Consider the following 54751-nt stretch of genomic DNA (forward strand, 5'->3'; position numbering starts at 1 on the left):
GTGGAGTCGGCCGAGCGCGACCGCGAAGGGCGGCCGCTGTGGTTCGCCAACAGCCTGTCGGGCGTGATCGAGGGCGGCCGGCTGGTGCGGGCGTGGGGCACGCAGCGCGACATCACCGACCGCAAGCGGGTCGAGGCCGCGCTGATGGAGGCCGACCGCCGCAAGGACGAGTTCCTGGCCACGCTGGCGCACGAGCTGCGCAACCCGCTGGCGCCCATCCGCAGCTCGGCCGAGCTGATGCGGCTGACGGCGCCGCACGACGACCTGCTGCAGCGGCACACCGACATCATCGGCCGCCAGGTCGAGCACCTGGCCCGCATGATCGACGACCTGATGGACGTCAGCCGTATCAGCCGCGGCCGGCTGGAGCTGCGCCTGGCACCGGTGGACCTGCGAGACGTGGTGCATGCCGCGGTGGAGAACGCACAGACCGAGCTGCAGGCCGGCGGCCATCCGCTGGCGCTGGACCTGCCCGAAGAGCCGCTGCACCTGCAGGGCGACGACGTCCGGCTGGTTCAGGTGGTGCTCAACCTGCTGACCAACGCGGTGCGCTACTCCGCGCCCGGGCGGCCGATCGGGCTGTCCGTGCGGCGCGAGGACGGCCAGGCCGTGCTGAGCGTGCGCGACCAGGGCCTGGGCATCGCGGCCGACCAGCTGCCGCGCGTGTTCGAGCTGTTCTACCAGGGCGGGGCGTCGCCCGAGCGCGCCGGCGGCGGGCTGGGCATCGGCCTGTCGCTGGTGCAGCGGCTGGCGCAGCTGCACGGCGGCTCGGTGGAGGCGCGCAGCGCGGGGCTGGGGGAAGGCAGCGAGTTCGTCGTGCGCCTGCCGCTGTCGACCGGGACCGCGCCGACGGTGGTCAATGCCGCACCGCGCCCCGCGCCACCGCAGCGCCGCCGCGTGCTCATCGTCGACGACAACCGCGATGCCGCCGACACGCTGGCCGAGGTGATGGAGATGCTGGGCTACCAGGTCGACACGGCTTACGACGGCGTCGAAGGGCTGTCGCGTGCCGAAGCGCTGCGGCCCCAGGTGGCCGTGCTGGACCTGGGCATGCCGCGCCTGGACGGCTTCGGCACCTGCCGGGCGCTGCGCGAAACCGAATGGGGCCAGGCCATGGCCGTGGTGGCCCTGTCCGGCTGGGGACAGGCCGCCGACGTCGAGCGCGCGACCCAGGCCGGCTTCGATGCGCACATGGTCAAGCCGGTGTCGCCGGATGCGCTGGCGGAGACGATCGAGCGGCTGCTGTCGGGCAGCGCGCGCTGAGTCCATCGTCAGCGCAGCTTCGTCGCCTCGCGCGCCAGCTGCGTGATCCGTCCCCAGTCGCCCGACTTCACCGCGTCCGCCGGCGTCAGCCACGAGCCGCCGACGCACACGACGTTCGACAGGCCCAGGAACTCCTTGGCATTCGCCGCCGTGATGCCCCCCGTCGGGCAGAACCGCACGTCGGGGAAAGGTCCCGCGAAGGCCTTTAGCATGGCCGTGCCGCCGGCCGGCACGGCCGGGAAGAACTTGACCTCGTTCAAGCCGTCCTGCTGCGCGAGCAGGATCTCGCTGCCGGTGGACACGCCCGGCAGCAGCGGCAGGCCGGCGTCGCGGCAGGCCGCGCCGATGGCCGAGGTGTAGCCCGGACTCACCGCGAAGCGCGCGCCCGCCTGGGCGGCGGCCCGCGCATCCTCGGCCGAACGCACTGTCCCGGCGCCGGCCACCGCGCCCGGCACTTCCCTGGCGATCGCCTCGATGCAGCGCAGCGCGGCCGGCGTGCGCAGCGTCACCTCCAGCATGCGGATGCCGCCTTCCACCAGCGCGCGCGCCAGCGGCACCGCCTGCGCCACGTCGTCCAGCACGATCACCGGGATCACCGGTGCGTCCTGCATCACGTCCAGCGGCTTGAGCGCCGCGCCCTTCGTCGTCACAGCCATGTGCAGGCCCCCTCTTCCGCTTCGGTCGAATTGCGGCGCATGGCCGCGAACAGCTCGCGCCCCAGCTTCACGCCGTTGCCGTCGCGCTGAGCCTGCTCCAGCCGGGCCGGCTCGCGGCGCATCCATTCCTCGTGCGGCACCAGGGCCTGCAGCCTGCCCTCGACCGCGTCCAGCCGCACCCGGTCGCCGTCGCGCAGCAGCGCCAGCGGCCCGCCGGCGGCCGCCTCGGGCGAGACATGGATGGCGGCCGGCACCTTGCCCGAGGCGCCGCTCATGCGCCCGTCGGTGACCAGCGCGACGCACAGGCCCTTGCCCTGCAGCACGGCCAGCGGCGGCGTGAGCTTGTGCAGCTCCGGCATGCCGTTGGCCTGCGGGCCCTGCCAGCGCACCACGCAGATGAGGCCGCCGCCGTTGTCGCGGCAGGCCTGCTCCAGCTCGCCGGACTGGAAGGCCTTCTGCAGCGCCTCCTGCGTGTCGAAGATGCGCGCGGGCGCCTCGATCACGTGCCGGTCCTGCGGCACGGCCGACACCTTGATCACGCTGCGGCCCAGGTTGCCGGTGAGCAGCTTGAGCCCGCCGGTGGCGCTGAAAGGCTCCTGCGCCGGGCGCACGACCGAGGTGTCGCCCGAGGCGCCGATGTCTCGCCACGCCAGCCGGCCGTCGGAAGAGCCGGGCAGCCGCGTGAACTCGCGCAGCCCGCCCTCGCGCACCGTGAGCACGTCCTCGTGCATCAAACCGGCGTCCAGCAGCTCGCGGATCACGTAGCCGGGCCCGCCGGCAGCCTGGAAGGCGTTCACGTCGGCCTGGCCGTTGGGATAGACGCGAGCCAGCAGCGGCACCACCGAGGACAGCTCGGAGAAATCGTCCCAGTCGATGCGGATGCCGGCCGAGCGCGCCACGGCCACCCAGTGGATCAGGTGGTTGGTGGAGCCCCCGGTGGCCAGCAGCGCGGCCATGGCGTTGACGATGCAGCGCTCGTCGACCTGGCGGCCGATGGGCGTGAAGCGCCGGCCCTTGACGATCTGCACCACGGTGCGCATCGCCTCGCGGGTGAGCTCCTCGCGCAGCGCCAGGCCCGGGTTGACGAACGCGGCGCCGGGCACGTGCAGGCCCATCGCCTCCATCAGCATCTGGTTGCTGTTGGCCGTGCCGTAGAAGGTGCAGGTGCCGGGCGAGTGGTAGGCCTTCTGCTCGGCCGCCAGCAGCTCCTCGCGGCCGACCTGGCCCTGCGCGGCCAGTTCGCGCACCTTGGCCTTCTCGGAGTTGGAGAGCCCGCTGGCCATCGGACCGCCGGGCACGAACACCGCCGGCAGGTGGCCGAAGTGCAGCGCGCCGATCAGGAGGCCGGGGACGATCTTGTCGCAGATGCCCAGCATCAGCGCGGCGTCGAACACATCGTGGCTCAGCGCCACGGCCGTGCCCATCGCGATCACGTCGCGCGAGAACAGCGACAGGTCCATCGCCGGCGTGCCCTGGGTGACGCCGTCGCACATCGCCGGCACGCCGCCGGCCACCTGGGCCGTGACGCCCAGCCGGCGCGCCTCGTCCTTGAGGATGTCGGGGAAGCCCGCGTACGGCGAATGCGCCGACAGCATGTCGTTGTACGAGGTGACGATGCCCACGTTGGGCGTGCGCTCGACCACCACCTTGAGCTTGTCATTCGCCGGCAGTGCGGCGAAGGCGTGGGCCACGTTGGCGCAGCCCAGCCGGTCACTGCCGCGGTCGCGCGCCGCCATCTCGTCGACGCGGCGCAGGTAGTCGCTTCGCGTGGCCGCGCTGCGCTCGCGGATGCGGTCGGTGACCCGGGCCACCACGGAGTTCATTTGCATGGGGATTCGGGAAGGAGCGGGGGAACCGGCCATCCTACCTGCATGGTGTGGCTCGGCGCGGGCCAGGGTGACGAACAGGTTACGAAACCGCCGTTGCAGCGGCGCCGCGCTTGGCCGCCGAGAGCGACGCAGTGCTGGACCCGCGCGCGGGCACGCCGCTACAGTTTCGGTCCATGAGCCTTCCGGCCGCTCCGGCAGCAAATCCCGCCCAGGCCCTGATGGGCGTCCACCCCCTGGCCCCGGTGCGCGACCCGGCACCCATGCTGCACAAGGTGCTGGGCGAATGGGGCGGCCACGAGGACTTCTGGATCTTCGGCTACGGCTCGCTGATCTGGAAACCCGAGTTCGACTACGCCGAGCGGCGCCCCGCCCGCGTGCAGGGCTGGCACCGCGCGCTGAAGATGTGGAGCCGCATCAACCGCGGCACGCCCGAGTGCCCCGGCCTGGTCTTCGGCCTGCTCACCGGCGGCAGTTGCCAGGGCGTGGTGTTCCGCATCCCCAGGACCGTGGGCCGCGAGGTGCTGACCCAGCTGTGGGCCCGCGAGATGCCCACCGGCGTCTACGACCCGCGCTGGCTCACCTGCCACACGCCCACCGGCGCGGTGAAGGCGCTGGCCTTCACGCTTTCGCGCAAGAGTCCCAACCACACCGGCGTGCTCACCGAGGAGCAGTACCGGCAGATCTTCAGCGACGCCTGCGGGCGCTACGGCACGACGCTGGACTATGCGGAGCGCACGCTGGAGGAACTGCGGCGGCAGAACATCCGCGACCGGCACCTGGAGCGGTTGCTGAGGATGGTGGCGGAGCAGCAGCGCTGACCCCACCCCGTCGTTGCACGCCGGGCTCAGGGATTGAGCACGTGGACGTAGCCCATGAACCCGACCGACAGCACGCGCTCACCCACCTTGGTGTACGAGGCAACGCCCAGCGTGTGGTAGTTGGAAGCGAACGCGGCCAGCGAACCCAGGGGCAGCACGCGCGCGATGGCGCTGCGCTCGGCGATCTGCTCCTTGATCTTGAGCCGGTGGCGATCGGGCGAAGGATTGAGCACGAAGGCCAGCGCCACGACCGCGGCGGTGACGCCGAGGGGGACCAGAGGGGATCTCGACTTGGCCATGCGCTAGGCCTCCTTCCTGTCTTGCTTCACCGGTGCGAACCGCGGTTGCCGCTTTCCATCGACCTGCACGTCCTCGAAGAACATGGCGTGCGGGCGCACCCACAGGCCCGAATCGTTGTACTGCGGGCGGTACACCACCAGCGGTTCATGCGTTTCGCTGTGGCGCGCCGCACCGAGGACTTCGTACTCGCCGCCCTTGTAATGGCGGTAGCGGCCGGTGGGCGTGGGGGGAAGCGGGGGAAGGTCGGACATGTTCGAAGAGGAAGGAAACCAGCGCTGCTATGCCACTCGTCCCACGTTGACTTCCTGGTACGAGCCCGGCGCGGCCGAGTCCACGGCGCCGACCACCATGGGGAGGGCTGCCCGTATGCGCGGCCAGCTGGCCGAGAGGATCACCACGAGGGCCAGGTTCCTGCTCGTGAGGTTCTGCTGATACCGGAGATTGCCGTCGGTGGTGACCAAGACATCGAAGCCCGCCAGTTCGGCAGCGGCGATGAGTTGTCCGTTCTGGAGGGTGGACCATCCTCGCTCGTAGGCGGTCTCCACCTGATGGCTGCTCAGGGCTTCGCGCAGTGGCGCGGGCGTGCCCTGGTCGAAGAGAACCTTCACCTACGCGGTCGCAAGGGCGCTCTTGGCCGCGTGCTCCAGTACTGCGCGGACCTGCTCGGCCGAGACACCGGGAAACCAATCCACGAAGTCGTCGACGGAAGCGCTGTCCTCGAGGTTCTCGAACAGGGCGGCGACCGGTACACGCGTGCCGCGGAACACCCAAGCGCCGCTGACGCGGGCGGGATCACGTTCGACGGCTGCGCAGGAGGACCAGTCAATCATGTCGAAGATGGTAGCACCGGGGCGCTGGAAGCTGACAGCGCGGAAGATGCGGATCCGTGCATCGGATGAAGGCGCTCGCGCGTCACCTTCGCGTCTCCCGGAACCGCCGCTCCGCGTGAGCCAGCGCCTCCATCGTGTCGATATCGACCACCACACCCTCGTCATCGACCTGCAGGTCCATCGCGTGGCTGGCCTTGACGACCGGCGCGGCGCCCTGGACCCCCGACAGACCCGCCAGCGCCTCGCCGCAGGAACGAGCGAATCCGACGGGATGCCCGCGCTGCCCCTGGTAGACCGGCACCACGACCTCCGCCCCCTCCCCCCGCAACGCCCGCGCCACCGCCCGCAGCGTCTCTGCCCGCACCAGCGGAAGATCCCCCGGCAGCACCAGCCAGCCGTTCGCATCCCGCGTCGCCCGCACCGCCGCCGCGATCGAATCGCCCATCCCGGGATGCCCCGCGTCTTCCACATGGAACGGCAGCCCGCTGGCCCGCACGGCGGCGAGCGTCCACTGGATCACCGGCCGCCCGGCCAGCAGCGCCTGCAGCTTCGAGCCCGCCCCGCCCGACGCGACGAAGCGTTCGCCGCGGCCCGAGGCCAGCACGAGCACGGTGGGGGGTGCGCCCTCTTGCATGGCGCGACTTTAGCGGCCGGCGGCCACTTTAGCGGCCCGCGGCCGCGTCACAATCGCGCCATGTCCAGCACGTCCGACCGCATCGCCGACCTGCGCAAGAGCTACGAGCGCGCCGAGCTGAGCGAAGAGGCCAGCCACGCCGACCCGCTGCGCCAGTTCGACCAGTGGCTCACCGAGGCGATCGCCGCCGAGATCCCCGAGCCCAACGCGATGACGCTGGCCACCGTGGGCAGCGACCTGCGGCCCAGCACGCGCGTGGTGCTGGTCAAGGGCTACGACGAGCACGGCGTCGTCTGGTACACCAACTACGCCAGCCGAAAGGGCCGCGAGCTGGCCGGCAACCCGTTCGCCGCGCTGCAGTTCCACTGGGTCGAGCTCGAGCGCGTGGTGCGCATCGAGGGCCGCGTCGAGAAGACCAGCGATGCCGAGAGCGACGCCTACTTCGCATCGCGCCCGCTGGATTCGCGCATCGGCGCCTGGGCCAGCCCGCAGAGCGAGGTCATCCCCAGCCGCTCGGTGCTGGTCACCAACGCCGCGAAGTACGGCGCGCAGTTCCTGCTGAAGCCGCCGCGGCCGCCGCACTGGGGTGGCTACCGCCTGGTGCCCGAGCAGTGGCAGTTCTGGCAGGGGCGCAAGAGCCGGCTGCACGACCGCCTGCGCTACACGCGCGAAGGTGGCGCGTGGATCCGCGAACGGCTGGCGCCCTGACGGCGCGGATCCTAGAATTTCGGGGTGATGGCCCGCCTCCGTTTCCTGCTTGCCTGCCTGCTGCTGGCGGCCCTGCCCGTGCAGGGCTGGGCGGCGACGGTGCTGTCGTGCGGGCCGGCCCAGCACTCTTTGGTGGCGCGGGCGCAAGCGCAGCAGCACGGGCAGCACAGCCACGACGCTGGCGCCGCCTGCGCCGCGGCCTGCAGCACCGTCGCGCTGGCGGGCGAAGCGCCCCTGCTGTTCCTGGACTCGGCGCCGGACGTCCTGCTGGGCGAGCCCTTCCTGCGGTTCGCCTCGCGGCCTGCGCCGGTGTCCGACAAGCTTCCCCGCGCCTGAGTCTGCGCGATCACCTCCACCCTCGCGCTGGTCGGGCGAGATGATGTGGAACTTCAACCGTGCCGGCGAATTCGATTACCCATGCCTCGTCGCCGGGGCACCCGCCGGCAGGGTCGGCAAGATCGGGGTCGTGCCGGCCCCCAAGGAGAAACGGACATGAACAAACCCTTCACGATGCAGCGCCGCAGCGCGCTGGCCGCCGGCCTGGCGCTGGCGGCGACGTCCTTCGCCGCCCGGGCCCGGGCGTCGCGCACGCCGGTCGAGGTCTGGAAGGACCCCAGCTGCGGCTGCTGCCAGGACTGGGTGGCCCACCTGGAGGCCAACGGCTTCCAGGTGAAGGTGAACGACAGCGGCAACAACGCCGCGCGCAGCCGGCTGGGCATAGCTCGCAAGTACGGGTCCTGCCACACGGCGCTGGTGGGCGGCTACGCGCTGGAAGGCCACGTGCCGGCCCGCGAGATCCGCCGCCTGCTCAAGGAGAAGCCGCAGGCCGTGGGCCTGGCCGTGCCCGGCATGCCGGTGGGCTCGCCCGGCATGGACGGGGAGGTCTACGGCGGTCGCAAGGACGCGTACGACGTGCTGCTGCTGGCGCGGGACGGCAGCGGCAAGGTGTACCAGCACTACGAGGGCGTCAGGAAGGCCGCGTCGGCCGCTCCCGACGCGCAGCTCACCGAGGCCGAGGTGCGCAAGGTGGACTGGCAGAACCGCAAGGTGACGCTGCGCCACGGCGCAATCCGCAACCTGGAGATGCCGGCGATGACCATGGCGTTCGAGGTCGCCGATGCGGGCATGCTCGACCGGCTCAAGGCGGGCGACAAGGTGCTCTTCGCGGCCTCGGCCGAAGGCGGCCGGTACACGGTGACGCAGATCCAGCCGGTGCGGTGACGCCGCGATGGGCGATCCGAAACCGGCTTCCCCACCGCACGGTCCGTGGCTGACGCGGCGCCAGTGCCTGGCGCTGCCGCTCGCCACGATGGCGGCCGGGTGCGCGGGGCCGCAGGCGTCGTCACAGCGCCTGGTCGAAGTGGACCTGGTCGCGTCGCCAAGCACCGCATTGCTGCGCGGAGCCGGCCAGCCGCCCGTCGACGTCTGGTCTTACGGCGGCGCCGTGCCGGGACCGCAGATCCGCGCCGTGCAGGGCAGCCGGTTGCGCGTCAACTTCGAGAACCGGCTGCCGGTGGAGACCACGGTGCACTGGCACGGCCTGCGCGTGCCGCACGCGATGGACGGCGTGCCGCACCTGACGCAGGCGCCGGTGCCGCCGGGCGGGCGCTTCCGCTACGAGTTCGACCTGGCCGATGCGGGCACCTACTGGTACCACTCGCACCTGCGCAGCAGCGAGCAGGTCGAGCGCGGGCTGCATGGCTCCCTGGTGGTCGAGGAGGCGCGGCCGCCCGCGGTCGACCGCGACCTCACCTGGGTGCTGGACGACTGGCGGCTTTCACGCGACGGCCGCATCAGCGCCGACTTCGCGCAGCCGCACGACGTGGCGCATGCGGGGCGCATCGGCAACGTCGTCACCGTCAACGGCCAGCCGCCGGCCGACCTGCGGGTGCGCCGCGGCGAGCGGCTGCGCCTGCGGCTGGTCAACGCGGCCAATGCGCGCATCTTCGGCCTGCAGTTCGACGGCCACCGTCCGCTGGTGATCGCCGTCGACGGCCAGCCGGTCGCGCCGCACGAGGCGCAGCGCAACACCGTGGTGCTGGCGCCCGGCATGCGGGTGGACCTGGTGCTCGATGCGACCGGCCGGCCCGGCGAGCGGCACGCGGTGGGCGACGTGTTCTACCCGCGCGCCGCCTACGACCTGCTGCGGATCGCCTACGACGAGGGCGAGCTGCGCAGCACGCCGCTGCCCCCGCCCGGCGCGCTGGCGGCCAATCCGCTGCCCGAGCCCGACCTGGCCGTCGCGAAGGTCCACGAGCTGCGGTTCGCGGGCGGCATGCACGGCGGGCTGCACCAGGCGATGCTGGACGGCCGGTCCGTGCCCTTCATGTCGCTGCTGCGCACCGGCAAGGCCTGGGCGGTCAACGGCGTGGTGGCCGATTCGCACGTGCACGAGCCGGTGCTCACGCTGCGGCGCGGGGGCTCGTACCGCCTGCAGTTCATCAACGACACGCGCTGGCACCACCCGATGCATCTGCACGGCCACGCCTTTCGCGTGCTGTCGCGCAACGGCCAGCCCACCCGGCATCGCGAGTGGCAGGACACGGTGCTGCTGGCGCCCGACGAGAAGGTGGAAGTCGCCTTCGTCGCCGACAACCCGGGCGACTGGATGCTCCATTGCCATGTGCTGGAGCACCAGGACGGGGGGATGATGGCGGTGGTGCGGGTGGCTTGAGTGCCGCTACTGCGTCGTCCCCGCGAAGGGGGGGACCCAGGCCTTTCAGGCAGACGAAGAGGGAAGCTCTGGATTCCCGCCTTCGCGGGAATGACGGCAGTGGGACGACGGCGTGCCTACGCCGGCGTGTACCCCGCCTCCTTCAGCGCCTGCACGAACCGCTCGCGCGGCTGCGACGACTCCACCCGCGCCTGCTTGCCGCCCAGGTCCACCTCCACCTTCGCCTGCGGATCGACCTCGTGCGCGGCCTCGGTGACGGCCTGGACGCAGTGGCCGCAGCTCATGGCCGGAAGCTTGAATTCATGCATGGGAGCTCTCCTGTGGTTGAACGCCCGATGCTGGAGCTTGCCACGGGGGCAAGGTCAACGGGGCGTCGCGGGCAGCCCTGCATTGACCAGGGTCAAGCGCGGGACAGGGCTTGACCTTACCATGATGGAAAGGTTCAGACTGCCTGCATGAACACCGCCGCCCTGCCCTCTCCACCACCCACCCTCGCGCCCGTCCGGCTGCAGATCGAGGGCATGACCTGCGCGTCCTGCGTCAACCGCGTCGAGCGGGCCCTGAAGAAGGTGCCGGGCGTGGAGAGCGCGACGGTGAACCTGGCGACCGAGACCGCCGAGGTCTCGCTCCTCGACGCGGCCACCGAAGTCTCGGCGCTCTCCGCGGCCGTCGAGAAGGCCGGCTACCACGCCCAGGTGGTGCAGGAGCAGGCGCCGCCGGCGCGCGAGGACTCGGCCTTGCATAGCGCCTGGCCGGTGCTCGTGGCTGCCCTGCTCTCGCTGCCTCTGGTGCTGCAGATGGCCGGCATGGCACTGGGGCGCGACGACTGGATGCTGCCGCCCTGGGTGCAGCTGGCGCTGGCCACGCCGGTGCAGTTCTGGCTGGGCGCGCGCTTCTACCGCGCCGGCTGGGCGGCGCTGCGCGACCGCAGCGGCAACATGGACCTGCTGGTGGCGATCGGCACCACGGCCGGCTGGGGGCTGAGCGTGTGGCAGATGCTCCGCCACGCGCAGCACGGCGTGCCGCACCTGTACTTCGAGGCCTCGGCCGTCGTCATCACGCTGGTGCTGCTGGGCAAGTGGCTGGAAGGCCGCGCCAAGCGCCAGACCACGGCCGCCATCCGCGCGCTGCAGGCCCTGCGGCCGGACAGCGCCCGCGTGCAGCGCGACGGCCGCGAGGTGGAACTGCCCCTTGCACAGCTGGTCGTGGGCGACCGCATCGTGGTGCGCCCCGGCGAGCGCCTGCCGGCCGACGGCGTGGTGCTGGAGGGCAGCAGCCACCTGGACGAATCCATGATCACCGGCGAGAGCCTGCCGGTGGCCAGGCACCCGGGCGATGCGGTCACCGGCGGCTCCGTCAACGCCGAGGGCCTGCTGGTCGTGCGGGCCACCGCGCTGGGCGCGGAGAGCACGCTGGCGCGCATCGTGCGGCTGGTGGAATCGGCGCAGGCCGGCAAGGCGCCGATCCAGCGGCTGGTGGACCAGGTCAGCGCGGTGTTCGTGCCGGTGGTGCTGGTGCTGGCGCTGCTCACCCTGCTGGGCTGGGGGCTGGGCACCGGCCACTGGGAGGACGCGATCCTCAACGCGGTGGCGGTGCTGGTGATCGCCTGCCCCTGCGCGCTGGGGCTGGCCACGCCCGCGGCCATCATGGCCGGCACCGGCGTGGCGGCCCGGCGCGGCATCCTGATCAAGGACGCCGAGGCGCTGGAGGTGGCGCACCGGCTGGACGTGGTCGCCTTCGACAAGACCGGCACGCTGACCGAGGGCCGGCCGCGGCTGGTGGCCTGCGAACCCGAGGGCATCGCACGCGATGAACTCCTGGCCCTGGCCGCCTCGCTGCAGGCCGGCAGCGAGCACCCGCTGGCCCGCGCCGTGCTCACCCAGGCGAGCGAAGAAGGCGTCGCCCTGCGCCCGGCCGAAGGCGTGCAGGCCGCTGCCGGCCGCGGGCTCTCGGGCCGCGTCGGCGGGCGCGAGCTGCGGCTGGGCAGCACGCGCTGGATGGCGGAGCTGGGCGTGGCCTCGGGCCGGCTCGCCGAAGCGGCGGCCCAGGCCCAGGCCGCGGGACGCACCGTCTCCTGGCTGGCGGACCTGACGCAGGCGCCGGTCCTGCTCGGCCTGCTGGCCTTCGGCGACACGCTCAAGCCCACGGCGCAGGCCGGCATCGCCCAGTTGCGCGCGCAGGGCGTGCGCACGGTGCTGGTGTCGGGCGACAACGCCGGTGCGGCCTCGGCGGTCGCCACGCAGCTGGGCATCGACGACGTGCGCTCCGAGGTGCTGCCGCAGGACAAGGCGCGCATCGTGTCGGAACTGCGCAGCGCCGGCGACACGGTGGGCATGGTGGGCGACGGCATCAACGACGCGCCCGCGCTGGCCGCGGCCGACGTGGGCATCGCGATGTCCAGCGGCACCGACGTGGCCATGCACGCGGCCGGCATCACGCTGATGCGCGGCGACCCGGCGCTGGTGGCCGATGCCCTGGACATCTCGCGCCGCACCTACGCCAAGATCCGGCAGAACCTGTTCTGGGCCTTCGTCTACAACGTGGTCGGCATCCCGCTGGCGGCGCTGGGCTGGCTGAGCCCGGTGGTGGCCGGGGCCGCGATGGCGTTCAGCAGCGTGAGCGTGGTCACCAATGCGCTGCTGCTGCGGCGCTGGAAAGGAGCGCGCCGTGGCTGAAGCCCAACTGAACATCGGCGAAGCCGCCCGCCGCTCGGGCGTGTCGGCCAAGATGGTCCGCCACTACGAATCGCTCGGCCTGCTGCCGGCGGTGAACCGCACCGAGTCGGGCTATCGCCAGTACGGCGATCGCGAGGTGCACACGCTGCGCTTCATCCGCCGTGCACGCGACCTGGGCTTCTCCATGGCCGAGATCGCCGAGCTGCTCAAGCTGTGGCAGAACCGCCGCCGCTCCAGCCACCAGGTGCACCACATCGCCCAGCGGCATGTCGACGAGCTCACGCGCAAGCTGCAGGAGATGGAAGCCATGCGGCGGACGCTGCAGCACCTGATCGACTGCTGCCACGGCGACGAGCGGCCGGAGTGCCCGATCCTGGAGGAGCTGGGCGGGGATGGACACAAGGATTGATCGTCCTTGTGCCCAGCCGAGGCCTGGCCTACAAGGCTCGGCATGCACAAACTTCAACTGACCGAGGCCGGCGACTCGCTCGCTGTTGTTTTTCCCGAGGAAATGCTCGCTCGACTCCAACTGAAAGTGGGCGACAAGCTGTACTTGACCGAGGCGCCAGACGGCTTCTTGGTGACGGTTCGCAATCCCAGGTATCAGCGCAAGTTGAAAGCCTTGCGCGCGACCATGAAGAAGTGGCGGACGGTGCTTCGCGAACTCGCCAGGTGAAGCGGGCCTTCAAGCGCAGCGAGGAGGCCGCTTGAGCACCTCCTCACGCGTGCGTGAGCTTCAACCCGACTATTCCCCCCAGGATCATCCCCACGCACAGCAGCCGCGCCACGGTGGCCGGCTCGTGGAACAGCACGATCCCCAGCAGCACGGTGCCCACGGCGCCGATGCCGGTCCAGACGGCGTAGGCCGTGCCCACGGGCAGGCTGCGCATCGCCCAGCCGAGCAGGACCACGCTGGCCACCATGGCGGCCACCGTGCCCACGCTGGGCCAGAAGCGGCTGAACCCTTCGGTGTATTTCAGTCCGATGGCCCAGCCCGCTTCGAACAGGCCCGCGACGACGAGCACGATCCAAGGCATCTTGCGGCCTTTCGTGAAAACGAAGCGCGCAAGGCTAGCAGCGCGGGCCCGGCCGTGCCCGACGGTGCCGGCATGCCCCGGCCTCGGCGATGGTCGCAGCGGCGGTCGCCCGCAGCCGCGTCACGCCTTGGCCGGCTCGCCGGCGTGGCTGGTCTCCAGCCACTCCTCGAAGCCGATCCCGCCCTTCAGGGCCGCGGCGGACGTGGGCACAAGCGACTGGTCGGTGATCGGGGAGCCGAAGTAGGTCGCGTCCGGCGCCGCGACCACCGAGCGGCGGTCGCCCTTGCTGTGCAGCAGGCGCGAGACGACCTGCGCCATCGGCGCGGCGACCGGCCCCGCGATCTCGACGATGCCCTGCGCCGGCGGTCGCACGGCGATCGCGGCGAGCAGCTGCGAGACGTCTCGCGCGGCCATCGGCTGGAACAGCGCGGACGGCACGCGCACGGTGTCGCCGGTCGTCGATCCGTCGGCGATCCCCTGGACAAACTCGTAGAACTGCGTGGCGCGCACGATGGTGAAGGGCAGCCCGGACTTGCCGATCAATTCCTCCTGCGCGAGCTTGGCCCGGAAGTAGCCGCTGGTCGGCAGCCGGTCCGTCCCGACCACGGACAGGATGACCAGGTGCCCGACCTGGGCCCGGCGGGCGGCATCGACCAGGTTCCGGGTGGAGGTGCGGAAAAAGTCGAGGACCGCGGCATCCTCGAACGAGGGCGAGTTGGAGACGTCCACCACCACCTGCGCCCCGGCCAGCGCTTCGGCGAGGCCCTCGCCGGTGACCGTGTTGACGCCGGTTCGCGGCGATGCGGACACCACTTCGTGGCGTTCCCCGCGGAGGTTGTCGACGAGCCTGGAACCGATGAGGCCCGAACCCCCGATGACGGCGACTTTCATGCTGATCCTTCTTGCGTCTGGGTGCCGGGCGGCACGCACGCCGCCCGGTCACCCCCTAGACGCGCGGCGGCGGCGGGTTGTGACAGCGGCCCTCACCTCGGGCTGCCTTCGCCCGTCACGTTCTGGCCGAGGAAGTCGAGGAAGCGGCGCACCGCGGGCACCATTCCGCGCCGCGACGGGAACACCGCCAGCACCTGCGCGGTGGGCGGCTCCCAGCCCGGCAGCACCGGCACCAACTCGCCGTGGCGCAGTTCGTCGGCGCACATGTAGTCCGGCAGCACGCACATGCCCGTGCCCTGCAGCACGGCGAACTTGAGCGTGAGCAGGTCGTCCGCGGTGAAGGCCGGGCGGTGGTCCAGCTCGAAGGCCTCGCCGCGCGGGCCGACCAGCCGCCAGCGCGCCGCGCCGTCGGCCGCCGACATGGCGACGGTGGGCACCCGGGCCAGGTCGCCCAGCTCCTTCGGCGAGCCGACCCGCTGCAGCAGCTGGGGGCTGGCAACCAGCAGGCCGTGCGTCGGCCCCAGCTTCTTGACGACCAGCGAGCCGCTGTCGTCCAGCATGGAGCGCACGCGCAGCGCGACGTCGATGCCCTCCTGAACCGGGTCCACCACGCGGTTGCTCACCTGCATGTCCACGCGCACCAGCGGGTGCTCCGCCAGGAAGCGCGGCAGCAGCGGCCCCACGGTGAACTGCGCCAGCGTGACCGGGCAGGTGACCCGGACGGTGCCGCTGGGCTCGCTGCGCACGCGGGCCAGCGCCTCGTCGGCCGCCTGCGCCTCCTCGCGCAGGGCCACGCAGTGCCGGTGGTAGATCTCGCCCGCCTCGGTGAGCGACAGCCGGCGGGTGGTCCGCTGCAGCAGGCGCACGCCCAGCCGGTCCTCCAGTTCGGCGATGCGGCGAGAAAGGCGGGACTTGGGGATGTTGAGCGCCCGGCCGGCGGCGGCGAAACCGCCACGGTCCACCACTTCGGCGAAGAAGAGCATGTCGTTGAGGTCCTGCTGCATCGCGATCGTCCTATCCATGGAACGAAGAAACGCAATTTTGCCGCCTTATCGATCCGGCGTCCTGCCGGCAAACTCTCTCCATCGCGCGCCACTCCGGCCGCACTCGACAGGAGCCCCCCATGAAACTGCTGCACATCGATTCCAGCCCCCTCGCCGCCGCCTCCGCCTCGCGGGAGCTCACCCGCCGCACCGTCGCGCAGTGGCAGGCCGCGCAGCCGGGCACCACGGTCGAGTACCTCGACCTGGCGGTGGACGCCCCCGGCCACCTCGACGGCGATTCGCTGGGCTTTCGCCTGGGCACCGACGCGCAGGACCTGACCGAGGCGCAGAAGCGCGAGAACGTGCTGTCCGAGCGGCTGGTGAGCCAGTTCCTCGCGGCCGACGTGGTCGTGGTCGGCGCCCCGCTCTACAACTTCAGCGTGCCCAGCCAGCTGAAGGCCTGGATCGACCGCATCGCGCAGGCCGGCCGCACCTTCCGCTACACCGAAGCCGGCCCGCAGGGCCTGGCCGGCGGCAAGACGGTGATCGTCGTCTCCACCCGCGGCGGCAAGTACGCCGGCACGCCGATGGAAGCGCTCGAGCACCAGGAGAGCTACCTGAAGACCGTGTTCGGCTTCTTCGGGATCACCGACGTGCGCATCGTGCGCGCCGAGGGCCTGGCGATGGGCGACGCCGCCCGCGAGCAGGCGATGGCGCAGGCCCATGCGGACATCGCGGTCCACACCGGCGAAGCGGCCAACCAGGAGGTCGCCGCGCTGCGCGCCTGAGCGGGCTTCAGCGGGCCAGGTCGGACGAGGGTCCGGCCGACGGTCCCGCCTTCGCGGCCGCCGTCTTCTCGACGGTGCGCCGCAGCGTCTCGGCCTCCACCGGCTTGGTCAGGTGCAGGTCGAAGCCGGCCCGGGCGGTGCGCTCGCGGTCGAGGTCCGTGCCCCAGCCGGTCAGCGCCACCACGCGCACCTGGCGCAGCTGGGGATCGCCGCGGATGCGGCGGCAGGCCTCCAGCCCGTCCATCACGGGCAGGCCCAGGTCCAGCAGGACGAGGTCGGGCCGGAAGCTGCGCACCAGCTCCACGCCGGCCGCGCCGTCGGCGGCCGAGCGCACCTCGTGTCCCATCAGCCCGAGCAGTTCCACCAGGGAGGCGCGGCCATCGTCGTTGTCCTCGACCACGGCGATGCGCAGCCCGCGCTCACCGGCTTCGGCCGCCCCGGACACACCGCCCGGCGCCTGCGGCGCCAGCGCCGGCACGCCGCCCATGCGCGGCAGCCGCACCGTGAAGGTGGAGCCACGGCCCAGGCCCTCGCTGCGCAGGGACACGGTGCCGCCGTGCATCTGCACCAGCGTGCGCACCAGCGACAGCCCGATGCCCAGGCCGCCGCGCGAGCGCGAGGCCGTGTGTTCGAGCTGGGTGAACATCTGGAACAGCCGGCCCTGGTCGGCCGGCGGGATACCCACGCCGTTGTCCGCCACTTCGATCAGCGCTTCGCCGCCTTCCGCCCGCGCGCTCACCACGATGCGCCCGCCGTCGGGCGTGTACTTGGCCGCGTTGCCCAGCAGGTTGCCCAGCACCTGCACCAGCCGGGTGGCATCGGCATGGACGAAGACCTGCTCGGGCGGCGGCAGCACCTGCAGCTCGTGCCGGCCCTCGTCCAGGGCCGGCCGGGCGACCTCCACCGCCTCGCGCACCAGGTCGGCCACGCGCAGCGGCTCCAGCTGCAGGCGGATCAGGCCGCGGTTGACGCGCGAGAGGTCCAGCAGGTCGTCGATCAGCCGCGCCATCTGCGACACCTGCCGGTCCACCACGTCGCGCGCGCGGGCCAGCTGGCCGGGATCGTCGGCCCGCCGCAGCAGGGCCATGGCGTACTTGATCGGGGCCAGCGGGTTGCGCAGCTCGTGCGCCAGCGTGGCCAGGAATTCGTCCTTGCGCCGGTCCTGCTCGCGCAGCATGGCGTTGTCGCGCACGCGCTCGATGTGGGCCCAGCAGCGCTCGACCACCTCGCCGACGAGCGCGATCTCCTGCTCGGTCCAGTCGCGCGGATCGGCCTGGTGCACCGCCATCATGGCCACCAGCCGGCCCTGCTTGACCAGGCCCGCGCAGATGATGGCCCGGATGCCGATGGCCTTGAACATGCGGCCGCCGCCCTCGTCGCCCAGCTCGCGGTCGACGTCGCGCACCACCAGGTGCTGGCCGCGCCGCAGGTTGGTGGTGGCCTGCGGCCCGAACAGCTCCAGCGAATACGCGCCCACGCTGCTGGGCACGCCGGGCACGCTCCAGTCGTTGCGGATGGTGAAGCGGTCGCCGTCGGGCTCCACGTCGGCATAGGCGCAGCGGGTGGCCCCGAGGTACTCGCCCAGCATGCGGGCGGTGACGCCCATCACCTCGCTGGCGTCGTCCACCTCGCGGGTGGCCTGGCCCAGGCGGTCGAGCAGGCGGTAGCGCAGCTCGCTCTCCTGCAGCGCCAGCTGGGCGCGGTGGCTGGCCGTCACGTCCACGCACACACCCACCCATTCGCGCAGCACCGTGCCGTCCATCACCGGCGTGCCCTGGGCCTGCACGTGGCGGTATTCGCCGTCGCGCCGGCACAGGCGGTAGGCGTGGTCGAAGGCGGTCTTGGCCTGGGTGGCGGCGCGCCAGGCGTCTTCCAGGCCCATGCGGTCGTCGGGGTGCACGGCCTTCATCCAGCCCCAGCCGCGGTAGTCCTCCATGGCCTGCCCGGTGAAGGCGGACCAGGAAGGGTTCTGCTGGGTCACGGAGCCGTCCGGAGCGGTGAACCAGACGAGGGTGGAGGTGTTGGCGGCGAGTGCCTGCAGTCGGTGATGGCCCCGGTCCGGCTCATCGTTCTCGCGTTTCGACATGCGCCGATCATGCCGGGCCCGCTCGACCGGTGCGGCAGGCAAAGGCCTGATGCACCCGTGGCCCGTGGCCTACTTGACGGGCACGGCTTCGGTCACGCGGTAGTAGAGCCCGTACGGGTCGTCGGCCAGCGTGGCGAAGCGGCCTTCGACCACCACCGGCTCCAGCGTGTAGCGCACCGGCGTCTTCGTCCTGACCTCGACCATGCTCTCCGGCCCGCCGGGCGTGCAGAAGCCGCAGGTCAGCGGCACCGAGGACAAGAGGAAGTGGCTCTGCTTCTCGCCCGGCTCCAGCGGCATCATGAAGCCCTGGATGCGCTGCGGCTTCTGGTTGAGCGCCAGCTGCTCGGGCTGGAACTGCGGCAGCACCTTGTTCTTCTCGACCCGTGTCTTCACCGCCGTGAGCGTGGACCACGGCACCACGTCGCCGCGCTGGGGCAGCGGGGCGAACGGGCTGTCGGGGCTGTGCACGCCGGGGCCGCTGCCGGCAGGCACCGGCGGGGACAGCTGGGCCTGCGCGGCCGAGGCGGCGACAAGGAAGGCGATCAGCGTGGCGGCGACTTTCATGCAGGGCTCCGGCTGTCAGTGCTCGTGCTTCATCCCGCAGTATCGCCCGATGGCCAGGCCCTTGCAGGACGCCTGCAGGTCCTTCATGCAGGCCTCGGATTTCTTGCCCGATTCCAGGCACTTGGCCGCGGCCTCGTGCGCGACGGCCATGGCGCGGTGGCGCTGGACGTCCTTCTTCACATCGTCGGCCGAATGGGCCTGGGCCCAGGCCATGCACGGCGCGGCCAGCAGGATCAGCAGCAGGGTTTTCATGTCACCTCGTGTTGAGCAGTTCGCCCGCGTCGGCGCGGTAGGCACCGAAGGCCGGCACCAGCGCGGAAACCACGGCGACCCCGGCGGCCAGCACCGGGATCCAGGCCTCCTGCGGCAGCAGGACCGCGGCGGACAGGGGCAGGGATTGTCGCTCGGACAGCAGCCCGCCCGCGAGCGCCATCAGCGCGTGCCCGCCCACCAGCCCCAGCACCGACGCGGCCCCGGCCAGCCACAGCGCCTCGCACAGCAGCAGCGCGGCCAGCCGGCGCGGCGGCGCGCCCAGCATGCGCAGCATGGCCAGGTCGGCGCGACGCTCGCGCACCGCATTCCACAGCGCGATGAAGACCGACAGGCCCGCGGTGAGCAACAGCACGGCACCCACGGCCCGCAGCACGTCGCCGCCGATGCCCAGCATGCGCAGCAGGCGCGACACCTCGATCGCGGGCGCCGCGGCCTGCATCTCCGTCGTGGTGTTGATGAAGCGCGGGAAGGTCACCGCGGCCAGCGGCGTGCGGTAGCGCACCAGCGCGACCGTGACCTCGCGCTCGGCCTCCATCGCCTTGCGGTCCTCCTCGTCCGCGCCGTGCTGCTCGTGCACCTGCCAGACCGACTCGAGCGAGGTGAGCACCAGCCGGTCGGCCACGCAGCCGCAGGGCGCGAGCACGCCGCTCACCTGGTACGGGGTGTTGCCGTGCCCTTCGCCGCTGCCGGCCAGGCCGTGGTTGCCCACGAAGCGCCCGCCGGGCGCCAGGCCCGTGGCCCGCGCCGCCTGCGCCCCGAGCACGGCTTCCATCGGCCGCTGCCACAGGCGCCCCTGCGCCGCCTGGAGCCGGTAGTGCGCGATGTAGTCGGCCGTGGTGCCCGCGATGCGCAAGCCCTCGAAGCTGTCGCCCAGGCTCAGGGGGATCACCTGCGCGACCTGCGGATGCCTGGCCAGCTCCTGCACCTGCGCGAGCGGCACGTTGCCGGTGGGCGCGTCGATGTGGAACACGCCCGAGAGGATCAGCTGCATCGGGCTGCCCTTGGCGCCGACCACCGCGTCGATGCCGGCCAGGTCGCGTTCGAAGGCACGCTGCACCTGGGTGCCGGCCAGCAGCACGAAGGTGATGGAGGCCAGGCCCAGCGTCAGCAGCAGCAGGTTGAGGCCCGCCTGCAGGGGGCGCGAGAGCAGGTAGCGCAGCGAGAGCCCGGCCAGCTTCATGCGACGGCCTGTTCCTCATCCAGGCGCAGTTGCTGCGCGTCGGCCAGGTCCTCGCGCACGCGCCGGTCGTGGGTGGCGATGACGAGCGTGGCGCCGCAGCGCTGCGCGGCGTCGCGCAGCAGGGACAGAGCGGAGGCCGCGGCCTCGTCGTCCAGGCTGGCCGTGGGTTCGTCGGCCAGGATCAGCTGCGGCGACAGCAGCACCGCGCGCGCCAGCGCGGCCCGCTGGGCCTGCCCGCCCGAAAGCTGCGAGGGGCGCCGGTGGGCGAGCGCCGCGATGCCCAGCGCCTGGAGCGCCTGCGCGATGCGCTTGCGGTCGTGCGGCAGGCCCGCCGCGAAGAAGGCCAGGTCCAGGTTGCCCTCGACCGTGAGCGCCTCGCTCAGGTGCAGCTTCTGCGGCAGGAAGCCGACATGGCGGCCGCGCCAGCGGTCGCGCTGCAGGCCGGGCAGCGCCCGCACGTCCTGGCCGGCGACCACCAGCTCGCCGTCGGCGGCCTCGCGCAGCGCCGCCACCAGCGACAGCCAGGTCGACTTGCCCGTGCCCGATCGGCCCTGCAGCAGCAGCGTGCCGCCCTGCGGCACGTCGGCATCGGGAAAGCGCAGCGGCGCGGCGCCGGGGTAGGCGAAGGCGAGCAAACGGGTGCGGATCACGCGGGCGGCGTCTTCAGTCCCGCACCAGTTCGGCGAAGGTCTTGCGGAACTTGGCGACCTTGGGGCCGGCGACCGCGACGCAGTAGCCCTGGTAGGGGTTCTTCTCGAAGAAGTCCTGGTGGTACTCCTCGGCCGGCCAGTAGTTGGACAGCGCCTTCACCTCGGTCACGACGGGCTTGCCGAAAAGCTTGTCCTGGCTCATCTGCCGGATCATGTCGTCGGCGACCTGCTTCTGGTCGTCGCTCGTGTAGTAGATGCCGCTGCGGTACTGGTCGCCCACGTCGTTGCCCTGGCGGTTGAGCTGGGTGGGGTCGTGCACGACGAAGAAGATTTCCAGGATCTGGCGCGTGCTGATCTGCTGCGGGTCGTAGGTGAGCTTGACCACCTCGTTGTGGCCGGTGGTGCCGGTGCACACCTGGTCGTAGCTCGGTCGCTGCGCCTGGCCGTTGCTGTAGCCGGACTCCACGTCCACCACGCCCTTGACCTTGACGTAGACGGCCTCGGTACACCAGAAGCAGCCGCCGCCCAAAACAATGGACTCAAGCATCATTTTTTACCTCATTAGGTTTTCGCCAAGCTGACGCCGTGCTCTGCTTGCCGGGCACCCGCTCAAGTTGCCCCGCATCTTTCAGCCGATAGAAAACATCTTTCATTTGATTTCGATCACCGATGCCAGTAATGTCGCGGCCAATCTTGTTAGTGATCTCGTCGTTATCATTCAAATAGTTCATCACCAACTCTTCAGCCGAAGCCAAAGACTCATGCCTAATGCTAACGATTACCGAGTTTTCGGTTTCGCGAATCGTAGGCACCTTTAGGCGTAGAGCCTTCATGGCTTCGAATGCCGTGTTCAGCCCTTCACCCACATCTTTATTAGGAGGGTTTGGGAATTTGTTGACCAATCGAACCACAGAAGGATTTCGCGCACTTTGCGTATCGAGAATGTTGTCCAACGTAACGTGCCCCGGCAGCTTTCCAGGACTCTCAATTTCGACGCGATTATCGAAAATCCGAATCTGGATGTCCGTCGTAATGCTGTAATCGCGATGGAGAACCGCGTTGGCAATCACTTCGTGCAACGTCTCATGCGGGTACTCAATGGCTTCCAGCCCCTCGCCACCCAGCTTCTTGGCCTCCTCGATTAGGGACTTGGTCTTATCGACGGCCGCATAGATTTGATTGTAGATGTCTCCCTCGATCGTCAACGGGTCACCCGCTAGAAACTCTCGCTTGATTTCTTCCGCCTTCGTTTTATAGCGCATAATTTTAATGCTCGAGCGCTTGGGAAGAAATATGGGGGGCTCATCACAAAACAGCAGGACGCCCGACACTTTCGCCATCGTCCCCGCGTCATTGATCAACTCTTGATTGCGTAAATACGTTTCCGGCTCAGCATTGGGAATGACGTTCAGAACAAATCTAATAATGCTGTGACTGTTCTCCACTTTCTTGAGCGGGCAATCGACGAATTCATTCTCAAATGTCGTAATCCCCTTGTCCAGCTTCAGCCTCTCGAGCTTTTCAGGCGTGTCTACTTTGACCTTTCCTGCATTTACGCGAATGAACACCTCTCCCGAAGAAGACTTAACAATGTCTTTAATCTTTTTCGCAGTAATATGAAGAACCAATCCCGGGTAATCTTTGCATCTCAGGTATGCTTTTACATCATTGAGGTAGTTCTCCTCAGTATTGATGATCTTGTCGGCTTGCTCTTTCGAGATTTCGTAGGTCGGGTAAGCCATCACTCCTCCGCGTTTGTGTTGGGTTGTTCTTGAGCCGGCGGGTTCTTGGGCCGGCGGTGTTGCACCACGGCTTGCGAGAGCAGCACTTTATAGCCCCACGTAGCCGTGTTCCTGCGGCCATGGGCTTTAGCATCGCGGCCCATGCTGATCGGTGAACTCAAGCCCATCCTGACCGCGCTGGTGCTGCCGCCGGCCGTCCCCCTGCTGCTCGCACTGCTGGGGCTGCTGCTGGCCGCACGGCGCCGGGTCCGCGCAGGCCTCACGCTCGCGACCGCATCCGTATCGGGGCTCTGGTTCCTCAGCTGCAACGCGGTGGGCGTGCTGCTGGCCACCTCGCTCCTGCCGCAGTTCGAGCCGATCCGGCCCACCGAACTCGAACGCGTGCAGGCCATCGTGGTCCTGGGCGGCGGCGTGCTGCCGCAGGCGCCGGAGTACGGCATCGCCCAGCCGTCGCCCTTCACCCTGGCGCGTCTGCGCTACGGCGCCGTGCTGGCGCGGCGCACCGGCAAGCCGATCGCCTTTGCGGGCGGTGTGGGCTGGTCGTCCGCCGGAACCGAGGCGCCGCCCGAATCGGAGACGGCCCTGCGCACGCTGCAGGAACTGGGCGTCCCCCTGCGCTGGAACGGCGCGCGGTCGCGCGACACGGCCGAGAACGCCAGCGAGCTGGCGACGCTGCTGGTCAACCAGGGCGTGCGCCGCATCGCGCTGGTGACCGACACCTCGCACATGCCGCGCGCGGCGCTGGAGTTCCGCCGCGCGGGCTTCGACGTGGTGCCGGCGCCGATGGGCTTCCCGGTGGCGCAGGCGCGGCCGCTGATCGAATGGCTGCCTTCGGCCGAAGGCCTGAGCCTGTCGCGCCGGGTGTTGCGGGAAGCCATCGCCCTTCGCCTCGCCGGCGGCTGACTGTCGCAGAATGTATCCAGGTGCACGGCCCGGTCGTGCACCGCCGGTTGCCTTGACGCTGCGGGCAGGCTCCGGCTACATTACTAACCAGTCAGTCAGTAACCCATGGCCCTCAGCAAACCCATTTCCGGACGTCAGGCCGCCGGCGCGGACGACGCGCCCGCCGCCAAGCGCGAGCGGCGCAAGGAAGCGCGCCCCGGCGAACTGCTGGACGCCGCGCTCGACCTGTTCGTCGAGAAGGGTTTCGCCGCCACCCGATCGGAAGAGGTCGCGGCCCGGGCCGGCGTGTCCAAGGGCACGCTGTTCCTCTATTTCCCCAGCAAGGAAGAACTGTTCAAGGCCGTGGTGCGGGAGAACCTCTCGGGCCGCTTTGCCGAATGGAACGAGGAGTTCGAGACTTTCGAGGGCTCGGCCGCCGACATGGTGAGCTACTGCATGAAGGTCTGGTGGGAGCGCATCGGCGCCACCCGCGCGTCGGGCATCACCAAGCTGATGATCAGCGAGGCGCGCAACTTTCCCGAGCTGGCGGCCTTCTACCAGCAGGAGGTGATCCGGCCGGGCACCCTGCTGATCCGGCGCATCCTGCAGCGCGGCATGGACAGCGGCGAGTTCCGCCGGGTCGACCTGGACTACGCCGTGTTCTCCATCGTCGCGCCCATGATCTTCCTGATCATGATGAAGCACTCCCTGGGCGCCTGCGCGCCGCAGGACTACCCGCTGGACCCCGAGCGTTACGTGCAGTCCCAGTGCGAGATCCTGCTCATGGGCCTGTGCGTGCGGCCTGATGTCGGCTCCTAGAATCGACGGTTTGTCCCGACCCCGACAGCCGCACGAAACGACCACCATGAGCCCGCAGCCCTCCCTCGACCAACTCCGCTTCAACATGATCGAGCAGCAGATCCGCCCGTGGGACGTGCTCGACCCGCAGGTGCTGGACCTGCTGCAGGTGCTCCGCCGCGAGGAGTTCGTGCCGCCGGCGCACCGCGGGCTGGCCTTCGTGGACATGGAAGTGCCGCTGCGCCGCAGCCCCGAGGAGGCGGTCCGTTTCGGCCAGATCATGCTGGCGCCCAAGGTGGAGGCCCGCCTGCTGCAGGAAGTCGGCCCGCAGCCGCACGAGAAGGTGCTGGAAGTCGGCGCCGGCTCCGGCTACATGGCCGCGCTGCTGGCCGGCCGCGCCCAGCGCGTGATCTCGCTGGAGATCGAACCCGAGCTGGCAGCCCTGGCGCGCGCCAACCTCGAGAAAGCGGGCGTGCGCAACGCCGAGGTGCGGGTGGCCGACGGCTCCCAGGGCCTGGCGGCCGAGGGCCCGTTCGACGTGATCGTGCTGAGCGGCTCGGTGGCCGAGGTGCCGCCCGCGCTGCTGCAGCAGCTGAAGGTGGGCGGCCGCCTGGCCACCATCGTGGGCGAGGAGCCGGTGATGCGCGCCACCCTGATCACCCGCACCGGCGATGCCACTTTCACGACCGCCCAGCGCTGGGACACGGTGGCGCCGCGGCTGCTGAATTTCCCCGCGCCTTCGCGCTTCCGGTTCTGACCATGATCGACCAGGTCCGCCCCACCGACCTCGATGCCTGGATCGCCGCGCAGGGCGGCAACGGCCTGGTGCTCGACGTGCGCGAGGTGCCGGAGCTGCGCGCGGCCAGCGTGCAGCCGCAGGGCTTCGAGCTGCTCGCGATCCCGATGAACGAGGTGCCCGCGCGGCTGGCCGAGATGGACCCGGACCGTCCGATCGCGTGCCTTTGCCACCACGGCGGCCGCAGCCAGCGGGTGGCCATGTTCCTGGCCCACAACGGTTTCTCGCGGCTGGCCAACGTGGCCGGCGGCATCGACGCCTGGTCGCGCGAGCGCGATCCCTCGGTGCCCCGCTACTGACGGCCCCGCAGCTCCCGCAGAACAACGAAGCAAGCAAGGACGGACGAATGACCCCCACGCGCCTTCTCCCCCTGGCGGCGGCCCTTGCCGCGGCCCTGGCCACCGCACCCGCCGGGGCGCAGAGCCTGCTGGAGCTGTACGAGTCGGCGCGCGCGTACGACGCGGTCTGGCAGGCGGCCCGCGCGCAGTACGACGCCAACCTGGCGCGCGCCGAGCAGGCCCGCGCGGGCATCCTGCCGACGGCCAACCTCGCGTCCACCGTCAGCCGCTCGAACATCGACGTCAACAACCCGCCTTCGGACCGCGGCTTCGGCACGCAGACGGCCACGCTGTCCGCGGCGCAGCCGCTCTACCGGCCGGCCAACTGGGCCACCTGGCAGCAGGGCAAGCTGCAGGCCGACCTGGCGCAGGCCCAGCTCACCGCGGCCGCCCAGGACCTGGTCATCCGCGTGAGCCAGGCCTACTTCGACGTACTCGCGGCGCAGGACACGCTGGCCTTCGTGCGGGCGCAGAAGACGGCGGTGAACGAGCAGCTGGCCTCGGCCAAGCGCAACTTCGAGGTCGGCACGGCCACCATCACCGACACACGCGAGGCGCAGGCACGCTTCGACCTGGTGACCGCCCAGGAGATCCAGGCCGAGAACGACCTGCGGGTGCGCAAGGTCGCGCTGGACACGCTGACCGGCCGGCCCGACTCGCAGCCCACGCCGCTGGCCGCGCCGCTCAACGTGCCCGCGCCCGAGCCGGCCAGCGTCGACGCCTGGGTCGCGGCCGCCGAGGCCGCCAGCCCGAACATCCAGCAGGCCCGCACCAGCCTGGACATCGCCGAGTGGGAGATCGAGAAGGCCAAGGCCGGCCACAAGCCGACGCTGGACCTCACCGCCAGCTACGGCGTGCAGCGCAACGTCAACGGCAGCGCCACCTCGACGCTGGACCAGCGCAACAACCTCGGCCAGATCGGCGTGACGTTCAACCTGCCGCTGTTCGCCGGCTTCGCCACGCAGAACCGCGTGCGCGAGACGTTGTCGCTGGAAGAGCGCGCCAAGGCCGACCTCGAAGCGGCGCGCCGCAACGTCGCGCAGGCCACGCGCACCGCCTACTTCGGCGTGATCTCCGGCCAGGGCCAGGTGCGCGCGCTGGAGGCCGCGGAGGCTTCCAGCCAGCTCGCGCTGGATGCCAACCGCCTGGGCTACCAGGTGGGCGTGCGCATCAACATCGACGTGCTCAACGCCCAGAGCCAGCTGTTCCAGACCAAGCGCGACCTGGCGCAGGCCCGCTACAACGTGCTGCTCGGGCACCTGCGGCTGCGGCAGGCCAACGGCACGCTGGTGCCGGAGGACATGGCGCGGCTGAACGCGCTGGTGGTGAAGTAACGCGCAGGAACCTGCGCGGCCCCTAGAGGTGGGCCCAGAACGCCGGCGCCCGCTCCGTCGCATCGTGCAGGCCGTCCACCCGGACGATGGGCAGGCGCGAGAGGTCCTCGTCCGAAAGCTCCTCCAGGCAGCCGACGTTCACCCCGTACATCTTCCCCATCGGCGTGTCGTTGCCGATGCCGAATGGCCGCACGCCGCAGTGGCGGCAGAAGAAGTGCTCGTTGCGGCGCGTGTTGAAGACGTAGCGCGTCAGCTCCGCCTCGCCGGCCAGCAGGCGCAAGCCCCCTTCCCGCGCCACCGCGGCCCAGAAGCGGGTGCGGCGGCAGATCGAGCAGTTGCAGCGGTAGGTGCCCTGCTCCAGGTCCAGGTCGGCTTCGAAGCGGACGGCCCCGCAGTGGCAGCTGCCGCGGTAGGTCTTGGGCATGTCAGGACTTCCTCGTCGCAAGGCCAGAAGAGTATGCCGGTGGCCCTTCCCGTCATTCCCGCGAAGGCGGGAATCCAGTGCTTCCGCCTTTTTGCGGGCCTTGTCAGGGAAGCCCTGGTTCCCCGCCTTCGCGGGGATGACGGCTCACGCCCGCAGCTGCTTTACGCCCGCAGCCGACCCCGCGAGTCGCCTTCCGCGTCCTCCGACCTGTGCCGCTGCACCCGCTCGGAGATGCGCTCGCGCAGGCGCCAGCGCGCCGCGTCGGTGAGCATCTTGCCGGCCCAGCGGTAGACGTTGAACTCGCGTACCGTGCTGCGCAGGTTGGCCATGCGCTCGCGCTGTTCGGCCGGCGGCATGGTCAGCGAGCGGTGGATGGCGTCGGCGACTTCCTCGACGTGGTACGGGTTGACGATCAGCGCCTCGGGCATGTCGCGCGCGGCGCCGGCGAAGCGGCTGAGGACCAGCACGCCCTGCTCGTCGTCGCGGGCGGCGACGAACTCCTTGCACACCAGGTTCATGCCGTCGTGCAGGCTGGTGACCAGGCAGACGTCGGCCGCGCGGTACAGGCGGTTGAGCTGGTCGTGCTCGTGGTGCTGCGCGAGCAGCCGCACCACGTCGCGCCCGCCCGAGGCGAAACGCTCGTTGATGCGGCGCGTGACCTGCTCGATGCGCTGCGCGAAGGCCTGGTACTCCTCCAGCGCGGCGCGGGTGGGCGCGGCAACCTGGATGAAGGTGAACCGCCCCTGCAGCTCGGGGTGCTTCTCCAGCAGGCGTTCCACCGCGTGCAGGCGCTCCAGGATGCCCTTGGTGTAGTCGAAGCGGTCCACGCCCACGGCGATGCGGTGGTGGCCGGGGATGTCGTGCAGCTCGCACACCTGGCGCCGGCACTCGGCGGCCGACGGCCATTCGGACATCGTGGCCCGCGTCGGCCATTCGATCGAGATCGGGTAGCTCTCGATGAAGGTCTGCTCGCCCTGGTGCGAGATGCTCGAGTGCTCGTGCTCGATGCGCGCCTCGAGGTAGCGGTCCACCGCCTCGATGAAGTTCTTGCAGTGGAAGCGCGTGTGAAAGCCCATGATGGTGCTGCCCAGCATCCCCTCCAGGATCTCCTGGCGCCAGGGGCAGATGCCGAACGATTCCGGGTTGGGCCAGGGGATGTGCCAGAAGGTCAGGATGGTGGCGCGCGGCAGGCGCCGGCGCACCATCGCGGGCAGCAGCGCGAAGTGGTAGTCCTGCACCAGCACCACCGGGTCTTCGCTGCGCGCCTCGGCCACCACGGCGTCGGCGAAGCGCTGGTTGATCTTGCGGTAGTAGTGCCAGTCCGATTCGCGGAAGACCGGCCGCACGTGCGCCACGTGGCACAGCGGCCAGAGGCCTTCGTTGGCGAAGCCGTAGTAGTAGCCCTCCTCCTCTTCCGGCGTGAGCCAGACGCGGCGCAGCTGGTACTCCTCGTGGCCGGGCGGCAGCGCCACGCGGTCGTGCCGGTCCACCGCGTCGCGGTCGGCCGTGCCGCTGCCGTGCGCGATCCAGGTGCCGGAGCAGGCGCGCATCACGGGCTCGACGGCGGTCACGAGGCCGCTGGCCGGCCGGCGAACGAAGATGCGGCCGTCCTTGCCGCGCTCGTGGATGTAGGGCTCGCGGTTGGACACCACGATCACCTGGTCGCCGCGCAACTGCGAGCGCAGCAGCGACTGCAGGCGCGGAGCGTCCCACTCGGCCTCGTGGCCCTGGTAGCGCCGGTACTCGTCCTCCAGGTCGCGCAGGCGCGCGCGCAGTTCCTGGGCCACCGGCTCCAGCTCGGGCGTGCCGCCGCCCAGCGGCCGCACCAGGCCCTCGCCGCGCAGCAGCGCGCGGGTGCCCGACACCCAGCCGCGCCAGCTCAGCTGCGCCACGGCCATGGTGACCAGCGCGATGATCACGCCCACGCCGGCGATCAGCGCGATCAGGTAGCGGCGCGTGTCCTGGCTGCGGCGTTCGATGAAGCTCAGGTCGTGCAGCAGCACCAGCTGGCCGACCGGCCCCGACTCGGCCGTGACCGCGTGCGAACTGACATGCACCGAGCCGCCCTGCAGGCGCAGGCGCGGGTCGACCTCGCTGCCCAGGCGCTCGGCGGCGGCGCAGGTCAGGTCCTTCGGGTAGCTGGCGGTGCGCGTGAGCAGGTCGCCCGCCGTGGAGCACCAGCCCATGGCCACCATGCGCTCGTCCTCGACCGCGCGGTTGAACAGGTGCTGCAGCTTGCGGCCCTTGGGGTCCTGCAGCGCTTCGGCGATCGATTCCGACAGCGTGTTGGCCATCAGGTTGCCGCGCATGTTCATGTCGCGCGCGAACCAGCGAAGCGTGAGGCTGTCCATCAGCGGCAGCGCGAAGTAGGCCGCCGCCGTGAGCACGACGACGAGGGGAAGGAGGAACCGAAGCTGGAGGTTGAATGCTTTCATCGATCAGCGTGTAGGGCGTCCCCGCTTCGTGGGCGACGCGCATCGGAAGGCCGGTCGCAAGGCCGGCCGCGACCGGTTTGGACCACCGGGGAACGGCAGAGTTCTCCCGGACGGGCTTAATTTACCCCTGTCGGATTGCATTTGGGCGAATGCAACCCATCCGTGGACGCGAAACCGCGTCCCTCAGAGCACGCGGCGCAGCGCCTCGAAGAACAGCTCGGACTGCAGCCGCTCGCCCTGGGTCTGCGCGGCCACATCGCGCACCAGCCCTTCAGCCACCGGCGCGAGCGGCCGGCCGGTGGACTGGGCCAGCACCTGGTGCAGGCAGGCCCGCTCCAGGTAGTAGAGGTCATCGTAGGCGTAGTCGACGCGGTCGCCGCAGACCACCACGCCGTGGTTGGCGAGGAAGGCGATGTCGCGGCCTTCCATCGCGTGGGCGATGCGCTCGCCTTCGCGCTCGTCCAGCGCCAGGCCGTTGTAGCGGCGGTCGATCGCGATGCGGCCATGGAAGCGCATCGCGTTCTGCGACAGCGTGGTGTCCAGGCCCCGGTCCTGCGTCAGCGTGAGCGCCGTCGCGTAGGGCATGTGGGTGTGGAGCACGCAGGCCTTGCGGGCGATGCGGTGCACCGCCGCATGGATGAACATCGCGGTCGGCTCCACCTCGTGGCGGCCGGCCAGCTGGCGGCCGTGCGCGTCGACCATGACGATGTCGTCGCCGCGCACCTCCTGCCACAGCAGCCCGCGCGGGTTGAGCAGGAAGCGGCCCGAGCGGTCGGGCAGCTCCAGGCTGAAGTGGTTGCACACGCCCTCGGCCAGCCCGTGGTGGGCGGCAGCCCGCAGCGCGAGCGCGAGGTCTTCGCGCAGGCGCGCGACGGCGGGGGAATCGAAATCCTGCTGGTGCATGGCGTTGCGCTCGGTCATGACCACCCGAGTGTGCGGGCAGCCCAGGCCGGGCGCAACGGTCCCGCCTTTCGCGGGGGCGACCGCTACTTCGTGCAGGTCGTCTTGCTCCAGTAGCTGGGCGTCCACTCGGGCTGCGAGTTCACGTTCCACACGGACGAGCTCAGCGTGGTCGCCACGTAGGGCAGGCCCAGCCGCATCACCTTGGCCCCGGCCATGTAGCGCACGGTGCCGCTCCAGGCCGGGAAGGTGCTGCACGCCGCGGAGGTGGGTGCGGGTGCGGGTGCGGGTGCGGGTGCGGGTGCGGGTGCGGGTGCGGGACTCGGCGCGGGTGCAGGCGCCGGCGCAGGCGCGGGCGCGGGCGCAGGAGCAGGCGCCGGCGCGATGGTCGTCGTGCAGGTGGTCTTGCTCCAGTAGCTCGGCGTCCACTCCGGGGGCGAATTCATGTTCCACACGGAGGAGCTCAGCGCGGTGGCCACGTAGGCCTGGCCGAGGCGCATCACCTTGGCGCCGGCCATGTAGCGCGTGGTCGCGCTCCAGGTCGGGCAGCTGGCCGTCGGCGCGGGCGCCGGTGCCGGAGCCGGGGCGGGCGCCGGAGCAGGCGTGGGCGCCGGGGCCGGGGCGGCGGGAGCCGGTGCGGGTGCGGGGGCCGGAGCAGGCGCAGCCGTGCTCGTGCCGCTCCACAGCTTGTAGTCGTAGACCACCATGTCGCCGCTGCCGACCACCGGCTCCACGCCCAGTTCCACGCTGGCCACGTACTCGTTGCCCACGGCCCAGGGGTTGCCCTTGGCGTCGCGGCGGGTCGACACGTAGTTGATGATGGCCGCCAGGTCGATCTCGCCGGGCGCGACCGGCAGCACGGCCGGCACGAAGGCGATCATCTTCCACCCGGTCTTGCCGTAGGTGCCGTTGAGCGAGCCGAAGTTGTAGAGCAGCGCGCCGTCCGCGCCCTTGGTGGCATACACGTGGTAGAGCTTGCCGCCGATGGTGGCGTCATGGTCGTACCACACCGGGTTGCGGCCGCCCGGCGTGTTGTGCGTGCCGTAGTTCCCCCAGTTGTTCAGCGGGATCATGATCTCGTGCGTAATGGACGAGCTCATGAAGCCGGCGTCCTGCTTCGGCGCGGACTGCAGCCAGATGTCGAAGCTCAGGTGGCCCTGGCCGGTCGGGGTGGACAGGTGGGCGAGGTTGAACTTGGCCTTGAGCGACTTCAGCGGCAGCTGCATCGGGAAGATCGTCCCCGGCGTGTGGCCCGAGGGCGCCTGCTGCAGCGTGGAGCCGTCGGTGAGGCGGATCGGGTCGCCGTCCACCATGCTGCCGGAGCTGTAGAAGCCCGGCTTGCGGCCGCTCAGCACCGACGGGTAGCCCTTGACCTCGGCCGAGCCGGCCGGGTTGGGCCAGCGCCACTTGAAGCGGAAGGCCACTTCGCCGTTGGCGCCCACGTTGGGGCTGACGCCGACCTGCTGCTCGAACTGCGAGGCGTTCGGGCCCTCCGTGATGAAGCCCGCGCCCCAGCGGTTGTCCTCGATCCAGTATGCGTCGTTGGCGCGGCCGGCCTGCAGCCAGGCGTTGGGGCTGGGCGCCACGGGGATCGTGGGCACCTGGGCCCAGCTCAGGCCCGCGCCCAGCGCGAGGGCGGCGGCGAGCACGCAGGACTTGGCCTGGAAGCGCCGCGCGGCGGCGTTGCAATGCGAACGGGTTCGGGGGGTCTTGAACTGCGGGACCATCGGGAACGTCTCTTCGGGTGGCGTCGGGCAAAGCTCCGCCCGGCGCGGGCGCGCGGCGCTTTGCCGGCGGTGCCACGGTCGGAAGGAGGCGGGGACGCTGGGGCTGCTGCGCCGCGTGGCGCGGGCCCTCGAGGGGCCACAAGCTCAGCGTTGGGGCCGGATGCTAGTAGGACACGTCCGACGCGTCTGTAGGGAAACGCGGATGAGCTGTAAGCGGAGGGTTCGAAGCTTACAAACCCTGCCGAGCTGGGCCGGGCGGCTTACAGGCGGACACGGCTCATGCTCATCCATACGTGTGGGCTTCTTGCAGAAATGGAAACGGCCGGAATGTCCGGCCGTCTCTCGCTTCATCCGCGCGTCGCGCCGGGGTCGGTCTTAGTTGGTCGAGCGGAAGACCAGGACACGGTGGTTCCCCTTGTCCACGACGACCAGGTTGCGGCCGTCGAACCGGACGCCGGTGGGCCCCCGCAAGGTGTTCGCGGCTGGAACATCGCCACCTGCGTTCCCGGTGCCGCCCGCGAAATCCCGCTGGCCGATCACCTGGGTCGCGACTTGCCCGAATTGCGCTTCAGGAAAGGTGTCCCAGACCAGCACGCGGCTGTTGCCCGTGTCCGCGACCGCCATTTGCCCACTCTCGCGGACGTCCACGGAACCGGGGGCGAACAAGGTCGCGCTCGACGGTTCCCCTTGGCCTGCGTTGATTCGTCCCTCGGTGAAACTCGCCTGCCCGACGACTCGGGTTGCCGGTCGGAAATCCCCGTCGGGGAACGTCTCCCAGATGAGGACGCGGTTGTTTCCCCGATCCGCAACAACGAGCCTGCGGTCGTCCGACCAGACGGAGCTCGGGTCGCGCAACGTCTTTTCGTTCGGATCGACCTCCCCAGTTCCATTTTCGTCCCGGTCGTTGGGCTGGCAGATGTTCTTGTTGCCCTGCCCAATCACGAAGTCAGCACCTTCGCCAGCCTCGGGAACCTTGCTCCAGATCAGTACCCGATGGTTGAGAGTGTCAGCAACGATCAGTTTGCCGAGTGGGGTGATGTAGGCGGCCTGGGGGTGGTTGAATTTGTCATCGGCACAGCCGGGGAACCCGGACAAGTTCCCCACGACGATGTCATGGTCCGCCAGTGCGTCGGCCGGCGCCGAGTTGTAAATGAGCGCGTTGTTGAAGGCCATGACGACGAGGTTCCCGTCCCGCGTGGAAACATCGAAGGCATTGCCAGCCAACTCGAACTCGGCGGCGGCGCCGCTGAGAGCGTCGTAGCCGGTGAACACCTTGATTGCGTTTCGAGCCGCGACGAACAGCCTGCCATCGGCCATCACCGCCGGGCTCCCCGTGGGCGTATCCAGGCGATCGAGCTGGTGCGAATCCACCGGCGCGTCACCCTGGTCGAAGCCCTGCTGACCGAGCACCACGCGGGCTTCCGGGAACTCACCCCAAGTGAGCACTTGCGGGATCGGAACGACCGCCGGCGGCCCCTCGGGCGGCGCCGGCACATCCGGCACCACGCCTCCTCCTCCTCCGCCACCACCACCGCCGCAGCCCGTGGCCAAGGCAATCAAAAAAGCGGCTCCGGTGAGCCGAAGCCGCATGCAGGCGCGATATCCCATGTACTCCTCGCTGGGTAAGGGTCGATGAAGCCGCGGATGCTGGGGCGCGAGGGCCACGCCCACAAGGCGTCAAGTCACGGACGCCCTGACCAAGTCCTCGAAGCGGAGGGAAGAAAAGAAGAAGAAGAAGAAGTTCGGCCGCGATCAGCGGCCCGCGGCCAGCAGGTCGAGCACGGCCTGCGCCGTCCGCGCAGCCGCCCCGCGGTGCGCGCCAGCGAAGCTCAATCCGGCTTCGGCCTGGCGCGCGCGCCGCGGCGCGTCGGCCGCAAGCCCCGCCGCTTCGCGCACCGCATCCTCGAGCGTCGCCACCCGCACCGCCGCCCCCGCCGCCTGCGCGTTCTCCGCGGCTTCCGCGAAGTTGAAAGTGTGCGGGCCCATCACCACCGGACACCCGCACGCCGCGGCCTCGATCAGGTTCTGCCCGCCCAGCGGCAGGAAGCTGCCGCCCAGCAGCGCCACGTCGGCCAGGCCGTAGTACAGCGGCATCTCGCCCAGCGAATCGCCGATCCACACGTCGGCCTGCGCGGGCCCCTGCTCCGCATCCCACTCGCTGCGCCGGGACACCGACAGCCCCGCCTGGCGCGCGAGCGCCGCGACCTCGTCGAACCGCTGCGGGTGGCGAGGCACCACCAGCCACCGCACGCCCGGGACGGCGGCATCGCTGGACCGCCGGGCGAAGCCCGCCTCGTCGAGCTCGCGCTGCGCGGCCAGCAAGCGGAACAGCTCGCCGTCCTCGCCTTCGCGCGAGCTGGCGAACATCACCACCGGCTGCGCCAGGCGCTCGCGCCAGCCGCGTCCCCGCGCCAGCAGCGCGGGATCGGGCTGGGCGTCGAACTTCAGGTTGCCGAACACGCCGCCGACACGCGCGCCCACCCGAGTGAGCCGGCGGGCATCGTCCTCGGTCTGCGCCCAGGCGGCCTGCAGCGACGCGTAAGCCGGCCGCGACAACCGCTTGAGCCGCAGCGTCTGGCGCAGCGACTTCTCCGAGAGGCGCGCATTGGCCAGCACCACCGGCACGCCGGCGCGCCGGCAGGCCTCGGCGAGGTTGGGCCACACCTCGGTTTCCATCAGCACGCCGGCGCGCGGCTGGAAATGCGCGAGGAAGCGGCGCACCGCGTGCGGTGTGTCCCAGGGCAGCCAGGCCTGCACGTCGCCTTCGCGCAGCAGCGAGGCGCCTTCCGCGCGGCCGGTGGCGGTGCCGTGCGTGAGCAGGATCCGCAGGCCCGGGTCGCGTTCGCGCAGCGCCTGCACCAGCAGCGCCGCCGCGCGCGTCTCGCCCAGCGACACCGCGTGGATCCACAGCGCGCCGGGCACGGCCGGCGTGCCGTAGAAGCCGAAGCGCTCGTCCACCGCCTCCAGGTAGCCGGGCTCGGCCACGCCGCGGCGGCGCAGCCGGCGCCGCAGCAGCGGCTGCGCGCCGTGCATCAGCAGCGAATAGAGCCGGCGGATCATCGCGGGCGCACGTCCTGCCAGGCGGCCCACACCGCCTCGGGCGACGGACAGGGCGAACCGTGCACGCTGCGCTGCGGCCCCTCGCCCAGCGGGCCGGTGCGCCAGGCGGTGTCGAAGTTGTAGACCTGCACGTGCGGCAGCTGCAGCGCCACCGCGATGTGGGACAGGCCGCTGTCCACGCCGATCACGCCGGCGCAACCGGCCAGCCGGTCGGTGAGCGCGGCCAGGTCCAGGCGCGGCCACACCACTGCGTGCGGGCCGATGGCCGCGGCCAGCGCGACGCTGCGCTGCTGCTCGGCGTCGCTGCCGTGCGGCAGGCCGATGGCAAAGCCCTCCTCCACCAGCCGGCGGCCGGTGCGGACCCAGTGCTCCACGGGCCAGCACTTGTCGTCGCGGGAGGTGCCGTGCACGAAGGCGACGCAGGGCCGGTCGCCCTCTCGCACCGGCTGCGCGAGCAGGCCCCAGCGCAGGGTCGTGGGCATCGCGTAGCCCAGCGACATGGCGCACAGCTCGCGCGAGCGCTGCACCGCGTGGCTGCGCGAGGGCACGGGCACGGCCACGTCGGCCAGCCAGCGGGTCGGCGCCTCGTAGCTGGAGCCTTCGGTCTGGTTGGCCAGCGCATAGCGCTTGCCGCCCGGGGCCACGATCGCGGTGCGGGCGACGAGCGCCGACTTGGTCAGGCCCTGCAGGTCCAGCACCGCGTCGTAGGCCTGCGCCCGCAGCGCCTCGCGGAAGGCGCGCCAGCCCTGCCGCGTGGCGGGCGACAGCGGTGCCTTGCTCCAGCGGCGCAGTTCCAGCGGGATCGCCTGGCGCACGCCTTCGCAGCGCTGCACCAGCGGTGCGAAGCCGCGCTCGACCACCCAGTCGATGGCCGCATGCGGCAGCGACGTGCGCACGTCCTGCACGGCGGGCATGGCATGCACCACGTCGCCCAGCGACGAGAGCTTGACGATGAGGATGTTCAAGGAGTTCGCGGTGCCGTCAGTGCGCCGCTTCGGCGACCTTCGCGTCCGGCTTGACGCTGCGCAGCAGCGCCAGCATCTCGCCCTCGATGCGGTGCAGCGCCTCCTGCGTCTGGCCCTCGAAGCGCAGCACCAGCACCGGCGTGGTGTTGGACGCGCGGACCAGGCCGAAGCCGTCCGGCCAGTCGACCCGCACGCCGTCGATGGTGGACACCTCGGCCGGCGCCGCGAACTTCGCCTTGGCCATGAGCTCGGCCACGATGGCGTGCGGCTCGCCCTCGGCGCATTTCACGTTGAGCTCCGGCGTCGAGAAGCTGGTGGGCAGCGCGTCCAGCACGGCGCCCGCATCCTTCTCGCGCGAGAGGATCTCCAGCAGCCGCGCGCCGGCATAGGTGCCGTCGTCGAAGCCGTACCAGCGCTCCTTGAAGAACATGTGGCCGCTCATCTCGCCGCCCAGGGGCGAGTCGACTTCCTTCATCTTCGCCTTGATCAGCGAGTGGCCGGTCTTGTACATCAGCGGCGTGCCGCCGGCCTCGCGGATGGCGGGGGCCAGGCGCTGCGTGCACTTGACGTCGAAGAGGATGGTGCCGCCGGGCACGCGCTGCAGCACGTCGCGCGCGAACAGCATCAGCTGGCGGTCCGGGTAGATGTTGTTGCCGCCGCGCGTGACGATGCCCAGGCGGTCGCCGTCGCCGTCGAAGGCCAGGCCGAGTTCGGCGCCGCTGGTGCGCAGCGCCTCGATCAGGTCCTTCAGGTTCTCGGGCTTGCTCGGGTCCGGGTGGTGGTTGGGGAAGTTGCCGTCCACCTCGCTGAACAGCTCGATCACCTCGCAGCCCAGCGCGCGGAAGATGCCCGGGGCCGAAGCGCCGGCCACGCCGTTGCCCGAATCGATCACGATCTTCATCGGGCGCGCCAGCTTGATGTCGCCCGCGATGCGGTCGCGGTACGGGGCCAGGATGTTGACGTTGCGCACCTTGCCCTGGCCACCGGTGGTCCCGCTCCCGTCTTCCATCATGCGGCGCAGCGACTGGATCTCCTCGCCATAGATGGCCCGGCCGCCCATCACCATCTTGAAGCCGTTGTAGTCCTTGGGGTTGTGGCTGCCCGTGACCTGGATGCCGCTGCTGCAGAGCGTGCTGGCCGCGAAGTACAGCATGGGCGTGGTGACCACGCCGACGTCGATCACGTCCACGCCGCTGTCCAGCAGTCCGCGCACCAGCGCGGCCGAGAGCATGGGGCCGGACAGGCGGCCATCACGACCCACCGCAACCGTGCGCTCGCCCTCCGCCCTGGCCGTGGTGCCGAAGGCGCGGCCGAGCGCTTCAGCCACCTCTTCCGTCAGCGTGGAAGGCACGATGCCGCGGACGTCGTAGGCCTTGAAGATGGAAGGGGAGACTTGCATGGCGGGACAGTAGGAAGTGGAAGGAAGGAGCGTTCGGGGAAACGGCGGATTGTAGGGAACGGGCCGGGAGGGACATGTCCGAAAACGGCCAGTCCCGGCGGGGCGCCCTCCTATGATGAGCCCATGCCCCTGGACCCCGAGACCCTGCAGCCCGACGCCTGCTACCTGGCGCTGAAGGCACGCGACGCGCGCTTCGACGGGTGCTTCTTCACCGGCGTCACGTCCACCGGCATCTACTGCCGCCCGGTCTGCCGGGTGCGCACGCCCCGGCGCGAGAACTGCCGCTTCTTCCCCCATGCGGCGCAGGCCGAGCGGGCGGGCTTCCGTCCCTGCCTGCGCTGCCGGCCCGAGCTGGCGCCCGATGCGCAGGCCTGGTCGATGCAGGATGCCGCCAGCATCCTGGCGCGGCAGGCCGCGCGCATGCTCGACGAGCCCGAGGCCTGGGGCGACGACACCCCTTCGGTGGAGCTGCTGGCGGCCCGGCTGGGCGTGAGCGAGCGCCACCTGCGCCGCATCTTCGAGGCGCAGTTCGGCGTCTCGCCCCTGCAGTACCTGCAGACGCGGCGGCTGCTCACCGCCAAGCAGCTGCTGGCCGACACCGCCCTGCCCGTCACGCAGGTGGCGCTGGCCAGCGGCTTCGGCAGCCTGCGCCGCTTCAACGCCGCGTTCGCGCAGCACTACGGCCTGTCGCCCAGCCGCCTGCGGCGCGAGGGCGCGGGGCCGGCGGGCCAGGGCATGGTGGTGCGGCTCGGGTACCGCCCGCCGTACGACACGGGCGCGATGCTCGCGTTCTTCCGCCAGCGGGCCATCGTCGGCCTCGAGCACGTCGCGGCCGAGGGCCCGGGCACGCTGGCCCGCACGCTGGAGCTGCACGCGGGCGGCCGCCGGCATGGCGGCTGGATCGAAGCCGGCTTCGACGAGGAGCGCCACCAGTTCGTGCTGCGCGTGAGCGAGTCCCTGCACGAGGCCCTGCCGCAGGTGATCCGGCGCGCCCGCGCGGCCTTCGACCTGGACTGCGATCCGCTGGCGGTCAACGGCGTTTTGCAGGAGTCCTTCCCCGGTTGCGAGGGCCTGCGGGTGCCGGGCGCCTTCGGCGGCTGGGAGCTGGCCGTGCGCGCGGTGCTGGGCCAGCAGATCACGGTGGCGGCGGCGCGCACGCTGGCGCAGCGCGTGGTGGAACGCTTCGGCGCGCCCATCGAGACGCCGCACGCGGCCCTGCACCGGCTGTTCCCCACGCCGGAAGCGCTGGCCCAGGCGGAAGGCGACGCCCTCGGCTCGCTGGGCATCGTTCGACAGCGGCAGGCCGCCATCGTGGCGCTGGCGCGCGCGGTGCAGGCCGGCACGCTGCAGCTGCATGCGGGCGCCGACGTGGGGCCCACGGTGGAGGCCCTGAAGTCGCTGCCCGGCATCGGCGACTGGACCGCGCAGTACATCGCGATGCGCGCGCTGCGCTGGCCCGATGCGTTCCCGTCCGGCGACGTGGCCCTGCAGAAGGCGCTGGGCGTGCAGCAGGCGCGCCTGCCGGCTCGCGAAGCCGAGGCGGCGTCGCAGGCGTGGAAGCCGTGGCGCAGCTACGCGGTGATCCGCGCGTGGGCGCGGTTGGCCCCCGGCGCCGTTCCCGCTCCCCACGCCAATCCCGCGTCTTCCCCCGTCGTTCCCGCGTCTCCCTCCGTCATTCCCGCGATGGCGGGAATCCAGGGCTCCCGCCTTCGCGAAACCGAAGAGGAAGCACTGGGTCCCCGCCTGCGCGGGGACGACGGGCCTGCGCCCCGCCTCCGCGGGGACGACGGGCCTTCACCCCGCCTCCGCGCGAATGTCGGACGTCCAAGGAACCCCTCATGAAATTGCCCGCTTCCCTCGTGGCCGCTCGCCACGCCAGCCCGCTGGGCTCCATCCTCCTGGCCGCCACCGACCGCGGCCTGGCCGGCCTTTGGTTCGAGGGCCAGCGCTACCACCCGCCGGCCACGCAGTGGCCGCTGGTGCCCGACCATCCGGTGCTGGCACTCGCCTGCCTGCAGCTCGACGAGTACTTCAGCGGACAGCGCACGTCGTTCGACCTGCCGCTGGACCTGCAGGGCGGCACGCCCTTCCAGCAGTCGGTGTGGCAGGCGCTGCTGGGCATCCCGCCGGGCCAGCGCACCAGCTACGCGGCGCTCAGCCAGCGCATCGGCAAGCCCGCTGCCGTGCGCGCCGTCGGCGCGGCCGTGGGGCGCAACCCAGTGAGCATCGTCGTGCCCTGCCACCGCGTCGTGGGCACCGACGGCTCGCTGACCGGCTATGCGGGCGGGCTGGACCGCAAGACCGCGCTGCTCAAGCTGGAAGGCGCGCTGCCCTAGCGGTCCGCATCCCGCCCGCATCAATCGGCAGCGCAACTTTCATCAATGCGAACCCGGCCATGGCCGCGGTTGCGCCCACACTCGCCCGCCATGCCGCTTTCCTCCATCACCGACTTCGTGCTGCTGGCCGCCATCTGGGGCGGCTCCTTCCTCTTCATGCGGCTGGCGGTGGTGGACCTGGGGCCGCTGCCCACGGCCGCGTTGCGCGTGGCCATCGCTTGCGCCTTCCTGCTGCCGCTGGTGCTGTGGCGCGGCCTGGGCCCGCAGCTGCGCCAGCACGGCCGCAAGGTGCTGGTGATCGGCGTGCTGAACTCGGGCATCCCGTTCGCGCTGTTCGCCTTCGCGGTCTCCACCATCACCACCGGCCTGTCGGCCATCCTCAACGCGACGGTGCCGCTGTTCGGCGCGCTGGTCGCCTGGCTGTGGCTGAAGGACCGGCCGGGCGCGTCGCGCACGCTCGGGCTGGTCGTCGGCTTCGCGGGCGTGGCGCTGCTGGCCTGGGACGGCGCGAGTTTCAAGACGGGCGCCGGCGGCATCGCCCCCGGCTGGGCCGTGCTGGCCTGCCTGGTCGCCACGCTGTGCTACGGCATCGCGGCCAGCGCGACCAGGAAGTACCTGACCGGCCTACCGCCCCTGGTCACCGCCACCGGCAGCCAGCTGGGCGCCACGCTCGTGCTGGCGTTGCCGGCGGCGTGGACCTGGCCCGCCACCATGCCGGGCGCCGCCGCGTGGCTGGCGCTGCTGGCCGTGGGCGTGGTCTGCACCGGCATCGCCTACATCCTCTACTTCCGGCTCATCGAGGAGGCCGGCCCGGCCCGTGCGCTGGCGGTCACCTTCGTGGTGCCGGTGTTCGCCGTGCTCTACGGCGTGCTGTTCCTGGACGAGCAGGTCACCGGCTGGATGCTTTTCTGCGCGGCGGTGATCGTGTGCGGCACGGCCCTGTCCACCGGCCTGCTGAGGCTGCCCGAGCGCAAGCGGCTGGGCGTCCAACGCTGAGCTGGCGAGCTCAGCCGTGGGGCCCCATCTGGGCAATAGCCTGAAAGAGCCATGACCCCCTTGGCGGGACTGCCCCACGGCGCAGGGGGGCTGTTTGAGAATCGTCCGCATCGATGGACCGCAAGGACGCCAAGATGTACAAGATTCTTCCTGCGCTCGCCCTCGGCTTCGCACTTCAGACCGCCCTGGCGGACAACCTGCCGGCCGCCACCGCCGAAGCCTTTTCGGCGACGGGGCTCATGCACGCGACGCTGGTGGGGCCGGCGCAGCCGATAGGCGCCCAGCGCAAGACCGAACAGGCCGTACTGAAGGCCGACGCCGATCCGGCGCAAGACAAGAAGCACGAGTCCGGGCGCGACCACACGACCGGCATGCTGCTGGCCGCGCTGGCGCTGATGGCCGGCATCGTGCTGCGACGTTGGGGCAACAGCCAACAATGAGGGCGACGAAACTCCGGACCCTGGCAGAACGCGCCTTCAAGTGGAGCGCGCTGACCACCATCGGCCGCTTCGCGCTGCAACTCGTCGCGCAGGTCGTCCTGGCCCGCCTGCTCGGGCCCAGCAACTACGGCGTCTACGGCATCGGCCTGGTGGTGCTCACCTTCGCCGGCTTCCTGGCCGGCAACGCCTTCAGCTACAGCCTGGTGCTCAAGAAGGAGGTGGACGACGACGACGTGCGCTTCGCCTTCACCTGGCAGCTGATGGCGGGCCTGGTCTGCGCGGCGGGCGTCTACGCCAGCGCGGGCTGGCTGGCCACCTATTTCGGCGACCCGCGCGTCGAACCCATGCTGCGCTGGATCTCGGTCGCGGTCCTGCTGCAAAGCCTGATCGCGCCCTCCAGCTGCCTGATGACGCGCGAGCTGAACTTCCGCGACATCGGCCTGATCCACCTGGGCAGCTACGGCGCCGGCTACCTGATGGTGGGCGTGCCGCTCGCCCTGCGGGGGTTCGAGGCGCAGGCCCTGGCCGGGGCGTGCGTGGTGCAGGCGCTGGTGGCGCTGGTGGCCAGCTTCGCGCTGCGCCCGCACCCGATCAAGCCGCTGCTGCGGCATCCGATGAGCGCCGACACCTTCGACACGGGCCGCACGGTGTTCTTCACCAACATGGTCAACTGGCTGCTCACCAACGTCGACCGCATCGTCATCGGCCGGCTCCTCAACACGCACTCGGTGGGCCTCTACAACGTGGCCTACAACTTCGCGTCGATCCCGTACGTGCTGCTGGTCAACTCGCTGCAGCCCACCTTCCTGGCCGCGGGCGCCCGGCTGCAGGACGACCTGCGCCAGCTGGGACAGGCCTGGCTCACGCTGCTGGCCTGCATGATGGTCTTCCTGATCCCGGCCGGCGTGCTGCTGTCGATGCTGGCCGGCGACCTGGTGCGGGTGCTCTACGGCCCGGCCTGGAGCGAGGCCGGCTGGGTGATGGCGATCATGTTCCTGTGCCTGCCCGCCTGGTGCTGCCTGGGGATGTCCACGCCGGTGCTGTGGAACACCGGGCGCAAGCACCTGGAGGCGATGCTGCAGCTGCCGATGCTGGCCGCCGCCGTGCCGCTGTGGTGGCTGCTGGCGCCGCTGGGCATCCGCGCCATCGTGATCGCCGCGGCCGGCGTGATCTTCGCCCGCGCCATCGTCATCGTCGCCGCCGGCCTGCGGGCGCTCGACCTGTCCTGGCGCCTGCTGCTGCCGTTCGCGCTGCGCGGCCTGGCCCTGGCCGCGGTGTGCGGGGTGGCGGTGACGCTGGGCCGGCAGTTCGTGTCGTCGCTGCACCAGCCGCTGGCCACGCTGATCGTGGAAGGCTGCACCGGCTTCGGCACGCTGCTGCTGGTGACCCTGGTGTGGCCGCAGGTGCTCGGCCCCGAGGCGCGCGGCGTGCTCTCGCGCCTGATCCCCTCCATGGGCCCGCGCTGGGCCCCCCAGGCCCGGCCATGACCGCATGCCGCAAGGAACGATCCCGATGAACCGAGCCCACGACGCGACCACCGTCCCTGCGCGCAAGGCGCGCTCCGCGAAGAAGGCCGATGGCTGGAAGCCGCGGCGCGACGGCGCGCTGTTCCTGCTGTTCCCGCTGATGCTGGTGCTCACCGGCCTGGAGGTGCTGCTGTCAGGCCGCGACCTCACGCAGGCCTTCGCCATGCTGGAGCAGGAGACCCAGGCGCTGGAGCTGGCCACGCGCCATCCGGTGATCGCCTGGATCCAGCGCGGCATCTCGCTGCTGCTGATCGCGGTCTGCCTGGAGCGCATCGTCAGCCATTTCGCGCAGCGCAAGGCCGTTCCCTCGCCCCTGCTGACCGGGTCCTTCCTGTTCTACTGGCTGACCACCGTGGCGATGACGGCGGTGCTGGCGACCAACCCCAAGATCTCGCACGAGTACGTCTACCCGCTGCTGCTGGGACTGGCCTGCTCGCTGGCCGGACCCGCCGACCGCGACCGCATCCTGGGGGCCGTGCGCAACGCCTTCGTGGTGTTCCTGCTGGCCAGCGTGATGCTGATCTTCGTCAACCCGATCATGGTGCTGGACTCCAGCTACACGCAGGGCCTGATCCCCGGCCTGCCGCGCTTCGGCGGCCTGACCTCGCACCCGGTGATGATGGGCATGCTGACGCAGGCCGTGCTGATCATCCTCTGGGTGCGGCCCTTCAAGCGCACCTGGCTGAACCTGTTCGCATGGGCGCTCGGCCTGGGCGTGCTGTTCATGGCGCAGTCCAAGACGGCCTGGCTGTGCTTCCTGATCAGCGCCTGCTGCCTGGTGGTGGTGCGCCGCGGCATCGACGCCGTGCAGCACGCCGGCGACCCCCGCAGCAGCTCCTTCGGCGTCGGGCTGCTGCTGCTGGTGATCACCGGCATCGTGGCCGTGCTGGCCGCGTTCCTGGTGTTCGACCTGCCCACGGTGATCGCCGACTTCTTCAACACCAGCACCGGCGCGCAGCTGGCCTCGCTGACCGGCCGCGACCGCATCTGGGTGGTGGCCATGGAGGAGTGGGGCCGCAACCCGGTGTTCGGCTACGGCCTGACGATCTGGGACGCCGACTACCGCCAGGCGATCCAGATGCCCAACGCCACCCACGCGCACAACCAGATGCTGGACACGCTGTCGCGCTCGGGCACGGTCGGCGCCATCGGCCTGGTGGTCTACGCCGTCGTGCTCACCGGGATGGCCTTCCGCTACGCCCGCGCCACCGGGGGCCTCAGCCTGGCCCTGTTCATCTCCACCGCCCTGCTGTCCATCAGCGAGGTGCCCCTGCTGCTGGTCGACTACGGCAGCCACGTCATGACCCATTTCCTGCTCATCGTCGCGGTGGCTTCCGGCGCGGCGGCCCGCGTGCCCGCCCCGCGGGCCGCGCCCACCCCGATCGAGCCGACCCTCAGGACCGCCGCATGAAGTTCTCCGTCGTCATCCCGCTGTACAACAAGGCGCGCTACGTCCACTGCGCCATCCGTTCGGTACTGGCCCAGACCCTGGCGCCGCACGAGGTGATCGTGGTGGACGACGGTTCGACCGACGCCTCGGTCGACGTCGTGCGCACCCTGGCCGACCCGCGCGTGCGCCTGGTGCGCCAGCCCAACTCGGGCGTCTCGGCCGCCCGCAACCGCGGCATCGCCGAAGCCACCGGCGACTGGATCGCCTTCCTCGACGCCGACGACTGGTACCACCCCGAGATGCTGGCCGCGCTGCGGCAGGCGCACCAGGCCTGCCCCGAGGCGGGCCTGCTGGGCACGCAGACCCGCAACATGAGCAACGTGCTGGGCGACCCCGAGCCCTGGTCGGCTTCCGAAAGCTTCGTCGAGGTCGAGGTGGTCGACGACCTGCGCCAGCGCTGGATGCGCACCGCCCCCTTCAACAGCAGCAGCGTGGCCATCCGCGCGTCGCTGCTGCGCGAGATGGGCACCTGCTTCATCGAGGGCGAGTCGCACGGCGAGGACCTGGACCTGTGGTTCCGCGTGGCCGACCGCACGCCCGCGGCGGTGGTCAACGCGCCCTTCGCCGCCATCCGCCTGCTGCCCGACAGCCTGTCGCGCCGCACGCCGCCCGCCACGCCGCCGGAGTACCTGCGCCGCATGCGCGCCGCGGCGTACTCGGGCGAGATCCCGCGCGAGCGGCGCCGCTCGGCGCTGTGGTTCGTCGGCCAGCAGGAGGTGACGATGGCGCGCGAGACGCTGGGCGCCGGCAACCGCATGGCCGCGCTGCGCTTCCTCTGGGACGCGCGCCACGTCGCGCTCACCCGCCGCTGGCAGCTCACGCTGCTGATGACGCTGCTGATGCCCTCGCACGTGGCCGACAGCTGGCAGCGCTGGCGCCTGCGCAGCGCCGAGGTGTTCTCGCCGGAGGGCCCCACGCAATGAATACGCCCACGGCACCCTGCCGGGTCTCGGTGATCATCAAGGCCCTCAACGAGGAGGCCAACATCGCCGCGGCCATCGAGAGCTGCCTGGCGGCCCTGGCCGACGTGGGCGGCGAGGTGATCCTGGCCGACTCCGCCTCCACCGACGGCACCGTGCAGGTGGCCAGCCGCTACCCGGTGCGCGTGGTCCAGCTGGCCAGCGCGGGCGACCGCAGCTGCGGCGCCGGCCCCCAGCTGGGCTACCAGCACTCGCGCGGCGAGTACGTCTACATCATGGACGGCGACATGAAGATGGTGCCCGGCTTCCTGGAACACGCCCTGGCCTTCCTGGCCCAGCACCCCGAGATCGCCGGCGTCGCCGGCCGCGTGGTGGAACAGAACACCGAGAGCCTGGAATACCGCGAACGCGGCGAGCGCAGCCTGCGGGCCGAGCCGCACCGCAACCCCGGCCCGGTCGACCGGCTGGACGGCGGCGGCCTCTACCGCCGCCGCGCCATCGAGGAAGCCGGCTACATCTCCGACCGCAACCTGCACAGCTACGAGGAGTTCGACCTGGCGGTGCGGCTGCGCTCGCTGGGCTGGAAGCTGTGGCGCCTGCCCTTCGACGCGGTCACGCACTTCGGGCACGACGCGCCGCCCTACCGCCTGCTGCTGCGCCGCTGGCGAAGCCGCTACGCCTGCGGGCTGGGCGAGCTGCTGCGCGGCGCCCTGGGCAAGCCGCGCATGAAGCTGGTGGTGCGCGGGCTGCGCGAGCTGCGGCTCTACCTGGGCGTGCTGGCCTGGTGGGCGCTGCTGGTGGCCGTGGCGTTCTGGCCGATGGAATCCGACACCCGGGTGACGGTGTTCGGCGTGCTGCTGGGTGCGCCCTTCGCCGCCATGTCGTGGCGCAAGCGCTCGCTGTCGCGCGGCGTCTATTCCGTGGTCTCCTGGTGCGTGCAGGCCGCCGGCCTGCTGCGCGGCTTCCTCGCCCCGCGGCAATCGCCGCGGTCCCTCATCCCCAGCCTGGTGCTGCACGACGAGGTCGAGCGCTCGCCCTTCGGCTTCGAGCGCGAGAACCGCATCTCGGACACGCACCGCTGAAACCTCCTTCGACGACACCGTCAACGCCCGACCCCATGCCCCAACCGATGGACAGTTCCTCCACCTTCGGCCTGAGCGTGCCGCCGCTGGCCGGCGACGACCGCGACAGCCGCTTCATCTACATCGCCGTGCCCTGGACCCCCATGGGCGGCGGCATGTACAAGGTGGCCGACTACCTGATCCAGTCCCAGCCCGCCGACGGGCCCGGCCCGGTGCTGCGGCCCCTCGACACGCGGGGCAGCGGCAACGCCGCGGCCTCGCTGCTGCAGGTGGCGCGGGCGGTCGGCAAGCTGGCCAGGGCCCGCTTCAATGGCCGGGTGGCGGGCGTGCACGTCAACATGGCCGAGCGGCTGGACTTCGTTCGCGAGTCCATCGTGCTGGCCGCCTGCAAGCTGCTGGGCATCCCGACCGTGCTGCACCTGCACGCCGCGCAGCTGCACCACAGCTTCCAGCGCTTCCCCGCGCCGGTGAAGGCCCTGGTGCGCTGGATCTTCTCGCTGCCGCAGTCCTGCGTGGTGCTGGGCAAGGTGTCGGCCCAGTTCGTGACGCGCGAGCTGCGCGTGCCGGCCGACAAGGTGGAGATCGTGATCAACGGCGTGCCCGAGCCCACGGTGCCGCGCCGCCCCGTCACGCTGCACGACGTGCCGCGCGTGCTGTTCGTGGGCAACCTGTCCGAGCGCAAGGGCGTGTCCGACCTGCTGCAGGCGCTGGCGCAGCCGGCGCTGTCGGGCGTGCCCCTGCACCTCACGCTGGCCGGTGGCGGCGACCTCGCCGGCTACGCCGCGCAGGCCGAGCGCCTGCGCGTGGCGCACAAGGTGCACTTTCACGGCTGGGCCGGCCAGGAGGAACTGGCGCGGCTGCTGGCCGAGGCCGACGTGCTGGTCCTGCCCTCGTACGACGAGGGACTGCCGCTGGCCATCCTGGAAGCGCTGGCCCATGGCGTGGCCGTGGTCTGCACGCCGGTGGGCGAGATCCCGCACGTGCTGGCGCACCGGCGCGACGCCTGCTTCGTCGAACCGGGCGACCCGGCCAGCATCGCGCGCGGCCTGGCCCTGGTGCTGACCGAGCACGACCTGCGCGAGCGCCTGGAGCGCAACGGCAAGGCCCTGTACGAGGCGCAGTTCTCGCTCAAGCGCTTCGCCGCCACGGTGGCGCGCATCCACCAGCGGCAGTTCGGCCTCTCCGTGCAGCAGCCGCCCGCGCCGACGGTGGAGGTGCAGGCGTGATCGAGAGCGCGCACCAGGTGCCGCGCGGCACCACGCTGCAGGCCGACGTGTGCGTGGTCGGCGCGGGCGCGGCCGGCATCCCGCTGGCGCTGTCGCTGTCGGGCCGCGGCCTGTCGGTGCTGCTGCTGGAGGCGGGCGAGCGCAGCCAGGACGCCAGGGCCCAGGCCCACTACCAGGGCGAGGTGGCCGACGAGCGCATGCACAGCCCGCTGCACCGCTACCGGCTGCGCGGCCTGGGCGGCTCCACCAGCCTGTGGGGCGGGCGCTGCATGCCCTACGACCCGATCGATTTCGAGGAGCGTGCCTGGGTGCCGCACAGCGGCTGGCCGATCTCCTACGACGGCCTGCAGCCCTGGTACGCCCAGGCCAACGCCTGGTCCGAGGCCGGCCGCTTCGCCTACGACGCGCGCACCGCGCTGCCCTCGGCGCCGCCGATGTTCGCCGGCTTCGACAGCGCCATCGTGCGCACCCACGGGCTGGAGCGCTTTTCCTGCCCCACGGATTTCGGCAAGCGCTACCGCAGGCGGCTGGAGGTGGCGCCCGACGTGCGCGTGCTCACCGGCGCGCACTGCACGGCGATCCGCCTGGACGATGCGGGCGCCAGCGTGCGCACGCTGGAGGTGGCGACGCTGGACGGCAACCGCTTCCAGGTGTCGGCCCGCGCCGTGGTGCTGGCCAGCGGCGGGCTGGAGACGGCGCGGCTGATGCTGCACTCCAGCGACGTGGTGCCGCAGGGCGTGGGCAACCAGAACGACGTGGTGGGCCGCTACTACCAGTGCCACATCGCCGGCAACGTCGGCACCCTGACCATCCACGGCCACGTGAACAACGTGCGCCACGGCTACGAGGTCGCGCCCGACGGCGTGTACTGCCGCCGCCGGCTGCAGATCGATCCGGTGCAGCAGCGCCGCCACGGGCTGATGAACGCGGTGGCGCGGCTGCACTTTCCCAAGATCACCGATCCGTCGCACCGCAGCGGCGTGCTCTCGGGGCTGGTGCTGGCCAAGAACCTGATCAGCTACGAGTACGGCAAGCGCCTGCGCGAATCGCAGCCGATGGACGGCGAGGTGTGGGCGCGCCACGTGCTCAACGTGCTGCGCGATCCGCTGGACACCGCCGCCTTCCTCACCCACTGGGTGCGCCGCCGGACCCTGGCGCAGCGCAAGTTCCCCTCGGTGATCCTGCGCAACCGCACCAACCGCTTCAGCCTGGAGGTCCAGGGCGAGCAGCAGCCGCTGGCCTCCAGCCGCGTGCAGCTGGTCGAGCGGCCCGACGCGCTGGGCATGCGGCAGCTGCGCGTGGACTGGCGCTACTGCCTGGCCGACATCGAGTCGGTGGCGCGCACGCTGGACCTGGTGAGCGCCGAACTGGCGCGCACCGGCGTCGGCCGCTACGAGTACGACCGCGACCGGCTGGAAGAGGACCTGATGCGCTACGGCGCCTACGGCGGCCACCACATCGGCACCGCGCGCATGGGCGCCAACCCGAAGAACAGCGTGGTGGACGCGGACTGCAAGGTGCATACGGTGGGCAACCTGTACGTGGCCGGCAGCGCGGTGTTCCCCACCTCCAGCCAGGCCAACCCCACGCTGACCATCGTGGCCCTGTCGCTGCGCCTGGCCGACCGGCTGGTGCAGCGCCTGCAGCCGCGGCGCGCGGCGACCGAGGAGCTGTTCGCATGACGGGCCGCGTCCTGGTGCTGGGCGGCAGCGGCTACATCGGCTCGCGGCTGGTGCGGCTGCTGCGCGAGGCCGGCTACAAGGCCCTCAGCGCTTCGTCGCGGGCGCAGCCGGGCGAGGACCGGGTGCGGTTGGACACGCGCGACGGCGCCGCGCTGGCGCAGGCGCTGCAGGGCATGGACGCGGTGGTGAACTGCGTGGCGGGCGACGCCGGCGCCATCGCCGAGGGCGCGGCCACGCTGGTGCACTCGGCCGCGACGGCCGGCTGCCCGCGCATCGTCCACCTGAGCACCATGTCGGTGTACGGGGCGGTCGAAGGGCGGGTCGACGAACACACGGCGCCCGGCCCGCTGCTGGGCTGGTACGACCAGGCCAAGCGCGAGGCCGACAAGCAGATCGCGCAGTTCGCCACCGGCGGCGGCCGCGCGGTGCTGCTGCGGCCCGGCTGCGTGTGGGGCCCGGGCAGCGAGCTGTGGGTGGGCCGCGTGGGCCGCTGGCTGCGCGCGGGGCGCCTGGGCGACCTGGGGGCGGCCGGCGACGGCTGGTCCAACCTGGTCCACGTGGACGACGTCTGCATCGCGGCGATCCGCTCGCTGGAGCTGTCGCTGGCGCCGGGCGAGCAGCGCACTTTCAACCTGGCCGCGCCGGACAGTCCGCGCTGGAACGAGTACTTCAGCGACCTGGCCCTGGCCCTGGGCGCGACGCCGGTGCGGCGCCTGTCGGCCCGGCGGCTGCAGCTCGAAGGCAAGGTCGCCGGCCCGGCGCTGCACCTCTTGCGCAAGGCCGGCCAGCGAATGGGCCGCGACGTGGCGCACTGGCCGGAGCCGGTGACGCCGGGCCTGGTGGCCCTGTGGCGGCGGCATCTTCACCTCGACGCGCGGGCGGCCGCGCGCGAACTGCGCCTGGACTGGACGCCCTACCCTGCCGCGTTGCAGGAAGCCGCGGCGTGGTTCTTGGAGCAGGAGAGCCTGGCGCGGGTCGGTGCCCGCGCCGTGGCCTCGCCCGGTTGACATTCGAACGCAGTAGGGGACGGCCGGCCCCCTCCACCCACCGGCGCGGCAGGTGATCGATGAAAGTCTCCGTGATCGGCCCAGCGGACCTGGGACCCCGGGAGCGCGCACGATGGCGCGAGCTGCAGGCCTCCAACCCCAGCCTGGGGAGCCCCTGCTTCTCGTGGCAGTTCACGCGCGCCGCCGCGGCCGCGCGCCGCGACGTGCGCATCGCCGTGATGGAAGACGGCGGGGCCATCGTCGGCTTCTTCCCCCACCAGCGGCGCCTGGGCGCGGGCGAGCCGATCGGCGGGCGCATGTCCGACCACCACGGCGTGGTGGCGGCGCCCGGCACGCGCTGGGACTGGCCCGAACTGCTGCGCGGCGCCGGCCTGTCCTACTGGCTGTTCGACCACCTGCCAGCGGCGCAGAACCCGGGCGGCCCGGTCTCGCATTCGGTCTCGCCGGGCCTGGACCTGTCGCAGGGCTTCGAGGCCTGGCTGCAGCGCCGGCGCGAGCAGGGTTCCACGATGGCGCGGCTGCCGGCGCGCCTGCGCAAGCTGGAACGCGACCTCGGGCCGCTGCGCCTGGAACTGAACAGCCGCGACCGCCGGGATTTCGACACCGTGGTGCGCCTGAAGTCCGAGCAGTGCCGCCGCACCGGCCAGCTGGACTTCTTCGCCCTGGGCTGGCCGCAGGCGCTGGTGGAGCACATCCGCGACACCGACGAGCCGGACTTCGGCGGCCGCCTGGCCACGCTGCATGCCGGCGACACGCTGGTCGCGGCGCACTTCGGCATGAGCACGCCGCAGGTGCTGCAGTGGTGGTTCCCGGTCTACAGCCAGGCGCACGCCGCGCACTCGCCCGGCACGCTGCTGCTGGTGGAGGTGGCGCGCGTGGCCGCGGCGCAGGGCCACCAGCTCCTCGACCTGGGCCGCGGCGACGAGGACTACAAGCGGCGCTTCGCCGACGCCAGCCTGCCGCTGGTGGAAGGCAGCGTCAGCCGCCCCACCGCGGTCACGGCGGCGCGCCGCTGGAAGAAGCGCCTGGGCGCCTGGCTGCGCACCTCGCCGCTGGCCGCGCCCGCGCTGCCGCTGCTGCGGCGGCTCAAGCGCCTGGCGGGCCTGGCGGTGTTCACGCCGGACATGCAGGCGCTGGTGCCGGTCTGGATGTGAGGCCGGGGCGCCGCCCGGTTCTCACCACGCGCATTCAAACGTAACTTCCAAGGCTGGGCTTGTCGTAACGGCGCCTGTCGCCCCGAACGCGCCCAACCCCTCCTGCCCCCTCCAGCCCGGCTGTACCTCAGCCGGTCAGCCGCCGCATGGCCTGTTACGGCCGAGCCAGGGGCAGCTCATCCGTGCACATCTTTCGTTACGGTTGTAGGCGACCGACTCGGCGGTTTGTGGGACGCCTCCTACTACATTCGCGGCTCCCGCTGAGGTTGGCCTCCAGCCCTGCCGCAAGCCGGTGCCGCAAAGACAAGCGGCCCCCGCGGTCGGTGCCGATCCAGCCCATCTTCAATCAAGAAAAAAGAAGTTCATGCGCAGACGCCTCTTCCTCCGCTCCGGAACCGCCTCGGCCGCCGCGCTGGCCCTTGCCGCCTGTGGCGGCGGTGGGGGTGGCGGCACCGCCACCGACCTGGCCACCGGCGTCAGCACGGACACGACGGGCGCCACCGGCAGCACGGCGACGGCGCGGCGTGCGGTGGCGGGGCCCGATGCCTATCCGTTCGGCTCGCGCCTGGACCCGTACGTGGCCGGCATCCGGCCGAATGCCGGCGTCGAACAGATGGACGCGGCGGTGCGCGGCGCCTACGACGCCTGGAAGGCCCGCAACATCGGCGACATCCCGACGGTGGCGGGCGGCAAGGTGGTCCTGTGCTGGGGCGCCAATCCGGCCAACTACCTGACCGTCTCCGAAGGCATGGGCTACGCCATGCTGATCACGGTGATCATGGCCGGCCACGACCCCGAGGCGCGCTCGATCTTCGACGGCCTGCTCACGACCGTTCGCGCCCGCCCCGCGTACAGCATCCCCGCTTCGATGGGCGGCCCCTACCTGATGGACTGGCGCCTGACGGCCGACGGCTCCTCGGCCGACCATGCCGGCGGCGGCTGGAACGCCATGGACGGCGACCTGGACATCGCCATGGCGCTGCTGATGGCGGACCGCCAGTGGGGATCCACCGGAAACTGGAATTACAAGCAGGAGGCGCTCAACACCATCGGTGCGATGGCCGCCTGGAACATGAAGCCCGACGGCACCACCAAGGGCATGGCCACCGCCCACGTGAGCCGCACCTCCGACTACATGATCGGCCACTTCCGCGCCTTCAAGCGCGCGACCGGCGATGCGCTGTGGGACCGTGCCATCGACCGCTCCTACTGGCTGGTCGACCGCATGCAGACCGTGTACTCGCCCCAGTGCGGCCTGATGCCCGACTTCATCATCCAGACCGACAGCGCGGCGCCCATCCCCTCGCCCGGCGGCTTCGGCGACTTTGTCGACACCGAGGGCTACTACTTCGCCAACGCGCAGCGCAACCCGTGGCGCTGGGGCACGGACTTCGTGACGTCGGGCGACGCCCGCTGGCAGTCGGTGTGCACCAAGCTGGTCGGCTTCGTCGAGCGGGACACCGGCGGCAACCCGGCCATCATCTCGGCCGGCTACCACCTGGACGGCCATGCGATGAACCGCAGCTACTCGCCCGAAGGGATGATCGGCCCGATGCTGTGCGGCGCCATGGTCGATGCGCGCTTCCAGGGCTTCCTGGACGCACTGTGGAACTGGAACTCGTCCAACTTCACCACCGACTACTACGACTCCGAGCTGCAGCTGATCCCGCTGATCGTGGCCTCGGGCAACTGGTGGAACCCGTGATGCAGGCGGCCGCCACGAAGAACAAGCCGCTGCCGCCCGGCGGCGTCGGCAGCGGGGGCACCGGCTGATCGCGCTTCAGCGCGCGCGGAACAGCCGCACGAAGCCGCGCGTGTCCGGCGCGGCGATCGCCAGCTTCTGAGGCCGGCCCGCGGCCTCCAGCACCGCTTCGGCGGCCAGGGCGCCCGAGCGCGCCGCACTCTCCATCGAACACGGCACCGAGGTGTCGGTCCAGTCGCCGGCCACCCAGAGGCCGTCCACCGGCGTCGCCGGCTGCGGGCGCAGCACCTCGGTGCCGGGCCGCGGCTGCGGGATCGCCATCGCGGTGCGGTGCACGCGCGCATGCACCACGTGCGCCTGGCGCGCCAGCGGCGCGAACTCCTTCACCTCGCGGATGGTCTGCTCGACGATGCGGCCGTCCGGCCAGTCGGCGCGCGCCATCGGCCCGATGGCGTTGGCGGCGATGACCGAAGGCTCGCCCGCCAGCGACGTGCGGATGCGGGCCAGGTCGTAGAAGTCGGTGTTCAGGCCCTGCGGTGTCCAGGTGCGGGCCCAGAAGCGCTCCTGCGTCACCGGCCGGTCGAACCACAGGTAGGTGCTGATGTAGGGGCTGGGGCGGAAGTAGCGCGCCGCGGTCGCCAGCGGCTGCAGCGCCGCCTCGCCGCTCTCGCCGGCCAGCGCGGCCACCTCCTGCGGCGGCAGGGCCAGCACGCAGCGCGAGCTGTCGATGGTGTGGCCCTCCTCCAGGTCGACGCCCACCAGGCGGCCCTGCTCCACGCGCAGGCGCCGCACGCGCGCGCCGAACAGCACCTGGCCGCCGGAGCGCACCACGGCGCGGCAGGTCCCCGGCACGTACAGCTGCGAGAGCGCCAGCTTCGGGAAGCCGAAGTGCCAGCCGCTGCGCCCGAGCATCAGGCGGAACACGCGCATCATGGATGCGGCCGAGCACTGCTCCAGCGGCACGTTCAGCAGGGCCAGCATGGACGAACGCCAGAACCATTCGATCGCCGCCGGCCGCACGCCCATCTCTCGCAGGTAGGCGTGGGCCTCCTCCACGTCCAGCTCGCGCAGCGTGCGCTCGTTCAGGCGGGCGGCGCGCCACGCGATGCGCAGGTGCGACCAGCCGTCGCGCATCGACATCCGCGAGAGTGCGCGCGGCAGCAGCGGCAGCCCGTGCAGCGGCGCCGGCAGGCGCGGGCTGGGCATGCGCAGTTGCCCGCGGCTGTCGTGCAGCGTGATCAGCGGGCGGCGTTGCCAGAGGATCTGCTCCGCCGTGCCCAGGCGCTTGAGCATGGCCATGAAGTTGCGGTGCTCGGTGCTCACGACGTGCGGGCCGATGTCCACCTGCAGGCCGGTGGTCTCGTCGTTCCAGCTGCTGGCGCGCCCGCCCGCGAACGGGGCCGCCTCCAGCACCACCACCCGCATGCCGGCGTCGGCGAGCGCCATCGCGCAGCGCAGGCCGGCGATGCCGGCGCCCACCACCACGGCATCGGGGTTCACTCGTGATCTCCTCGTCGTCGGCGATGGTCCGTCGAAACGGCGTGCAGGGGCATCCGTGCGAGCGTATCGGGCTGCGGGGCCCGCGTACTGC

54 protein-coding genes and 2 pseudogenes (1 of these 56 running past the window's edge) are annotated in these 54751 nt (G+C 71.3%); 29 read left to right on the plus strand and 27 right to left on the minus strand.

The features are described 5' to 3' along the window. Window positions 1–1263: the final stretch of a PAS domain-containing hybrid sensor histidine kinase/response regulator gene (locus tag ASG30_RS03095; protein ID WP_055892495.1), read on the plus strand. Its footprint begins 1434 nt before the window's first position; the window shows 1263 of its 2697 coding nt (coding positions 1435–2697); its start codon lies off the left edge, out of view; it ends in the stop codon at window positions 1261–1263. Window positions 1264–1271: 8 nt separating this feature from the next. Here the strand turns inward: ASG30_RS03095 and eda are convergent, their stop codons facing one another. Both eda and edd read right to left on the minus strand, forming a co-directional pair. Then, complete coding sequence (eda, locus tag ASG30_RS03100; protein ID WP_055892498.1) at window positions 1272–1919, minus strand: bifunctional 4-hydroxy-2-oxoglutarate aldolase/2-dehydro-3-deoxy-phosphogluconate aldolase; 648 nt, start codon at window positions 1917–1919, stop codon at window positions 1272–1274. Beyond that, window positions 1910–3748, minus strand: coding sequence for a phosphogluconate dehydratase (gene edd, locus ASG30_RS03105; RefSeq protein WP_055892502.1), 1839 nt, complete (start codon window positions 3746–3748; stop codon window positions 1910–1912). The genes eda and edd overlap by 10 nt, the downstream gene beginning before the upstream one ends. Before the next feature lie 260 nt (window positions 3749–4008). Between edd and ASG30_RS03110 the strand changes: the two genes are divergently transcribed. Then, window positions 4009–4566, plus strand: a complete 558-nt coding sequence (locus ASG30_RS03110) for a gamma-glutamylcyclotransferase (RefSeq protein ID WP_200947231.1) — start codon at window positions 4009–4011, stop codon at window positions 4564–4566. A gap of 26 nt (window positions 4567–4592) precedes the next feature. On the opposite strand, the gene ASG30_RS03115 is transcribed toward ASG30_RS03110, so the two are convergent. The 5 genes from ASG30_RS03115 to ASG30_RS03135 all read right to left on the minus strand — a co-directional run bounded on the left by ASG30_RS03115 (window position 4593) and on the right by ASG30_RS03135 (window position 6330). Next, window positions 4593–4865, minus strand: coding sequence for a hypothetical protein (locus tag ASG30_RS03115; RefSeq protein WP_055892508.1), 273 nt, complete (start codon window positions 4863–4865; stop codon window positions 4593–4595). Between the two features lie 3 nt (window positions 4866–4868). Then, window positions 4869–5117 carry a DUF1653 domain-containing protein gene (locus tag ASG30_RS03120; protein WP_055892511.1) on the minus strand — a complete coding sequence of 83 codons (249 nt, stop codon included), beginning with the start codon at window positions 5115–5117 and terminating at the stop codon, window positions 4869–4871. Between the two features lie 27 nt (window positions 5118–5144). After that, the gene (locus ASG30_RS03125; protein ID WP_055892513.1) at window positions 5145–5474 is read right to left on the minus strand and encodes a hypothetical protein; all 330 of its coding nucleotides are present in this window, start codon (window positions 5472–5474) and stop codon (window positions 5145–5147) included. Further along, window positions 5475–5696 (minus strand): DUF433 domain-containing protein, encoded by a 222-nt coding sequence (locus tag ASG30_RS03130; protein ID WP_055892516.1) that lies wholly within the window; start codon window positions 5694–5696, stop codon window positions 5475–5477. It abuts the gene before it with no gap. An 82-nt stretch (window positions 5697–5778) separates the two neighbouring features. Next, window positions 5779–6330: a nucleotidyltransferase family protein gene (locus ASG30_RS03135; RefSeq protein WP_055892519.1), complete on the minus strand. Its 552-nt coding sequence runs from the start codon at window positions 6328–6330 to the stop codon at window positions 5779–5781. Between the two features lie 60 nt (window positions 6331–6390). On the opposite strand from ASG30_RS03135, the gene pdxH reads away from it, so the two are divergent. The 5 genes and pseudogenes from pdxH (at window position 6391) to ASG30_RS03155 (ending at window position 9712) form a co-directional block, all read left to right on the plus strand. After that, window positions 6391–7038, plus strand: a complete 648-nt coding sequence (gene pdxH / locus ASG30_RS03140; RefSeq protein ID WP_055892522.1) for a pyridoxamine 5'-phosphate oxidase — start codon at window positions 6391–6393, stop codon at window positions 7036–7038. Between the two features lie 27 nt (window positions 7039–7065). Then, window positions 7066–7374, plus strand: coding sequence for a hypothetical protein (locus tag ASG30_RS03145; RefSeq protein ID WP_055892524.1), 309 nt, complete (start codon window positions 7066–7068; stop codon window positions 7372–7374). A gap of 174 nt (window positions 7375–7548) precedes the next feature. Then, window positions 7549–7998, plus strand: a pseudogene (locus tag ASG30_RS22910) (DUF411 domain-containing protein); the annotation flags it as partial. Window positions 7999–8052: 54 nt separating this feature from the next. Then, window positions 8053–8259, plus strand: a pseudogene (locus ASG30_RS22915) (copper-binding protein); the annotation flags it as partial. Window positions 8260–8266: 7 nt separating this feature from the next. After that, window positions 8267–9712 (plus strand): multicopper oxidase family protein, encoded by a 1446-nt coding sequence (locus ASG30_RS03155; RefSeq protein ID WP_055892527.1) that lies wholly within the window; start codon window positions 8267–8269, stop codon window positions 9710–9712. 116 nt (window positions 9713–9828) lie between these two features. On the opposite strand, the gene ASG30_RS03160 is transcribed toward ASG30_RS03155, so the two are convergent. Then, window positions 9829–10020 (minus strand): heavy-metal-associated domain-containing protein, encoded by a 192-nt coding sequence (locus tag ASG30_RS03160; RefSeq protein WP_055892530.1) that lies wholly within the window; start codon window positions 10018–10020, stop codon window positions 9829–9831. A 147-nt stretch (window positions 10021–10167) separates the two neighbouring features. Between ASG30_RS03160 and ASG30_RS03165 the strand changes: the two genes are divergently transcribed. Genes ASG30_RS03165 through ASG30_RS03175 form a run of 3 tightly spaced genes read left to right on the plus strand, consistent with a single transcriptional unit; the run spans window position 10168 to window position 13063 of the window. After that, window positions 10168–12387, plus strand: coding sequence for a heavy metal translocating P-type ATPase (locus ASG30_RS03165; protein WP_055892533.1), 2220 nt, complete (start codon window positions 10168–10170; stop codon window positions 12385–12387). Further along, window positions 12380–12796: a Cu(I)-responsive transcriptional regulator gene (cueR, locus tag ASG30_RS03170; RefSeq protein ID WP_268793560.1), complete on the plus strand. Its 417-nt coding sequence runs from the start codon at window positions 12380–12382 to the stop codon at window positions 12794–12796. The genes ASG30_RS03165 and cueR overlap by 8 nt, the downstream gene beginning before the upstream one ends. Window positions 12797–12838: 42 nt before the next feature. Further along, the gene (locus ASG30_RS03175) at window positions 12839–13063 is read left to right on the plus strand and encodes an AbrB/MazE/SpoVT family DNA-binding domain-containing protein (RefSeq protein WP_055892538.1); all 225 of its coding nucleotides are present in this window, start codon (window positions 12839–12841) and stop codon (window positions 13061–13063) included. A gap of 43 nt (window positions 13064–13106) precedes the next feature. On the opposite strand, the gene sugE is transcribed toward ASG30_RS03175, so the two are convergent. The 3 genes from sugE to ASG30_RS03190 all read right to left on the minus strand — a co-directional run bounded on the left by sugE (window position 13107) and on the right by ASG30_RS03190 (window position 15337). After that, the gene (gene sugE / locus ASG30_RS03180; protein WP_055892540.1) at window positions 13107–13424 is read right to left on the minus strand and encodes a quaternary ammonium compound efflux SMR transporter SugE; all 318 of its coding nucleotides are present in this window, start codon (window positions 13422–13424) and stop codon (window positions 13107–13109) included. A 120-nt stretch (window positions 13425–13544) separates the two neighbouring features. Next, window positions 13545–14315 carry an SDR family oxidoreductase gene (locus ASG30_RS03185; protein WP_055892543.1) on the minus strand — a complete coding sequence of 257 codons (771 nt, stop codon included), beginning with the start codon at window positions 14313–14315 and terminating at the stop codon, window positions 13545–13547. 92 nt (window positions 14316–14407) lie between these two features. After that, window positions 14408–15337 carry a LysR substrate-binding domain-containing protein gene (locus ASG30_RS03190; protein ID WP_235579727.1) on the minus strand — a complete coding sequence of 310 codons (930 nt, stop codon included), beginning with the start codon at window positions 15335–15337 and terminating at the stop codon, window positions 14408–14410. Between the two features lie 101 nt (window positions 15338–15438). Here ASG30_RS03190 and ASG30_RS03195 point away from each other — a divergent pair, with 101 nt between their 5' ends. Then, window positions 15439–16086, plus strand: coding sequence for an FMN-dependent NADH-azoreductase (locus ASG30_RS03195; protein ID WP_055892550.1), 648 nt, complete (start codon window positions 15439–15441; stop codon window positions 16084–16086). A gap of 7 nt (window positions 16087–16093) precedes the next feature. On the opposite strand, the gene ASG30_RS03200 is transcribed toward ASG30_RS03195, so the two are convergent. The 7 genes from ASG30_RS03200 to ASG30_RS22005 form a co-directional block, all read right to left on the minus strand. Beyond that, window positions 16094–18172: a hybrid sensor histidine kinase/response regulator gene (locus tag ASG30_RS03200; protein WP_055892553.1), complete on the minus strand. Its 2079-nt coding sequence runs from the start codon at window positions 18170–18172 to the stop codon at window positions 16094–16096. Between the two features lie 69 nt (window positions 18173–18241). After that, window positions 18242–18736, minus strand: coding sequence for a DUF3299 domain-containing protein (locus ASG30_RS03205; RefSeq protein WP_055892556.1), 495 nt, complete (start codon window positions 18734–18736; stop codon window positions 18242–18244). Window positions 18737–18751: 15 nt separating this feature from the next. After that, entirely contained in the window at window positions 18752–18988 is a 237-nt protein-coding gene (locus ASG30_RS03210) for a hypothetical protein (protein WP_055892560.1), read from the minus strand. 1 nt (window position 18989) lies between these two features. Next, window positions 18990–20189, minus strand: a complete 1200-nt coding sequence (locus ASG30_RS03215) for an ABC transporter permease (RefSeq protein ID WP_055892563.1) — start codon at window positions 20187–20189, stop codon at window positions 18990–18992. Next, window positions 20186–20839, minus strand: a complete 654-nt coding sequence (locus tag ASG30_RS03220) for an ATP-binding cassette domain-containing protein (RefSeq protein ID WP_055892566.1) — start codon at window positions 20837–20839, stop codon at window positions 20186–20188. The genes ASG30_RS03215 and ASG30_RS03220 overlap by 4 nt, the downstream gene beginning before the upstream one ends. 13 nt (window positions 20840–20852) lie before the next feature. After that, window positions 20853–21386 (minus strand): peptide-methionine (S)-S-oxide reductase MsrA, encoded by a 534-nt coding sequence (gene msrA, locus ASG30_RS03225; protein WP_200947233.1) that lies wholly within the window; start codon window positions 21384–21386, stop codon window positions 20853–20855. After that, the gene (locus tag ASG30_RS22005; protein WP_082521859.1) at window positions 21379–22581 is read right to left on the minus strand and encodes an ATP-binding protein; all 1203 of its coding nucleotides are present in this window, start codon (window positions 22579–22581) and stop codon (window positions 21379–21381) included. The genes msrA and ASG30_RS22005 overlap by 8 nt, the downstream gene beginning before the upstream one ends. A gap of 141 nt (window positions 22582–22722) precedes the next feature. Here ASG30_RS22005 and ASG30_RS03230 point away from each other — a divergent pair, with 141 nt between their 5' ends. From ASG30_RS03230 to ASG30_RS03250, 5 genes are all read left to right on the plus strand, one after another. Then, window positions 22723–23484: a YdcF family protein gene (locus ASG30_RS03230; protein ID WP_055892572.1), complete on the plus strand. Its 762-nt coding sequence runs from the start codon at window positions 22723–22725 to the stop codon at window positions 23482–23484. Between the two features lie 105 nt (window positions 23485–23589). Further along, on the plus strand, window positions 23590–24282 hold the full coding sequence (locus tag ASG30_RS03235; RefSeq protein WP_055892574.1) for a TetR/AcrR family transcriptional regulator: 693 nt from the start codon (window positions 23590–23592) through the stop codon (window positions 24280–24282). Between the two features lie 46 nt (window positions 24283–24328). After that, on the plus strand, window positions 24329–25018 hold the full coding sequence (locus ASG30_RS03240; RefSeq protein ID WP_055892578.1) for a protein-L-isoaspartate O-methyltransferase family protein: 690 nt from the start codon (window positions 24329–24331) through the stop codon (window positions 25016–25018). 2 nt (window positions 25019–25020) lie between these two features. Next, window positions 25021–25356 (plus strand): rhodanese-like domain-containing protein, encoded by a 336-nt coding sequence (locus ASG30_RS03245; RefSeq protein WP_055892580.1) that lies wholly within the window; start codon window positions 25021–25023, stop codon window positions 25354–25356. A 47-nt stretch (window positions 25357–25403) separates the two neighbouring features. After that, entirely contained in the window at window positions 25404–26729 is a 1326-nt protein-coding gene (locus tag ASG30_RS03250; protein ID WP_055892582.1) for a TolC family outer membrane protein, read from the plus strand. A 22-nt stretch (window positions 26730–26751) separates the two neighbouring features. On the opposite strand, the gene ASG30_RS03255 is transcribed toward ASG30_RS03250, so the two are convergent. The 8 genes from ASG30_RS03255 to ASG30_RS03290 all read right to left on the minus strand — a co-directional run bounded on the left by ASG30_RS03255 (window position 26752) and on the right by ASG30_RS03290 (window position 37639). After that, the gene (locus ASG30_RS03255) at window positions 26752–27153 is read right to left on the minus strand and encodes a GFA family protein (protein ID WP_055892585.1); all 402 of its coding nucleotides are present in this window, start codon (window positions 27151–27153) and stop codon (window positions 26752–26754) included. Window positions 27154–27314: 161 nt separating this feature from the next. Beyond that, window positions 27315–29588, minus strand: coding sequence for an alpha,alpha-trehalose-phosphate synthase (UDP-forming) (locus ASG30_RS03260; RefSeq protein ID WP_055892588.1), 2274 nt, complete (start codon window positions 29586–29588; stop codon window positions 27315–27317). 183 nt (window positions 29589–29771) lie between these two features. Then, a complete protein-coding gene (locus ASG30_RS03265; protein WP_055892591.1) occupies window positions 29772–30509 on the minus strand; it encodes an aldolase in 738 nt (245 codons plus the stop codon). A 65-nt stretch (window positions 30510–30574) separates the two neighbouring features. Next, window positions 30575–32215 carry a hypothetical protein gene (locus ASG30_RS22835; RefSeq protein ID WP_055892594.1) on the minus strand — a complete coding sequence of 547 codons (1641 nt, stop codon included), beginning with the start codon at window positions 32213–32215 and terminating at the stop codon, window positions 30575–30577. Window positions 32216–32590: 375 nt separating this feature from the next. Then, complete coding sequence (locus ASG30_RS03275; RefSeq protein ID WP_156385400.1) at window positions 32591–33823, minus strand: NHL repeat-containing protein; 1233 nt, start codon at window positions 33821–33823, stop codon at window positions 32591–32593. A gap of 144 nt (window positions 33824–33967) precedes the next feature. Then, window positions 33968–35275 carry a 3-deoxy-D-manno-octulosonic acid transferase gene (locus ASG30_RS03280; protein WP_055892600.1) on the minus strand — a complete coding sequence of 436 codons (1308 nt, stop codon included), beginning with the start codon at window positions 35273–35275 and terminating at the stop codon, window positions 33968–33970. Next, window positions 35272–36240: a lipopolysaccharide heptosyltransferase I gene (gene waaC, locus ASG30_RS03285; RefSeq protein ID WP_055892604.1), complete on the minus strand. Its 969-nt coding sequence runs from the start codon at window positions 36238–36240 to the stop codon at window positions 35272–35274. Before waaC ends, ASG30_RS03280 begins: the two co-directional genes overlap by 4 nt. 16 nt (window positions 36241–36256) lie before the next feature. Further along, window positions 36257–37639, minus strand: a complete 1383-nt coding sequence (locus ASG30_RS03290) for a phosphomannomutase/phosphoglucomutase (RefSeq protein WP_055892606.1) — start codon at window positions 37637–37639, stop codon at window positions 36257–36259. Window positions 37640–37762: 123 nt separating this feature from the next. Between ASG30_RS03290 and ASG30_RS03295 the strand changes: the two genes are divergently transcribed. The 13 genes from ASG30_RS03295 to ASG30_RS03355 all read left to right on the plus strand — a co-directional run bounded on the left by ASG30_RS03295 (window position 37763) and on the right by ASG30_RS03355 (window position 53163). Continuing rightward, on the plus strand, window positions 37763–39481 hold the full coding sequence (locus tag ASG30_RS03295) for a DNA-3-methyladenine glycosylase 2 family protein (protein WP_082521861.1): 1719 nt from the start codon (window positions 37763–37765) through the stop codon (window positions 39479–39481). Further along, entirely contained in the window at window positions 39478–39975 is a 498-nt protein-coding gene (locus tag ASG30_RS03300; RefSeq protein ID WP_055892608.1) for a methylated-DNA--[protein]-cysteine S-methyltransferase, read from the plus strand. The genes ASG30_RS03295 and ASG30_RS03300 overlap by 4 nt, the downstream gene beginning before the upstream one ends. A 90-nt stretch (window positions 39976–40065) precedes the next feature. Continuing rightward, on the plus strand, window positions 40066–40971 hold the full coding sequence (locus ASG30_RS03305; RefSeq protein WP_055892611.1) for a DMT family transporter: 906 nt from the start codon (window positions 40066–40068) through the stop codon (window positions 40969–40971). A 113-nt stretch (window positions 40972–41084) separates the two neighbouring features. Then, window positions 41085–41411 carry a hypothetical protein gene (locus ASG30_RS03310; protein ID WP_055892614.1) on the plus strand — a complete coding sequence of 109 codons (327 nt, stop codon included), beginning with the start codon at window positions 41085–41087 and terminating at the stop codon, window positions 41409–41411. Continuing rightward, window positions 41408–42898, plus strand: coding sequence for a lipopolysaccharide biosynthesis protein (locus tag ASG30_RS03315; protein WP_055892617.1), 1491 nt, complete (start codon window positions 41408–41410; stop codon window positions 42896–42898). Before ASG30_RS03310 ends, ASG30_RS03315 begins: the two co-directional genes overlap by 4 nt. A gap of 25 nt (window positions 42899–42923) precedes the next feature. Continuing rightward, window positions 42924–44348 carry an O-antigen ligase family protein gene (locus tag ASG30_RS03320; protein ID WP_082521862.1) on the plus strand — a complete coding sequence of 475 codons (1425 nt, stop codon included), beginning with the start codon at window positions 42924–42926 and terminating at the stop codon, window positions 44346–44348. After that, the gene (locus ASG30_RS03325) at window positions 44345–45310 is read left to right on the plus strand and encodes a glycosyltransferase family 2 protein (protein WP_055892620.1); all 966 of its coding nucleotides are present in this window, start codon (window positions 44345–44347) and stop codon (window positions 45308–45310) included. Before ASG30_RS03320 ends, ASG30_RS03325 begins: the two co-directional genes overlap by 4 nt. Beyond that, a complete protein-coding gene (locus ASG30_RS03330) occupies window positions 45307–46389 on the plus strand; it encodes a glycosyltransferase family 2 protein (protein WP_055892623.1) in 1083 nt (360 codons plus the stop codon). The genes ASG30_RS03325 and ASG30_RS03330 overlap by 4 nt, the downstream gene beginning before the upstream one ends. Before the next feature lie 35 nt (window positions 46390–46424). Continuing rightward, window positions 46425–47615, plus strand: coding sequence for a glycosyltransferase family 4 protein (locus ASG30_RS03335; protein WP_156385402.1), 1191 nt, complete (start codon window positions 46425–46427; stop codon window positions 47613–47615). Then, window positions 47612–49297: an FAD-dependent oxidoreductase gene (locus tag ASG30_RS03340; RefSeq protein WP_055892625.1), complete on the plus strand. Its 1686-nt coding sequence runs from the start codon at window positions 47612–47614 to the stop codon at window positions 49295–49297. The genes ASG30_RS03335 and ASG30_RS03340 overlap by 4 nt, the downstream gene beginning before the upstream one ends. Then, the gene (locus tag ASG30_RS03345) at window positions 49294–50304 is read left to right on the plus strand and encodes an NAD-dependent epimerase/dehydratase family protein (protein ID WP_055892629.1); all 1011 of its coding nucleotides are present in this window, start codon (window positions 49294–49296) and stop codon (window positions 50302–50304) included. The genes ASG30_RS03340 and ASG30_RS03345 overlap by 4 nt, the downstream gene beginning before the upstream one ends. 59 nt (window positions 50305–50363) lie before the next feature. Next, window positions 50364–51458 carry a GNAT family N-acetyltransferase gene (locus ASG30_RS03350; RefSeq protein WP_082521863.1) on the plus strand — a complete coding sequence of 365 codons (1095 nt, stop codon included), beginning with the start codon at window positions 50364–50366 and terminating at the stop codon, window positions 51456–51458. 364 nt (window positions 51459–51822) lie between these two features. Further along, entirely contained in the window at window positions 51823–53163 is a 1341-nt protein-coding gene (locus tag ASG30_RS03355; RefSeq protein ID WP_055892634.1) for a glycosyl hydrolase family 8, read from the plus strand. A 75-nt stretch (window positions 53164–53238) separates the two neighbouring features. Here the strand turns inward: ASG30_RS03355 and ASG30_RS03360 are convergent, their stop codons facing one another. Further along, window positions 53239–54660 (minus strand): hydroxysqualene dehydroxylase, encoded by a 1422-nt coding sequence (locus tag ASG30_RS03360; protein ID WP_055892637.1) that lies wholly within the window; start codon window positions 54658–54660, stop codon window positions 53239–53241. Between the last annotated feature and the right edge of the window lie 91 nt (window positions 54661–54751).

The organism is Ramlibacter sp. Leaf400, assembly GCF_001424545.1.
Lineage (GTDB): Bacteria > Pseudomonadota > Gammaproteobacteria > Burkholderiales > Burkholderiaceae_C > Ramlibacter.

Bases quoted from the DNA above. Each gene is read 5' to 3' on its own strand.
- eda (WP_055892498.1), bottom strand. From the start codon at position 1,919: ATGGCTGTGACGACGAAGGGCGCGGCGCTCAAGCCGCTGGACGTGATG.
- edd (WP_055892502.1), bottom strand. From the start codon at position 3,748: ATGCAAATGAACTCCGTGGTGGCCCGGGTCACCGACCGCATCCGCGAG.
- ASG30_RS03110 (WP_200947231.1), top strand. From the start codon at position 4,009: ATGCTGCACAAGGTGCTGGGCGAATGGGGCGGCCACGAGGACTTCTGG.
- ASG30_RS03115 (WP_055892508.1), bottom strand. From the start codon at position 4,865: ATGGCCAAGTCGAGATCCCCTCTGGTCCCCCTCGGCGTCACCGCCGCG.
- ASG30_RS03120 (WP_055892511.1), bottom strand. From the start codon at position 5,117: ATGTCCGACCTTCCCCCGCTTCCCCCCACGCCCACCGGCCGCTACCGC.
- ASG30_RS03130 (WP_055892516.1), bottom strand. From the start codon at position 5,696: ATGATTGACTGGTCCTCCTGCGCAGCCGTCGAACGTGATCCCGCCCGC.
- ASG30_RS03135 (WP_055892519.1), bottom strand. From the start codon at position 6,330: ATGCAAGAGGGCGCACCCCCCACCGTGCTCGTGCTGGCCTCGGGCCGC.
- pdxH (WP_055892522.1), top strand. From the start codon at position 6,391: ATGTCCAGCACGTCCGACCGCATCGCCGACCTGCGCAAGAGCTACGAG.
- ASG30_RS03145 (WP_055892524.1), top strand. From the start codon at position 7,066: ATGGCCCGCCTCCGTTTCCTGCTTGCCTGCCTGCTGCTGGCGGCCCTG.
- ASG30_RS03155 (WP_055892527.1), top strand. From the start codon at position 8,267: ATGGGCGATCCGAAACCGGCTTCCCCACCGCACGGTCCGTGGCTGACG.
- ASG30_RS03160 (WP_055892530.1), bottom strand. From the start codon at position 10,020: ATGCATGAATTCAAGCTTCCGGCCATGAGCTGCGGCCACTGCGTCCAG.
- ASG30_RS03165 (WP_055892533.1), top strand. From the start codon at position 10,168: ATGAACACCGCCGCCCTGCCCTCTCCACCACCCACCCTCGCGCCCGTC.
- ASG30_RS03175 (WP_055892538.1), top strand. From the start codon at position 12,839: ATGCACAAACTTCAACTGACCGAGGCCGGCGACTCGCTCGCTGTTGTT.
- sugE (WP_055892540.1), bottom strand. From the start codon at position 13,424: ATGCCTTGGATCGTGCTCGTCGTCGCGGGCCTGTTCGAAGCGGGCTGG.
- ASG30_RS03185 (WP_055892543.1), bottom strand. From the start codon at position 14,315: ATGAAAGTCGCCGTCATCGGGGGTTCGGGCCTCATCGGTTCCAGGCTC.
- ASG30_RS03190 (WP_235579727.1), bottom strand. From the start codon at position 15,337: ATGGATAGGACGATCGCGATGCAGCAGGACCTCAACGACATGCTCTTC.
- ASG30_RS03195 (WP_055892550.1), top strand. From the start codon at position 15,439: ATGAAACTGCTGCACATCGATTCCAGCCCCCTCGCCGCCGCCTCCGCC.
- ASG30_RS03200 (WP_055892553.1), bottom strand. From the start codon at position 18,172: ATGTCGAAACGCGAGAACGATGAGCCGGACCGGGGCCATCACCGACTG.
- ASG30_RS03205 (WP_055892556.1), bottom strand. From the start codon at position 18,736: ATGAAAGTCGCCGCCACGCTGATCGCCTTCCTTGTCGCCGCCTCGGCC.
- ASG30_RS03210 (WP_055892560.1), bottom strand. From the start codon at position 18,988: ATGAAAACCCTGCTGCTGATCCTGCTGGCCGCGCCGTGCATGGCCTGG.
- ASG30_RS03215 (WP_055892563.1), bottom strand. From the start codon at position 20,189: ATGAAGCTGGCCGGGCTCTCGCTGCGCTACCTGCTCTCGCGCCCCCTG.
- msrA (WP_200947233.1), bottom strand. From the start codon at position 21,386: ATGCTTGAGTCCATTGTTTTGGGCGGCGGCTGCTTCTGGTGTACCGAG.
- ASG30_RS22005 (WP_082521859.1), bottom strand. From the start codon at position 22,581: ATGGCTTACCCGACCTACGAAATCTCGAAAGAGCAAGCCGACAAGATC.
- ASG30_RS03230 (WP_055892572.1), top strand. From the start codon at position 22,723: ATGCTGATCGGTGAACTCAAGCCCATCCTGACCGCGCTGGTGCTGCCG.
- ASG30_RS03235 (WP_055892574.1), top strand. From the start codon at position 23,590: ATGGCCCTCAGCAAACCCATTTCCGGACGTCAGGCCGCCGGCGCGGAC.
- ASG30_RS03240 (WP_055892578.1), top strand. From the start codon at position 24,329: ATGAGCCCGCAGCCCTCCCTCGACCAACTCCGCTTCAACATGATCGAG.
- ASG30_RS03245 (WP_055892580.1), top strand. From the start codon at position 25,021: ATGATCGACCAGGTCCGCCCCACCGACCTCGATGCCTGGATCGCCGCG.
- ASG30_RS03250 (WP_055892582.1), top strand. From the start codon at position 25,404: ATGACCCCCACGCGCCTTCTCCCCCTGGCGGCGGCCCTTGCCGCGGCC.
- ASG30_RS03255 (WP_055892585.1), bottom strand. From the start codon at position 27,153: ATGCCCAAGACCTACCGCGGCAGCTGCCACTGCGGGGCCGTCCGCTTC.
- ASG30_RS03260 (WP_055892588.1), bottom strand. From the start codon at position 29,588: ATGAAAGCATTCAACCTCCAGCTTCGGTTCCTCCTTCCCCTCGTCGTC.
- ASG30_RS03265 (WP_055892591.1), bottom strand. From the start codon at position 30,509: ATGACCGAGCGCAACGCCATGCACCAGCAGGATTTCGATTCCCCCGCC.
- ASG30_RS22835 (WP_055892594.1), bottom strand. From the start codon at position 32,215: ATGGTCCCGCAGTTCAAGACCCCCCGAACCCGTTCGCATTGCAACGCC.
- ASG30_RS03275 (WP_156385400.1), bottom strand. From the start codon at position 33,823: ATGGGATATCGCGCCTGCATGCGGCTTCGGCTCACCGGAGCCGCTTTT.
- ASG30_RS03280 (WP_055892600.1), bottom strand. From the start codon at position 35,275: ATGATCCGCCGGCTCTATTCGCTGCTGATGCACGGCGCGCAGCCGCTG.
- ASG30_RS03290 (WP_055892606.1), bottom strand. From the start codon at position 37,639: ATGCAAGTCTCCCCTTCCATCTTCAAGGCCTACGACGTCCGCGGCATC.
- ASG30_RS03295 (WP_082521861.1), top strand. From the start codon at position 37,763: ATGCCCCTGGACCCCGAGACCCTGCAGCCCGACGCCTGCTACCTGGCG.
- ASG30_RS03300 (WP_055892608.1), top strand. From the start codon at position 39,478: ATGAAATTGCCCGCTTCCCTCGTGGCCGCTCGCCACGCCAGCCCGCTG.
- ASG30_RS03305 (WP_055892611.1), top strand. From the start codon at position 40,066: ATGCCGCTTTCCTCCATCACCGACTTCGTGCTGCTGGCCGCCATCTGG.
- ASG30_RS03310 (WP_055892614.1), top strand. From the start codon at position 41,085: ATGGACCGCAAGGACGCCAAGATGTACAAGATTCTTCCTGCGCTCGCC.
- ASG30_RS03315 (WP_055892617.1), top strand. From the start codon at position 41,408: ATGAGGGCGACGAAACTCCGGACCCTGGCAGAACGCGCCTTCAAGTGG.
- ASG30_RS03320 (WP_082521862.1), top strand. From the start codon at position 42,924: ATGAACCGAGCCCACGACGCGACCACCGTCCCTGCGCGCAAGGCGCGC.
- ASG30_RS03325 (WP_055892620.1), top strand. From the start codon at position 44,345: ATGAAGTTCTCCGTCGTCATCCCGCTGTACAACAAGGCGCGCTACGTC.
- ASG30_RS03330 (WP_055892623.1), top strand. From the start codon at position 45,307: ATGAATACGCCCACGGCACCCTGCCGGGTCTCGGTGATCATCAAGGCC.
- ASG30_RS03335 (WP_156385402.1), top strand. From the start codon at position 46,425: ATGCCCCAACCGATGGACAGTTCCTCCACCTTCGGCCTGAGCGTGCCG.
- ASG30_RS03345 (WP_055892629.1), top strand. From the start codon at position 49,294: ATGACGGGCCGCGTCCTGGTGCTGGGCGGCAGCGGCTACATCGGCTCG.
- ASG30_RS03350 (WP_082521863.1), top strand. From the start codon at position 50,364: ATGAAAGTCTCCGTGATCGGCCCAGCGGACCTGGGACCCCGGGAGCGC.
- ASG30_RS03355 (WP_055892634.1), top strand. From the start codon at position 51,823: ATGCGCAGACGCCTCTTCCTCCGCTCCGGAACCGCCTCGGCCGCCGCG.